The sequence below is a fragment of the Telluria sp. ZB4P36 genome (assembly GCF_059685865.1).
In genome coordinates, this window is record NZ_JCASIE010000022.1 from 1 (window position 1) to 57,671 (window position 57,671).

Here is a 57,671-nt window from a genome sequence, read left to right on the forward strand (position 1 = left end):
GCCGACGCCTGCTGTGTTCAACTTCGCTTCCCAAGATAGTCCCCGCCAAAATTTAGTGGGGACTACTTTGCGACTGGCTCCGTTCAGTGTCTAGACGGCGCTGGTTTGACGCTTACTCATCAAGCGCCTGTTCATCGTTTTGCTCGCTGGATGGTAACTGGTCCGTCAGGGGAAGCAGGGTTCGCATGAGATCCTCCGGTGCCTGTACACATGACATTCGTATTTTCCGATATCGATACCTGGCCGCTTCGGGTGCGACAGCGCAGTAAATGGCCGGTTTCTATCCAGAATTGAGCCTGGTGTAACAGGCCGGGTTATTGCGTGATTATTCCTCCAACAAGTCATTGTCGCCAATCGGCGCGGCGTTTGAACGATCATCAATAACAAATCTGGCGATGCGAATCGCTCTGTCTCTTGCCTCACTGACCGTGCCGTGCGATGGCTCGGTGGTAAAGCATGGTTCTATTACCGACTTGCCGACACGACTTATTTGAATGGAGGCGTGCCATTTTGGGGTCTTCCGTTCGCCGTTCGAGTGCAGGGTGACTGCAATATCGTAACCTCGGTATGTGCCCAGTCGGTCCATCGCTCCTCTCCTTGTAGAATGAACATCGTACAGGATGCGCTACTTTGCACCGTCCATGCAGATACGTCACCGAAAAGAAGGTCCCGGTTCCATGCGTCGCAGCAGTTCGGGCAGCTTGATGCGAACCGGTGAAGGAGCACGGCTACTATAGGCCGGTGCGCGTTTCACTCGTGTTGGACGGGGCCGCCTGTACCGCTCCACTTAATGGGCCAACACGACCGGCAGTGTCATCGACCGGAGGACCGTAGCGGTAACCCCGCCAAGTAGGGACTCTCGCAATGGCGATCGGCCGTAGCCGCCCATGACCAGCAGGCCGGCATCCTCGTCGTCCGCAGCGGACAGCAGGGCCGTTCCGACAGCCACTTCGTCCGGGCGGTCGAGGGCTCGTGCGGAAATGCCGGTGCGGGTGGCAGAATGGGGAACGACGAGCAGCGGCCTTCCGGACTCCTGGCCCGGCTGGCTGATCACGACCAGATCCGCATAGCGCGCATGCAGTGCAATGCCGGAGGCGTCGTCGTCGATGACGCGTTCCTCTGCCGTTAGCATGCCCCGCTCGGACACGATCTGCGCGAAGTGCTGAAGGGAGTCCGCGGCATTGGCGCGCATCGCCGTACAGAAATCCGCCAGTGGCGTGCCTTCCCGCACGATGACGTCGGGCGGAATGAAGCGGGATATGCCGGTTGGCGCGCAGCCGGTCAGGTGAGCGTCGAAATTGAGCGCCAGGGCGGCGGCTACGTGGAAGCGCTGTTGCGCCCCCGGGCCGCCATCGACATGCGCGAGGATGGTTTTGTATGACATCGCTTGCCTCGGATTCAGTTCATACCATGAAGGTAGGCCAGCGGCTGTGGCCTGTCCACGGTGAATATGCCAATAGCAGCTCTGACTCAGGGCAATTTGATCTTGGTCAAATTTTTTGTTTCGTCTTTGGTTAGTCTTGGGCTTACATCAAGAATTTCAAAGGAAGCCCAATGAGTGTCCGTCATCTGGACCATTTTTTCACGGCAGGCTCTGTCGCCGTGGTCGGAGCATCCTCACGCCAGGGCAGCGTCGGGGCGACCGTCCTGGCGAACTTGCTGGCCGGAGGCTTCCAGGGGCCGCTCTGGCCGGTCAATCCGACATACCGGCAGCTGGAAGGCTTGGAGGTTTACCCGGACATTGATGCGTTGCCGGCTTGTCCGGGCCTGGCCGTGATCTGCACACCCGCTGCAACCCTGCCGGACATTATCGCCCGGCTCGGACGACTCGGCTGCAAGGCGGCGGTCGTGCTCAGCGCAGGACTTGACGCTCCCGGACCGGACGGGCGCAGCCTGCGCCTGGCCATGCTGGAGGCGGCAAAGCCCTTCCTGCTGCGTATCCTTGGTCCAAATTGTGTCGGGCTCCTGGTACCGGCGCTGGGACTGAACGCGAGCTTTGCGCCGGTGGCCGCGCTGCCCGGAAGGCTGGCTTTCGTCGCGCAGTCCGGTGCGCTGGTGACCACGGTGCTGGACTGGGCACGCACCCGGCGTATCGGTTTTTCCTGTTTCGTGTCGCTCGGGGACGGCAGCGACGTCGATTTCGGCGACTTGCTCGACTACCTTGCGGGCGACCCGGGCACCGATGCCATCCTGCTGTACGTGGAAAGCGTGCGCCAGGCACGCAAGTTCATGTCTGCCGCCCGTCGCGCCGCACGGGCCAAGCCGACCGTGGTCGTAAAGGCGGGCCGCGTGCGCGAGGCCGCGCATGCGGCCTTCAGCCATACCGGCGCGCTGGCCGGTTCCGACATCGTATACGACGCTGCACTGCGCCGCGCGGGCATGCTGCGGGTGTATACGACCGCTGAACTGTTCGATGCCGTGGCTATCCTGGCGCAAGCGCGCCGCCCGCCCGGGGATCGCCTGGCGATTCTGACCAATGGCGGCGGCCCCGGGGTGATGGCGACCGACGCCCTGGTCGCCGGCGGCGGTGTGCTGGCGCCGCTGTCCGGGGCGACGCTCGAGCGCCTGTCGCAGGGCCTGCCCGCCACCTGGTCACATGCCAACCCGGTCGACATCATCGGCGACGCCCCGGTGGAGCGCTACCGGCTGGCGCTGGAGGCCGTGCTGGACGATCCCGGCGTCGACGCGGTATTGCTGATCCATGCACCCACCGCCATCGTCCCGAGCGCCGACATCGCGCGTGCGCTGCTGCCGCTGATGCGGGCCAGCCGCCGCCCGGTGCTGTGCTGCTGGCTGGGCGGGGACAGCGTTGCCCAGGCGCGCAGCCTGTGCCTGGATGCCGGCTTGCCGGTGTTCGATACGCCAGAAGAGGCTGTGCGCGGATTCCAGCAACTGGTCGATTACGGCCGCAACCAGCGCCTGCTGGACCAGGTGCCGCCGGCGGGCGTGCTACCGGTCCCCGACCGTGCGGCCGCTCGCGCGCTGGTCGCAAGTCTGCTCGCCAGAGGCTCGAGCGCGGTGGGCGAGGCGGACGCGAAAACGATCCTTGGTGCGTATGGCATTCCGGTGGTGCGTACCGCCATCGTGCGCGACAGGGAGGCGGCGATCGCGGAGGCGCGGCGCATCGGCTACCCGGTCGCCCTGAAGGTCCTTTCGCCCGACATCGTCCACAAGAGCGATGTCGGGGGCGTGGCACTCGACCTGGCAGACGAGGCCGCGCTTGGTGCAGCGCTCGATGCCATGCTTGCGCGCGTACGCAGCTTGCTCCCACAGGCGCGGCTGGACGGTTTCACCGTGCAGGAGATGGCGCGCCGCCCGCAGGCGCAAGAGCTGATCTTGGGCGTCGCCACCGACCCGGTGTTCGGGCCGGTCATCCTGTTCGGCCAGGGCGGAATCGCGGTCGAGGTCATGGACGATCGTTCGGTTGCGTTGCCGCCCTTGAACCGCGTGCTGGCCGCCGACCTGGTGGGACGCACTCGCGCGGCGCGCCTGCTGGCCGGATTCCGCGACCGACCGCGCGCCGACCTCGAGGCGCTCTACGATGTCCTGGTGCGGGTAGGCCAGCTGGCCATCGACCTGCCCGAACTGTCGGAACTCGACATCAACCCGCTGCTTGCCGACAGCGCCGGCGTTGTCGCCCTCGATGCCCGCATGCGCCTGGCGCCGGTGGCGCCGGGAACCGATCCGCTGGCGCGCCTGGCGATCTTGCCTTATCCAGACGCGCTCGAACGGCAGGTCGAGAGCGCGCTCGGTGCGCTGGTCCTGCGTCCGATCCGGCCCGAGGACGCGCGCGCGCACCAGGATTTCTTTCATGCGCTTACTCCGGAAGCCGTTCATTTCCGCATGTTCGGCATGATGCGCGAGCTGACACCGTCCCAGCTGGCGCGCTTCACCCAGATCGACTACTCGCGCGAGATGGCTTTCATCGCCACCCGCAAGGCGGCCGCGGGAGAAGAAACCCTCGGGGTGGCCCGCGTGAGCATCGATCCGGATAACACCGTCGGCGAATTCGCGATCGTGGTGCGCTCCGACCTTGCGGGGCACGGCCTGGGTCGCATGCTCATGGAATGTCTGCTCGACTACTGCCGTGGGCGCGGCTTGCCATTGCTGAGCGGTGTCGCGCTCGGCGACAACGCGCGCATGCACGCCTTGGCCCGCGCCTGCGGTTTCGCGCTGGCGCCGAACCCCGACGGCACTGTCGAGATGACGCTTACCCTGTCGCCAGCGCGGAGCACCTGATGGGCCTCCGGCATCCGCTCAACGCTCCAGTACGTAGCTGCCTGGCGCCGGCGCCAGTCCGGCGACCGGCTCCGGCGGCGACCGCATCGAATTGGACCGGCCGGCGAGCCACTGTTCCCAGGCTGGCCACCAACTGCCTTCGCGTACGTCGACCAGGCGCTCCCAGCTGTCCGGATCGACGTAGGACGCATCGTGGGCATGCGTCGCCATCTGGTAGCTGCGGCGCGGGGTGCCGGGCGGCGACACCACTCCGGCGTTGTGGCCACCGGATGTCAGCAGGAAGGTAACCTCGGTGTCGGTCGAGGGCATGATTTTGTACACCGAGCGCCATGGGGCTACATGGTCGGTGCGGGTGCCGACCGCAAAGACCGGAACGCGGATGTCGTTCAGAGAGACGGGACGTCCATCGACCAGGTAGCGCGCGCTGGCGAGGCTGTTCCCGAGAAAAAGCTTGCGCAGGTAGTCCGAATGCATGCGGTAAGGCATTCGGGTGGTATCGGCATTCCAGGATGCCAGATCGTTGTCCTTGTCTGGAATGTCGAGCAGGTAGTGGCGAAGGCGGCGCGACCAGACCAGGTCGTTCGAGCGCAGCAGCTGGAAAGCGCCTGCCATCTGGTGCGCGTCGAGATAACCCCGCTCCCACATCGCAGCTTCCAAAAATTCGACCTCGCTGTGATCGATGAACAAGGACAATTCTCCAGGCTCGGTGAAATCGACCTGGGCAGCCAGCAGGCTGATGCTTTCCAGGCGCGCATCGCCATCGCGCGCCATGGCCGCCGCCGCGATCGCGAGTAGCGTGCCGCCCAGGCAATAGCCGCAGGCATTCAGGCTGGGCGCGCCGGTCTGCCCGGCGATCGCGTCGATGGCGGCCATGACCCCAAGGCGACGGTAGTCTTCCAGGGACAGGTCGCGGTCTTCCGGCCCCGGGTTCTTCCAGGAGATCATGTACACCGTATGCCCATGTTCGACCAGGTAGCGCACCAGCGAGTTCTCTGGCGACAGGTCGAGGATGTAGTACTTCATGATCCAGGCCGGCACGAACAGCAGCGGCAGCGCGTGGACGGTCGGCGACGCCGGATCGTAGCGCAGCAGCTCGATGAGGCGGTTGGACATGACGACCTGTCCGGGCGTGAGTGCGACGTCGGTACCGGGCAGGTAAGCCAGGGGCGGCCTGGTTTCGGCAAGCGCATGCTGCGCATCGGAGGCGGCGCGCTGCATGCCGTGCAGGAGATTGCGTCCACCGGTGGCTGCCGTGGCCTGCTGGGCGGCGGGATTCGTGGCGATAAAATTCGATGGCGCCAGCGCATCGAGCAGCTGGCGTGCGACAAAGCTCACGACGTCGGTGTGGTGGGGGGCGACGCCGCTAACGCCACAGGTGGCGCGATGCCACCACTGCTGCGTCAGCAGGAAGCCCTGGCTGGCCACGTTCCACGGCCATGCGTGCCAGGCGGGATCGGAAAAACGCTTGTCCTGGGCGAGTGGCTCCAGTGGTTCCGACGCGGGGCCGCAGGCCGCGGCCAGGGCGTAGTCCAGCCAGCGCCGGGTGCTGGCCTGCGCCAGCAGGGCCAGCTCGGTCTGCTTGTCAGGCGACAGGGCCAGGTGGCTGGCCCAGTCCTGCCAGGCCAGTGCCAGGGCGGCCGGCGAGACATGTGCGGTGAAACGGCCGAGCCAGGCGTGCAGAGCCAGGTCGGCCGAGTACGGTTGCGCCTTCGACCCGTCCGGGGGCGCATGCCGGCCACCCTGCCATGTGCTCCCTTCGCGCCGCAGTTCGCTCGGGGGGATGTCTCTTGGCGCGGCTCGCATGGCTCAGTGCGCAATAAGCAAGGGAATGGCGGCGCGCTCCAGCAATTCGCGCGTCACACCTCCCAGTACCCATTCGCGGTAGCGGCTGTGGCCATAGGCGCCCGTTACCATCAGCCCCGCGCCGCTTTCGCGAGCCAGAGCCAGCAGCGCCTCGCCTTCGGTCGAGGTGGCGCCCTCAGCCATATCCCGGATGGCAAAACCTCAAACGCGCGACGCTCGTTCCGTGCGTTCACTCACGTCCAGTCCAATCCCGCGGTAACCGGCAAAACCGCTGGCCGCGTCGAACATGGGTTCGCCGCTGACTTGAAGTGTTTGAACTCGGCCGTCCGGCAAGGTACGGCTGTAAATCAAGTCGAGGAATGCTTGCCGGTTCGCGATCTTGGCATCCAGGACCGCCCGCTCATGCACGTTCCAGCCCGCCCTGGCTATTTCCTCGGCTGTGGCACCGTTGCCGATCCCGAGCATCTCTTCCACTGGCCCGGAGAATTGCGTCAACTTTCCTTCGGCGTCCTGCTCCCAATACCAGTCGGACGAGAGCTCGGTAAAGCGCTGGAAACGCGCTTCACTTTGCCGCAACTCGGCGGTGCGCTCGAGTACGGTCTGTTCGAGCAGACGGTTCTGATCATTGAGTCTGCGGTACAGGAGGCGCACTTCCAGCATGTTGTGGATACGCGTCTGTACTTCGACGAAGTCAAACGGCTTGCTGACGAAGTCTTTTGCGCCGGCCTTCAGGGCACGCAATTTATGCGCAGGCTGCGCGGTAATGACCAGTACCGGAAGATAGCTGCCAGCCTCGACCTGCTTGAGTGCTTCGATGACTTCGAATCCATCCATGTCGGGCATCTGCAGGTCGAGCAGGATCAGGTCAAAGCTGTGCGCTTTGTGCAGGCTGCAGACGGTTCGCGGGTCCTGGGTGGTCGTGATGCACTGATAGCCCTCGTTGCGCAGCATTTGCTCGAGCAGCATGACGTTCGCTTCCTGATCGTCCACGATCAGGATGCTTGCGTTCAGTATTTCAATGGATTCAAGCATGGCAGTTCCCTGTGTTGTGGATTGGCGCGTCGTTCGTGGTGGAGCCCGCTGGCGCGACGCCGCGCTGGGTGGCGGCGTGCAGCAGGGCGAGGTCGAGGGCATCCATGAATTCATGGACCCGGATCGGCTTGGTCAGGTAACGGAAGAAACCTGCTTCCAGTCCTTTTTCGATATCTCGCGGAATCGCATTCGCCGACAGCGCCAGCACCGGAATATGAGCGGTGACGCGGTCTTCGCGCAGGCGCTTGAGCGCTCCGTAGCCGCTCATGCCGGGCAGGTTGATGTCCATCAGGATGACGTCGGGCAGGTAGGCGTGCGCCAGGTCGATTCCGAGATCGGCATCGATTGCGGTGAGCAGTTTCAGGTCGCCCCGGCGGGCGATCAGCTGCTCGACGAGCGCAAGATTGGCCGGATTATCCTCGACATACAGCAAGGTCGGCTGTTCGTCCAGTGCGTGCGGGGGGCGCTGCCGGCGTCCGAGGGATTCCTCATCGATGTCGTCCAGCATCAGGGCAGGAGGCAGCGACGCCGCGAATTCCACCCAGAACACCGTGCCTTGACCAACCACGCTGTCCACGCCGATCTCGCCTCCCATGAGCTCGACCAGCTGCTTGGTGACCACGAGCCCGATGCCAGTGCCTTCTTCGACGCTGTCGTGCTGGCCCAGGCGGTTGAACGGCTGGAACAGTTGCGCAAGCTGATCAGCGCACAAGCCGGCGCCGGTATCCCCGACGCTGAGGCGCACGCGATCGTGGCCGCTGCTGGCGCACTGCACGGTCACGCTGCCGCCGGTGCCGTTATATTTGATCGCGTTCGAGAGCAGGTTGATCATGACCTGCTTGATGCGGGTACGATCCGCATGCACGTAAAACACCTTGCCGCGTTCCGGGAAGCTCATCGCAATGCCGCGCTTGCTCGCCTGTGGTTCGATCATGCCCTTGCAGTCCTGCAGAACATCATTGATCGACATCGATTCCTGCGACATCGTCACCTTGCCTGCCTCGATCATCGACAGGTCAAGGATCTCGTTAATCAGGCGCAGCAGGTACCAGCCGCCCTTGAGGATCTGGTCGATGGAGCGCTGCTGGCGCGGATGCGGGGGAGGAAGCTCCGATTCCATCAGCTGGGCGAACCCCAGCACCGCGTTCAGCGGTGTGCGCAGCTCATGGCTCATGCTCGACAAAAACTCGGACTTGGCACGGTTCGCTTTTTCGGCGGCTTCCCTGGCTGCGTCGAGCGCGATATTCGTCTCCTGCAAGGCATGTTCAAAATGCTTGCGCTCCGTGACATCGCGCGCCGCGGCGAAGACTCCCCGCAACTTGCGGTCGCGATCGTTGAATGTCGTTGCATTGAACGACACCACCGTTTCCTTGCCGTCGCGTGCGAGCACCGTTAACTCATAATTCGTGACCTTGCCCTCATGGAGGACCCGGGCGATGGCGTCTTCGGCACGCCGTGGCTCCGTGAAGCAGCTCTTGAAGGGCGCACCAATCAGCTCGTCGCGGGTGCGGCCGGTCAGCATCTCGGTCTGCTGGTTGACGTCGCTGATCACGCCGCGCGGGTCGGTCGTGATCAGCGGGTCGATGTTCGATTCGATCAGCGAGCGCGTATAGAACTGCTGGTCGCGCAGGCGCTCGTCCAACAGCGCCTGTTCGGCCTCCACCTGCTTGCGTGCGGTGTTGTCGGTCCCGATCAGCAGGAAACCGATCACGTCGTTGTCGGTGCCGCGCAGGGCTGTGACCGACACCAGTGCCGGAAAGCGGGTGCCGTCGGCCCGGATGTAGGTCAGCTCGTAGATGTCCTCGATGTTGCGCAGCGCCTTGTAGACGAGGGTGTCAAAGCCGGGGCTGATCGTGGCGCGGAACTCGGTACTCAGGGATGCTGCGCGGTCGACCAGCTCCTGTGCGTCCGAGATGCTCGCCGGCGTCAGCTTGTTGATCACATCCCCGGGAGCGTAGCCGAGCATGCGTTGCGCGCCGACGTTGAAGATCTGGATCACGCCGTCGGCATCGGTGGCGATGCTCGAAAAATTGACGCTGTTGAAGATGGCGTCCTGCAGCGCGCTGGCTTTCAGCAATGGCGCGGCCTGCATTCTTGCCTGCAGCGCGCTGCGCTGGCGCGACTGCAGCCTGGCGAGCAGGAGCAGCGCGCCCAGGAAGCACAGCAGCAAGCCCAGGCTCGCCACGATGCGCACGGCAATCGACAAGCTTTCCGCCTCCTGCAGGGCGAATGCGCTTACAAGGAGCAGTGCAGCGAGCGTCGCGGCGAAGCCGGCCGCCATCAGGCGCTCGACGGAAAAATAGTGGGTGTTTGGCATATTGCTGGTCTGGTGGTGGAAGAGTGAAAGGCCGGCCAGCCAGGCATGGCAGGCCGGCACGCTCAGGCGCGCAGTGCAGGACGCACAGCGCCCTGGCGCTGGCGCACGTCCGAGAGCAGGCGTCCGAACTCCTTCTTGACCACGTCATAGCATTCGCACACATCCTGTTCGAGGCCAGCCCGGTCGAGCACGGTGATGTGGCCGCGCCGGTAACTGATATGGCCGCGCCCCTGCAGCCTGCCGGCCGCCTCGGTGACGCCTTCGCGGCGCACGCCGAGCATGTTCGAGATCAGTTCCTGCGTCATCGTGAGCTCGTTGGACGACAGCCGGTCGAGCGTGAGCAGCAGCCAGCGGCACAGTTGCTGTTCCACCGTGTGGTGCCGGTTGCATACCGCTGTTTGCGACATATGGGTGAGCAGGGCCTGGGTGTAGCGCAACAACAGCCGCATCACCGGGCCGGCACGGTTGAATTCTTCCATCAGGATCGCGACCGGCAGCCGATAGCCGAAGCCGCCGGTCTGGATCACGGCGCGGCTCGGCGTCGTGCTGCCGCCCATGAACAGCGCGACGCCCAGCAAGCCTTCATTGCCGACGCCGGCGATCTCGGATGAGCCGCCGTTTTCCAGCAGGTAGTGAATGGAGATGATGGCGGTCGTCGGGAAGTAGACGTAATCCAGCTTGGCGCCGGACTGGCACAGCACGTCGCCGAGCAGGAGCGGGACACACTGGAGATGGGGAGATAGACGGTCGAACTCGGCGTCGAGCAGGGCGGCAAGGAGGTGATTCTGGTTCGGATCTTGTATGGGGGGCACGCGGCGTGGTTTCTCGGGGAAGGAAGAATGGAAAGGGCAGGGTAGCACGCGCTTGTGATAAAACCTACAACTATCTTTCCTTGAAACAAACAGATGTCTAAGCGTGGTACCGAACTGAGCCAGCTTGATCGGGAAGCCATAGTGCAGAACGAAGCGGCGCCTGCATCATTGCCCCGTTCCAGCATTCCCACTTTGCATGAGTCCCATGTTTAGCCAAGAAATGCTCATAAGAAAGTAAGTGTATGCCCCCTCCCTTCGCCTGCTTGAACCCCATGTCTTCCCCCACCGTCGCGCTGGCAGCGTCCAGCATCGTAACGCTCGCATGGGCCTTTCAGCAGCAGGGTTGGTCATTCTGCATTCCTGGTGTCGTGTTTGCCGTCCGCAAAGTTGCCAAGCTCCGCTGGAAGGATGTCGCGGGCATCGCGAATTATTTTTAACTATGTACGGTAAGCGACGGATCAGTCGCCAGGGAAAGCGGATAAGGGTTTCAGCAGAGCTGAGTCCGCAGCCGGAACAAGAAAACTGAATCGATCTCCGACCATTTTGCACCCTCATTCCACATTGTCATCACCAGAAAGAAAACACCATGAACATGCCACTTGCCAATACCTCGACACCGCGCGTCCATCCCATTCTGATCATCGCCAGCGCCAGCCTCGTGCTGCTCTGCTTGACCGGAACCGCCGCCCTCATGGGATGGCTGCCAGACTCGACCGGGGCAGACGCCGCCGAAGGGGTGACGCTGGCCTCGTATGCGCCGTCGGCGGTCGCAACGGTGCCGGCACGCCCCGCCGCCGCCCTTGCACGCCAGGTTCGTAGTGAACCAGTGCGCCGGACTCCCGCGCCGGTTTGCCAGACCTGCGGGGTAGTGGAGTCGGTCCGCGAAGTCGCCGTTCGCGGCAATGGCAGCGGGCTCGGCGCGGCAGGCGGCGCGGTGGTGGGCGGCTTACTGGGCAACCAGGTCGGTGGTGGCCACGGAAAGCAGGCGATGACCGTGGTCGGTGCGATCGGCGGAGCCCTGGCCGGGAACCAGATCGAGAAACAGGCAAGGGCGACCCGCAGCTATGAGACCACGGTGCGCATGGACAGCGGATCGCGCCGGACCATGACGCAGGCGACGCAGCCGGCATGGCATGACGGGGATCAGGTCAAGATCGTCGATGGCGTGCTCAGGATGAATGGCTAAGCCATATGGCAAGCCGCTCCGTATCCCCACTTCGAGCCTGCCCATGAAGGCGAATACAGCCTGCTTCGGCATCTTGCGCACCCTTGCCGTGTGCCTGCTCCTATCCTCGCTGGCGGGGTGCGCCGGATTGCCGTCGCTACAGGATCGGCCGTACTCCACAGCCGACCTCGACGCGGGGACTTCCCGGCTCGGACGGGCACTCTCGGCCGGGAGCGTGGCACACCCGGGCAAGTCCGGCGTCCACGCGCTCACCGATGGCCGCAACGCATTTGCAGCCCGCGTGCTCCTGGCACAGGCGGCCGAGCGCACCCTGGATGTCCAGTATTACATCTGGCACAAGGACATGACCGGCACCTTGCTGTTCGCTGCCCTGCGCGAAGCCGCCGATCGTGGGGTCAGGGTCAGGTTGCTCCTCGACGACCAGGGCACATCGGGGCTCGACACCTTGCTTTCGGCGCTAGACGCGCATCCGGCAATCGAGGTTCGCCTGTTCAATCCATTTGTCGTGCGAAATATGCGCGTCCTTGCTTACATGAGCGACTTCAGCCGGGCCAACCGCCGGATGCACAACAAGTCCTTTATCGTGGATAACCAGGTTGCGATCGTCGGTGGCAGGAACGTCGGCGATGCCTATTTCGGCGCCGCCGACGATGTCCTTTTTGCAGATCTCGATGTCATGGCGATTGGTCCGGTGGTGAACGATGTGTCGAAGGACTTCGACCGCTACTGGAACAGCAATTCTTCGTACCCGGTCAGTGGATTGCTGCCCATCGCCGACGCGCTTGAATTGGAGGCGCTGTCGGCGGCGGCTTTACGTATCGAGGCCAGTGCGGCGGCTGTGGCTTACGTCCGTGCCCGGCGTGCTTCGGCTTTTGCGGATGACCTCCTGGGCGGCAGGCTCGTATTCGAATGGGCGATCACGCGCCTGGTCAGCGACGATCCTGCCAAGGGACTCGGGCTGGCCGAAACCCGGACCCTGGTCGTCAACAAGCTGAAGAAAAGAATGGGCGAACCCCTGTCGGAACTGAATGTGGTCTCTCCTTACTTTGTCCCCACGGCAGCCGGCGTCGATGCACTCGTGGAGCTGGCCCGGAACGGCGTCAAGGTCAAGCTGCTGACCAATTCCCTGGAAGCGACCGACGTCGCTGCCGTACACGCAGGTTATGCAAAGCATCGGGCCTCGCTGCTGGAAGCCGGGGTATCGCTCTTCGAGTTTCGGCGCCAGTCGCAAGCATCCGCGCGAAGGCGAGTTCTTGGCCTGAAAGGCAGTTCGGCGTCGAGCCTGCACAGCAAAACCTTCTCGGTCGATCGCGCACGGGTGTTCGTCGGCTCCTTCAATTTCGACCCGCGCTCCGCCAGGCTCAACACTGAAATGGGTTTTGTTATCGAAAGCCCGGCACTGGCAACCCGCATTTTCGCCGCACTCACTGAACGGATGCCCGAGGAAGCCTATGAGGTGCGCCTGGGGCCAGGCCGGCAGTTGTATTGGCTGGAGCGTCATGGAAAAGCGGTTGTGCGACATGACGTCGAGCCTGGCACCAGTTTGCACGAGCGTATCGCGGTGTTGATTATGTCAATATTGCCAATCGAGTGGTTGTTGTGATGTCGATTCACAGCGTGCTTGATTTATGCGATTGGTCGAAACCGGGACTCGCGGAACGTGGGCGAATCGCCACTTTGCGCCCGCCTGGCGGGCGCTCCGCGTGCGCAGCTCGCCTAGCGGCCACTAATCAAGCGTCGAGCCTCTTTGGGTTTGCAGGACAGGCGCGCCCAAGATAGCTGCCTGAAAGGTAAAACTTGCAAAGGCGCTGCCGCTGATATCGCGCGTTTGCCCGCCGGCCGCCAAAGTCATCTGACCTCGCTGTTCGATGAGCTTGATTTCATGGTCTTGGCACTTATCTTCATGTGCTGTTCCTGCAGCAGCCGCCATGCGGCAGGAATCACGAACAGCGAAAGCAAGGGTGCTGTGACCATCCCGCCGACCATTGGTGCCGCAATGCGCTGCATGACCTCGGAGCCGGCCGCGCTTCCGAACATAATGGGCAGCAGCCCGGCCACGATGACTGCAACCGTCATTGCCTTGGGGCGCACCCGCAGGAGGGCACCTTCTGTAATTGCTTCTAATACCAGTTCGCTAGTCAATGCGCGCCCGGCATCAAGCCGGCTCTGTAGCGCATTACGCAGATAAACCTGCATGACGACACCGAACTCTGCCGCCAGCCCTGCAAGCGCAATGAACCCTACCGCTGTTGCGACCGATACCGCATGACCAAGCAGCCAGACCAGCCAGAATCCGCCCACGAGTGCGAATGGCACCGTGGCCATCAGCAGTATCGCTTCCGCCATGGAACGGAAGGCCAGGTAAAGCAGCAGGAAGATGACAAGCAAGGTAAGTGGGACAACGGTCATCAGGCGATCGGACGCGCGCTCGAGGTATTCGAACTGCCCCGACCAGCCGATCGCATACCCGGGGGGCAGCTTGACGTTGCCGCGGACACGCTCCTGCATCGCACGAACCGCTGTGAGAAGGTCGGTGCCGCGAACATCGACATATACCCAGCCGGACAGGCGTGCATTCTCGCTTCGGAGCATCGTGGGACCGTCCATCACGACAATCGTCGTTACGTCCCCAAGCAGGATCTGTGCGCCTCGGGCGGTGACGACCGGTAGTTCGCGCAGGGCCTGCACCGAATCGCGGTAGTCCTGCGGGTAGCGCACGTTGATCGGAAAGCGCTGCCGCCCGTCGACCACTTCCCCCACGTTGTCGCCACCGATCGCCGTCGACACCACCGTCTGGATGTCGGCCACGCCCATGCCATAGCGGGCGGCGCGCTGCCGGTCGATGCTGATATCAATGTAGCGGCCGCCGCTGAGCCGCTCGGCGAGTGCGGAACTGACGCCCGGCACCGTCTTGACCGCCGCTTCGATGGCGGTCGTCAGCTTGTCGATCTGGCCCAGGTCTGGCCCGGAAACCTTGATGCCGACGGGCGTCTTGATACCGGTAGAGAGCATATCGATGCGGTTGCGGATCGGCGGCACCCAGATGTTCGACAGTCCCGGCACCCTGACGACGCGGTCAAGTTCCTCCACCAGTTTTTCCGTGGTCATGCCGGGCCGCCACTGGTCCTTCGGCTTGAACTGGATCGTGGTCTCGAACATCTCCATCGGCGCCGGGTCGGTCGCGGTCTCCGCGCGGCCCGCCTTGCCGAAGACGGTCGCCACCTCGGGCACGGTCTTGATCAGGCGGTCGGTCTGCTGCAGCAGTTCGCCGGCCTTCGCGGCGGACAGGCCGGGCAGGGCCGACGGCATGTAGAGCAGGTCGCCCTCGTTCAGGGGCGGCAGGAACTCGCCACCCAGCCGCGAGATGGGAAAGGCCGTCAGCACGAGCGCGATCGCGGCGATGCCCAGGGTGGTTTTCGGATGCCGGAGACTGGCGTCGAGCAGCGGGCGGTAAGCCTTGATGAGCAGGCGGTTGACCGGGTTGGCCGATTCCTTCGGAATCCTGCCCCGGACGAGATAACCCATCAGCACGGGCACCAGGGTGATGGCCAGCCCGGCCGCCGCCGCAAGCGTATACGTCTTGGTGTAGGCGAGAGGGGCGAACAGCTTGCCTTCCTGGGCTTCGAGTGCGAACACCGGGATGAAGGACAGGGTCACGATCAGCAGCGAAAAGAACAGTGCCGGTCCGACTTCGACCGAAGCCCGGGCGACGATCTCCCAGCGGGTCCTGGCGTCGGGCGTGAGCGCCGGGTTGGCGTCGGCATGGGCCTCGAGGTGCTTGTGGACGTTCTCGACCAGGACGAGCGCGGCATCGGTGGCGGCGCCCACGGCAATCGCGATACCCCCGAGCGACATGATATTCGCGTTGACGTCCTGGTAGCGCATGACGATGAATGCGGCCAGCACGCACAGCGGCAGGGTGAGCACGGCCACCAGCGCGCTGCGCACGTGGAACAGGAAGACCGCGCACACGATGGCGACGACGACGAACTCTTCGACCAGCTTGCTTCCCAGGTTCGCGACCGATGCCGAGATCAGCGTCGAGCGGTCATAGGTCGTGACGATCTCGACACCTTTCGGCAGCGCGTGCTTGAGCGTTTCGAGCCGGGCCTTGACCGCCGCAATGGTGTCGAGCGCGTTCTTTCCGGACCGCATGACGACCACGCCGCCTGCGACCTCTCCCTGTCCATTGAGCTCGGCGATGCCGCGTCGCATTTCCGGCCCCAGGCGTACCGAGGCGACGTCGCGCAGCAGGACCGGTGTGCCGGCCTCGCTCGCGTTCAGGACGATGTTGCGGAAGTCCTCCAGGGAGCGCAGGTAGCCGTGCGAGCGCACCATGTATTCGGTCTCCGCGATCTCGACGACCGATCCGCCCGACTCCTGGTTGGCCTGCGCGAGCGCATCGAGCACCCGGGTGTGGGACATGCCGAACGCGCGCAGTCTGTCCGGATCGAGGACGATCTGGTACTGCCGGACCATGCCACCGATGCTGGCGACTTCGGCGACGTCGCGCACCGTCTTGAGCTCGAATTTCAGGAACCAGTCGTTCAGGGCGCGCAGCTGGCTGAGGTCGTGTCGGCCGCTCCGGTCGACCAGGGCATACTCGTAGACCCAGCCCACACCGGTGCCGTCGGGGCCGAGCTCCGCCCTTACACCCTCCGGAAGGCGGTTCTGCACCTGGTTGACGTATTCGCTCACGCGCGAACGTGCCCAGTACAGGTCGGTCGCGTCATCGAACAGCACGTAGACGAAGGAGTCGCCGAAGAAGGAATAGCCGCGCACGGAGGTCGCACCGGGCACCGACAGCAGGGCGGTGGTCAAGGGATACGTGACCTGGTCTTCGACCAGTTGCGGCGCCTTGCCGGGATACTGGGCGCGAATGATGACCTGGGTGTCGGAAAGGTCGGGCAGGGCGTCGAGCGAGGTCGTGCGCAGCGAATGGACGCCCCATGCCGCCAGCAGGCCGGCCGCAAGCAAGACCCAGACCCGGGCGGCGATCGCGGCGCGGATGATGCGCGCGATCATCGCTTGCCACCATTGGCTAGTATGACCCGCTTGAGCATGTAGCCGTCGGGGCCCTCGACAAAGTCGAATTCGACGGTCTGGCCGGCCTTGATCTCCTTGAACGCAGCAGGCGTGGGCTTCATGAAATCCATTGTCATGGACGGCCATTGCAATGTGGCGACCGGCCCGTGGATCAGCGTGATGGCATCGTCCGAAACCTGCTCCACCTTGCCGACGGCCGTATGCACTGTTGCCGCTGCCTTGCCCGGCTTGTCCGGCTGCGCGGACGCCTCGCCCGAGAACTTGGGCAGGACCGACTTCAGGCTGGCTTCCGAATCGATCAGGAACTGGCCGGAGGCGACGATTTTCTGGCCTTCCTCGAGGCCGCTCAGGATTTCGGTGGCTTCTCCGATCTCGCGGCCGGTGGTGACCACTGCCGGCCGCAGGCTGTCGCCCTGTGCCACCAGCACGACAGAGCGTGTGCCCGACGCGATCACTGCTTCGGTCGGCACCATCAGGCGGGGCTTCGCCGCCGCAGCGCTCAGCCGGACGCGCATCAACATGCCAGGCATCAGCGCTGCGTCACGGTTGTCCAGTTCGATACGGGCCTGGGCGGTCCGGGTAGCGGGATTCAAGCCTGGGAGGATTTCCCGCACTTTCCCTTCGTAGGTGTGCCGGGCGCCGCCGTCAGCCGTGGCACTCACACGCATGCCCGTCCGGGCAGAGCCGATCAGGGCTTCCGGCAATTCGGCAAGCAGCCAGACAGTTTGCATGCCGACCACCTTTGCGACCGTCATGCCCGGCGTGACCTGGGCACCCTCACGCACCCCGAGCTCGCTCACGATTCCGGAAACCGGGGAGGTCAGTGTCAGGTGTGTCTGCACACGTCCGCTGCGTTTCAGCTCCGCAACCAGGGAGTCGGGGATCGCGAGCGCGCGCATGCGCTCGCGTGCGGCGGCGGCGAGCGCCGCGTCGCCCCCGCGCCTGAGCGCAAGGTATTCCTCCTGGGGTGCAATCCACTCCGGCGCGAACACCGAGGCCAGGGACTGGCCGCGTTTGACCTGCTGCAGCGGCGCGCGGACGTGGAGCCTGTCGATGTAGCCGGTAGTACGGCTCTGGATGAGCTCCTCGCGGCTGGTATCGAACTGGATGCTTCCCACCAGATCGAGCGAGTCCGCGCGTTCCTCGCGCCGTACCGTGGCGAAGCGGATGCCGAGGTTCTGCTGGAGGGTCGGCGAAATCCTGACCCCGGCCGTGTCGCCCTCGTCGGCATACACCGGGACCAGTTGCATGTCCATGAACGGGCTCTTCCCCGGCTTGTCGAAGCGCTTGCCGGGGACCATGGGGTCGTGCCAATACAGGACGCGCTTGCCCGAGTCCGTCTGGGCGGCGGTGCCTGCAGAGCTGTTCGCGCCCAACCAGTAGCCGCCATAGCCGATCAGGCCGCCCGCAAGGGCGAGGAGGAGAATCTTCGTTGCCAGCGGGCGTTTCATTGGCCGGCCCTCCCGGTACTTGCCATCTCCTGTGGGATCAGACGCAGCTCGAGTTCCGCCCAGATCATCGCCGCCTCCAGCTCGAGCGCATTGACCTGCAGCCTGCGCGCGAGGGCGGCACGCCGGGCCTTGAATACCGCAGTCAGCGTTCCGGCTGCGCCGCGATAGTCGGCCAGCGCAGTCTCGACCTGCTGGGCCGCGGTCGGCAGCAGCTCCTTTTCGAGCCGGGCGATGCGGCGCTTCAGGCTGTCGAGCTGCATCGACCTGGCTTCGATCGACGACCGCGTCTCGACCAGTGCCTCCTCGTACTCAAGCCTTGCCCGTGTACCCAGTGCGGCCTTCCCGGCGATCTCGCGATCCTGGCGCTGCGCCCGATGGACGGTCAGGGGGATGCTGACGCCGAACGAGACCATGTTCGAATACTGACTGCCGCGCTGGGCAAAGCCGGCTTCGAATGACCAGTCGGGCCGGCTCTCGAGTACGGCGGCACTGGCGTCCGCGTCGGCCAGGTCGACGGCACGCCGTGCGCCGAGGACGGCCGGATGCATCTTCTCCAGGTTCGGCAGGGCGAAGCGGGTGAGCGCCGCTTCGAGCTTCGGCGCCTCATCGGACACCCCGCTGGTGTCGGTGCGGGTCCAGCGCCGCAGTTCGATGAGCGCGGTATGCAGATCCTGCTCGGCAGCATCGACGCCGTCGCCGCTGAGCAGCAGTTCGGCCCTTGCTTCCAGCACGTCGCTGGCCGAGGCCCTGGCCCCGCGATGCGCCGCCCGGAGGGCGGAAAGTTCACCTTCCATCTCGCGGTCAATCGACCTGGACAGGCCGAGTGCGCGCTGCTTGTACAGCACGCTCAGCCAGGCTTTCCCGGTCTCGGCCCGGATATTCCCGATCTTGTCGAGATGGGCCGCTTCGGCGGCCTCGACAGAACGTCGTGCCAGCTCCGACCTGGCCTGACGCTTGTCGCGCGAAACCCATTGCTGCTCGATGCCGATCCTGCGCATGGTCATGAAATCGGCATTGGGACGGAAGCGATCCGGGCCGGTGACCGGCAGGTTATCGATGCCCATTTTCAGCATGGGATCGGGTAACTGGTCCGCGCGCGCGGCAGCATGCTCGCTGGCCGTGACGGAGGCACGCGCCGCCTTGGCGGACGCCGAGGCGGACGTTGCGAGCGCCAGGGCTTCGTTCAGCGTGAGCCCATCTGGGGCTGCGCTTGCGCCTCCGGAAACAAACAGCAACAGGGCCACGACCAGCGCGTGGCCAGGGCGTGCGGGCTTGGCCGGCACGTCATGACGTGACATAAAAAAAGAAAACATAGGTCCCTCCGCGAGTGAAAACGAGCGCCGGCAACTAGCCGGACACATGCCAGACGGAAGGTGGTCAGATTCGGATGCGCAGGGTTCGCAGGTAGGGCGGATCGGCATCCGGCTCGGGAAGTTTCCCGGGCCGGGGCAGGGCGATCGCGAGCGCCGCGACGGGAGCGACGATACGAACCAGGCTGGCGGGAGACGGCAGGGTCAGCGCGGGTGCCGGGTTGTGGTGATCGACCGAAGCCTTGGTATCGGCCGAGAACTCGGCGCAATGGACGGGGCGCTCCATGTCCATGCCGGCGCAAGCTTCCCCGTCCATCATCTGCATGGGGACCGGCTTCGCGACAATCTCGGGACACATGTACGATGCCATCGTCATGCCCGACGTCACGAGCGTCATGACGAGGAAAAGCGCAATGCATCTGAACAGTGTCGGGAAGGAGCGTCGCATCGGGTTCGATTGGGTAAGGGCCGTCCATGCCATTCTAGCCATACTGCGGGATGACAGGGCAAGTCGTCATGAAAATGTGTACACGCTGAGTCGGGAGCATGCTACATTGATTATATGTTCGCCAGGCTACGATCATTTTTCTTGTGCCTACTCATCGTCTCCCTGCCTTTGCAGAGCATTGCGGGAGTGGCGAGGGTTGAGTGCGGCATGGCGCATCATCCCCTGAACACCGCCGGCCAGCCCGACGGGATGCAGATGGAAGCGAGGGCGCCCGTCGCGGCGCCCCATAACGGGCACGAGCATGCTGCCGCGCCGCTGCAAAGCGCCGCATCGCCAGACCAGGACTGCGACGACGACGGCTCGCATGCGCGCTCCGGTTGCGGCACCTGCGCAAGTTGCTCCATTGGCGCCTCGGCGCCACCGCCGGTGATGGCCGTGACCGCAGTCGAGGAAGCCGTCAGCAGCGCCCTGCAATTCTCCTCATCCTCACTCACCGGGCATGTTCCCGCCCGGATTGAACGACCTCCCCGCACTGCCGCGTCAATCGCGGCCTGATCCTTTACGGCTGACGCCGGCGATGCGTTCCTGAGTACCGGGAGCGCTACCCATGCCTGCGCACGCTTGCACGAAGCTGCCGGACCAGATGAGCGAGTCGTGTCCTGCAGCTATCCGTTGCGGTCCCATAGTTTGTACAAAAATAAACCCGGAGGGTAGATGTTTCACAAATACGTCCCAAGAACGACAGCCGCGCTTGCAATGCTGGTCATGCAGCAGAGCGCCCATGCACAGCAGCCTGCGACCGGCGAGAACACCCAGGCGGAAGGGATGGAGCGGGTCCAGATCACGGGCAGCCGTATCAACCTGCGACAGGAACAATTGTCCGGCGTCGGTCCGGTTACGGTGATCGACGCGGAAACGATCCAGCGCTCCGGCGCGATTTCGGTCGAGACGCTGCTCCAGCGCCTGCCGTCGTCCGCAGGGACGGCGGGCAACCAGAGCAGTGCCTACTGGACCAGCAACGGCTACGGGACGACGCAGGTCAATCTGCGCGGCCTCGGCATCGACCGCACGCTGGTCCTCCTGAACGGACGCCGCGTCGTGTCGGGCGGGACCGGCGCCAATAGCTCGGTCGACCTGAACATGATCCCGGTCGCGATGATCGAACGGATCGAAGTACTGAAGGATGGGGCATCCGCAATCTATGGCGCCGATGCCGTTGCCGGCGTGGTCAACATCATCACCAAGAAGGCGATCGACGGTGTCGAGGCCTCCGTCCGGTACGGCAAGACGGAGCGCGGCGACGGCGACGAGAAATCCGCGGATCTCGTATGGGGCACGCGGAGCGAGCGTGGATCGCTGATGGCGTCGCTGAACTATTCCGAGAGCGGCGCCGTCAACCTGGCGTCGCGCGCGCCTTGCGCACTGTTCGAGGATGACGGCGAACTGGTCTGCTCCGGCAGTTCGTCCACCATCGGTGGCCGTGCCCGGCTTGCGGACGGTCGTCGAGTCAATTTCAACCAGGATCCAAACGGGAATCCGCGTGGTTTCGAGACCTATAGCGCGGCCAAGCACGCCTACAACGGCAATCCGTTCCTGAACGCGGTCAATCCGATCAAGCGTGTCGGCGTCAGTGCCTTCGGTAATATGCGTCTGACCGACCGGGTGGACATGTTCAGCGAGCTCATGTTCACGAACCGCAAGTCCGAGCAGCTGGCGACGCCAGGCGCAATCGGCCTGTATCGTCCGATCGCGATCGCGGCGAGCCATCCGACCAATCCGACTGGGCAGAATCTGACCCTGGAGCGGCGCCGGGTCGCCGAGGTGGGTCCACGCTACTTTTTCCAGGAAACGAACACCTTCCGGGTCGTCGCCGGCCTGAAAGGCGCACTGGGCGACAAATGGGACTGGTCTGCCTCCCTCAACTGGGGCCGCAATACCGGCGTGGACGGGATGACGAACATCATCAACCTGGACCGCGTCGACGCAACCCTGAACGCTGCGACCTGCGGCAAGACCCCGACTTCGGCTCCTTGCGGTAATTACCTCGGTTACGGGAACCTGAGCCCGGCAGTGCTGGAGTACATCCACTTCACGACACGCGACCATGGCGGCAACGATCAGAAGAGCTTCAACGCGAGCGTCAGTGGGGAGCTGTTCTCGATGCCGGCGGGACCGGTTGGCTTTGCCTCGGGATTCGAGTATCGCCGCGAGAAAGGATGGCGCGACCCGGACAGCCTGATCGTGTCGGGTGCAGCCAATACCAACGCGATGGGCCCGATTGCCGGCGAGTACAGCGCGCGTGAAGTGTTTGCCGAACTGGCCGTCCCCTTGCTGGCCAAGCTGCCGCTGGTCCAGTCGCTGACCATGAATGCGGCCGCCCGCTACTCCGACTACAGTCTGTTCGGTTCGCAGGGAACCTACAAGCTGGGTCTGGACTGGCAGCTCATCCCCGCGCTGAAGATGCGTGCGAACCGGTCGTCCGCCTTCCGTGTCCCGAACGTTCCCGAGCTGTTCGGTGGTGTATCCGAGGGCAACCTGACCACGACCGACCCATGCAACAACTGGAACACGCTCGATCCAAATTCCGCGGTCTACAAGAACTGCCAGGCCTCCGGCGTCCCGGTCGGCTACAGGCAGTTCGGCCCATCGATCCTGACGACCGGCGGCGGCAACCAGAACCTGAAGCCGGAAGAAGCCGATACCTTCACCGTCGGGGTGGTGTGGACGCCGTCCAGGGCGCTGACCCTGACCCTCGACTATTTCAACATCGAGATCGACAATGCCATCGAGACAGTGCCGGGATCGACCAAGCTGTCTGTCTGCTACAACTCGCCTGGACTGTCGCACATCTTCTGCCGCCCTTCGAGCTTCACCCGCGATCCGCGCACTGGCGAGATCAACTTCCTGTCGTCCCAGCCGGAGAACGCTGCCCAACAGAAGGTCGCCGGCCTGGACTTCGGTGCCATGCTTGATTTCAACCTGCTCGGCTGGGCCTCGACCATCACGACTGACGTCTCGCGCCTCAACCGCTACGACGTGACGCCTTTCCCTGGTGGCGAAGTCATCGAGTACGCAGGCAAGATCACCGGCGGCCGCGGCAGCTATGCCAAGTGGCGGTCGACGGCGTCGCTGACGACGTCCAGGGGCCCGTGGTCGGGGTCTTATACGGTCCAGTACATCGGCAAGGCGGACGACATCAATGCCGCGCCGGAAGACATCGGCTCCCGCGCACCGAGTATCTCGTACCACAACGCCAGTGTGAAGTATGCGTTCAACAAGGCGATGGCGCTCTCGTTCGGTGTCGACAACCTGTTCGACAAGCGTCCTCCGTACATCCAGAGCTGGACGGACGGAAACACCGATACGATGACCTACGACCTGCTGGGTCGCCGCTGGCACGTTCGCCTGGGCTACAAGTTCTAGCCTTTCGATGATGCCGGGCGGCCGCGAGCAGGTGTGCTTTGCGCCGGCCGCCCGGCTGACCGGGTAACTTACTGACGACAACAACTATGCAATCAGCTTTCTGGGTGCGGCGCGCCCACAAATGGATCGGACTCGTCATCGGCGTGCAGGCGCTGCTCTGGATGATCAGTGGTCTGTATATGGTCGTCGTGCCGCTGGAGGTCGTCCACGGCGACCACCTTGCCCACGTCCCGACCGAAAGGCTCAACCCGTCCGGGGGCCGTATCAGCCAGGCTCGCCTGCACGAGGCCTACCCGGGCATCACCGCCGTTCGCATGAAAAACCTGCTTGGCAAAGAAGTCTACGAGATCAAGCAGGACAAGCAAACGAGCCTGGTGGACGCCGCCAGCGGAGAAAAGATCAGCCCCCTCGATCGCGACCAGATCGTTGCCCTGGCCGACGCAGCCTACGTGGGCGAGGGCAGTATCAAGGGCGTCGAATGGGTGACGAAGGCGCCCCAGGAAGTCGGGTCACGGCCCGTACCGCTGTGGGCTGTCCATTACGACGAGCCAGGCCTGACGACGCTGTACTTTTCCCCGCATACCGGCGAGCTGGTGGCCCGGCGTCATGAGCTGTGGCGCTGGTTCGATTTCCTGTGGATGTTCCACATCATGGATTACGAGGAGCGCGAGAACGTGAACAATACGCTGCTGCGCACGGCGTCGATCACCGGCCTGCTGTTCGCTCTCAGTGGGGCATGGCTGCTCTTCTACAGCTTCAACCGGAGGAAGCAGGCATGAGCCATTGGATGAGACGCCTGCACAAGTGGGTAGGAGTGATCCTGGCGATCCAGTTCCTGCTGTGGATGTCGAGCGGGGTTGTCATGAGCCTGCTCGACGCGAACAAGGTGCAGGGACGCGAATCCCGCATCAAGCCGCCGGCGCCGCCCACCTGGCCACACGACGTGCTCAGCACGGACGCCGTGCTTGCCGCCAGCCGGGAAAACGTCATGGCGATTGCTTCCGGCTGGCTGCTCGACCGGCCCGTCTATCGTCTGCAGAACGACAAGCGCAGCTGGCTCGTCGGCGCAGCGGACGGGAAGGCGGTGGCGGTGGACGCCAGCCTGGCAAGGGAGATCGCGCGTGCGTCCTATTCCGGCAGCGGGAAAGCCGGAACGCCGCGCCTGCTGAACTTCACGCTCGAGGCCCGCGCCCACAAGGAGCCGGTCTGGCGCGTCGACTTCGACGATGCGGACGAGACCTCCGTCTATGTCTCCAGCCGGTCGGGAGCCGTGCTCGAACACAGGAACAGTACCTGGCGCCTGTTCGACCTGTTCTGGATGCTTCACATCATGGACTACAGCGAGCGGACCAATTTCAACAATCCCCTGCTCGTTGGCAGTGCGATCGGTGGACTGTGGATGGCGCTGACGGGTGTCTGGCTGCTGTTCGTCAGCGTCCGGTTTGCGGAATTCGTTCCCGGCCGCTGGCGCCGGCGCCGTACCGTCAACCTGGTCGACGCACAGGGCGCCACGCAGCGCGCAATCGAGGCCGTCCAGGGCGATACCGTGTTCCAGGCACTGGCACGCTCCGGCCTCCAGCTGCCGTCGAACTGCGGCGGCGGCCAAAGCTGCGGACTGTGCGAAGTCAGATGCGTTGGCAAGGTACCCGAAGCTACGAGCGCCGACCGTGCGCTGCTGTCACCGCAGAAGCTCGAGGCCGGATACAGGTTGGCCTGCAACCTTCCGGTAAAACGCAGTCTCGATGTCGATATCGGAAAAGCCCTGGCGATGCCGGCGGAGCGGCTCGGGATTGTCACCAGCGTGAAGCCGGTGACGCCTTTCCTCAGAGAGATCACGCTACGTCCACTGGGCCTCGTTGAGTGCCGTCCGGGGGCCTACGTACAGATCCACGTGCCTCCCTATGAGCGGGACGCCAGCCATGTGGACGTCCCGGAGCATCATCAGGAGGACTGGCGTGCGATCGGTAGCTTGGCGAGCCTTGCAAACGATGCGCCGGTACGCCGGTCCTACTCGGTATCGGTGCCGGTCGAATGCGCAGGCGGGCAGCTGACTTTCCTGGTTCGCTTCATGCCTGGAGAACGGCCGGGCAGGGGATCGGGCTACATGTACACCCTGAAGGTGGGTGACGAGCTTCGCTTCAGCGGCCCCTTCGGGGACTTCGCACTGAAGCCGGGATCGCGCGAGAAAGTGTTCATCGGCGGCGGCGCCGGGATGGCGCCATTGCGTGCGATGATTCACGAGCTCCTGACAAAAGGCGCGACCGAACCGCTGCACTTCTGGTACGGCGCACGTAGCCGGCGCGATGCTCCTTACGTCGATGAGATGCAGGCGTTCGCATCGAAACACCCGAATTTCCACTGGCACCTGGTACTGTCGGATGAGAAGGCAGAGGACGGCGCAGCTGCGGCACTGGTTCACGAAGCCGCGCTCGAGGGTCTGCTGCGCAGGCATCCGGGCATCGCATCGCTCGAGTTCTACGTCTGCGGCCCTCCGGCGATGCTGTCGAGTACCCGGGCAATGCTGCGCAGTCTCGGGGTCGACGAGGCGAACATCGCCTACGACGATTTCAAGATCTGAACGAAGAAGAGCCCAAGGACTGTCTCTTGCGCTCTTCGCGTCATACCGCCGGCTTACTTCGCCTTCCGCGACGACCAGTGCACGTGAACGATTGCCCAGGTATCGCCCTTCTTTTCAAGGACTGCCGTCCCGGTTCCGAAAGCATGCACCGGTTTCCCCCGCACGGTCCCGGTGGTCTCGGATTCCTCCCACACGACCGCAGTGTTGCCATCGATGCGCTCGGACTGCTTTAGAACTTTCCGGGTCGAGTTCTTTGCGAACTCCATGTCGCCGCCCAAATGATGGTGGGCGTACTCATCGCGTGACCGCTCGACGTAGCCGGATTCATAGATCGCAATGTCGGGCGACAGCAGGCTGAGGGCCTTCGCCTTGTCGCCACTGGCAAGGGCGTCGTGGAAGGCTGCGAGCGTCTCTTTCGGTGACGCTGCCAGGCTTGCCGAAGAGATCGCGAAGAGGGTAGCGCTCAGGACGAGGGCCGGAATGGTTTTGCTTTTCATTATTATTCCTTGGACGAAGAAGTGCTCACGACGCCGTCGGCGGTGAGGTGGAACTCAGGAAGGCAGCTGCGATGAGCACGGCCACCAGGATCAAAGCCTCAAGCTGGAGGACCAGGACGAACTTCGCATTGGCGCTGCCTTCCGGTTTTGGTTTGCGCAGTTGAGCCAGCAGCTTCGGCATCACGAGGAAGCGGTTCAGTCCACCCAGTGCGGCTGCGGCAAGCACCAGTCCGACCTTGACGAGCAAGGTCGTTCCATAGGGATTGCCGAGGACGTCCGCGAAGCTTCCCAGCCCGCGCCATGCGCTCAGGATGCCGGTGATGAAGATGCCGGCCAGGGCGACAGTGGCCGATGTCGACAGCGAGGTGATAAAGCGGGCGCATTCGCCGCGGTTCTTCGACTCCCATTCAGGCCGCGAGCGCAGCGTGACCAGGCCGGCGACGATGACTTCGCCCACCCAGAGGCTGACCAGGACAAGGTGAACCCAGTCGACCAGCACGGCCCAGGTGAAGTCACCCGCGGCGCCGGCGTGGCTGACCATGCTGCGGGAATAGAGCAAGACGCCGAGCGCGGCCATACGTATCAGCGGCGCTGCACTGCCTGGCCGCCCAGCTTTGCTTTTGCGGAGGGTGATGGCCGCGACGAGCAGCGCTGCTGCGCCGATCATCCAGGCGAGTCCGTAGTGCGTGGCGGTGATGACGGACCGCACCGCAGGGAAGGCCGCGCTGACCGGAACCTCCGCCATCGACGCCGCTTCGAGCCATAACACGGCGACGTACGCCATCGCGGCCGCCGCGATGGCAGACAGCATGAGCTTGCGCAGACGCGGAACCAGACCGATTCCCCATGCCGACCGCGCGCTGCGCAGCCAGATATGCGCTGCGCTGGCGCCAACGAGGAAGGCCATCGACAGGTTCAAGGCGACCGTGACGAAGCGTTGGGCCAGTGCGAGCTCAGCCTCCATGTCACCTTACCCGGAAGTCGAACTGGCCTTTGACCTTGTGGCCGTCCCGGGTGACAGTCGACCACTGGACGCGCCAGGTCCCGGAATGCAGGATCGGAACAGTCGCCACCAGCACCTTGGGGTTCGTATCGTCCAGGGCGGTCTTGCTTGGCTCGATCACCGCACCTTTCTCGTCAACCAGTTTGACCTTGCTGAACGGCAGCTCGAGCTGCTCGCTGAACTGCAGGCGCACTTGCGAAGGCGCCGGACTCACGATCGCATTCGCCTGGGGCGCGGAGGACTCGAGTTTTGCGTGTGCGGATGCGGTGGACGTGGCCACCAGTCCGAGAACTGCAACAGCCGCTGCAAAGAAGGTTTTCGTTTTCATGCTGTCTCCTGGAAGGCTCGACTAAGGGAATCAGGCCAGTTCGAGCCCCGGTTATCGATGCTTACTGGGCAGCCTTGAGCTGGACCACCGTGACTGCACCGTTGACGCGGTCCGCTGCGAACTTGACCTTGTCGCCCACCTTCACCTGGTCCAGCATGGCCGGGTCCTTGACGCGGAACACCATGGTCATGGCCGACATGTTGAGGTTCTTGAGTTCGCCATGGCGCAGCGTGATCTTGCCAGCCTCCTTGTCGATCTTTTTGACTTCGCCATCGGTGAGTTCAGCCGTCGCCGGCGCGGCATGGCCGGCATGGGCGTCATGGGCGCCTTGGGCGCCGTGGGCGCCGTTCTGGGCGGCGGCAAGGGAAGCCGCGGCGGCCAGGGCGATGGCGAGGCTCAGTTTCGAGAATGCGTTCATATTGAATCCTTTCAATGGTGAAGAAAAAATTGTTCAGTGTAGTGCTTGAGCAGCTGCGTGCCGCTCCTGTCCTGTTGCGATCAGTGATGGCCCTTGTGGCCGGTCGGCTTGCGCACGGTGACTTCCACCTCGGGCGCTTTCTTCGCAGCCGGCATCGCCTGGCCGCCGGCGCTCTGGCTGCGCACCGCGGCCGGGGCCTCGCCTTTCCACTCGTAGGCGACGGTGCCGGCGGGATGCTTGTACCAGCCCGGGTCCTTGTAGTCGCCCGGCTTCTGGTCCTTGCGCACCTTGAGCACGGTGAACATGCCGCCCATCTCGACGCCACCGAATGGACCCTGGCCGGTCATCATCGGCAGCGTGTTCTCGGGGAGCGGCATTTCCATGTCGCCCATCGAGCCGCCTTTGTCGCCCATGACCATGTAGTCGGGCACCAGCTTGGAGATCTTTTCGGCGACGCCTCGGTGGTCCACGCCGATCAGGGTCGGGACCTCGTGGCCCATCGCATTCATGGTGTGGTGCGACTTGTGGCAGTGGAAGGCCCAGTCGCCCGGCTCGTCCGCGATGAACTCGATGGCGCGCATCTGGCCCACCGCGACGTCGGTCGTCACTTCCGGCCAGCGCGACTCCGGACGGGTCCAGCCGCCATCGGTGCCGGTCACCTCGAACTCGTGTCCGTGCAGGTGGATCGGATGGTTCGTCATCGTCAGGTTGCCGGTGCGGATGCGCACGCGGTCGCCCTGGCGCACGTTCATGGTGTCGATCCCGGGGAAGGCGCGGCTGTTGAAGGTCCAGATATTAAAGTCGAGCATCTCGTTGACCCGCGGCGTGTAGCTGCCCGGCTCGATGTCGTACGCGTTCAGCAGGAACACGAAATCGCGGTCGACCTTGTGATGGGCAGGATTCTTCGGGTGCGTGACCCAGAAGCCCATCATTCCCATCGCCATCTGCACCATTTCGTCGGCATGCGGGTGGTACATGAAGGTACCCGCCCGGCGCGCGACGAATTCGTAGACGAAGGTCTTGCCCGGCTGGATGCCCGGCTGGTTCAGGCCGGTCACGCCGTCCATCCCGTTCGGCAGCCGCTGGCCGTGCCAGTGGATGCTGGTGTGCTCCGGCAGTTTGTTGGTGACGAAGATGCGCACGCGGTCCCCCTCGACCACTTCGATGGTCGGGCCCGGGCTCTGGCCGTTGTAGCCCCACAGGTTGGCCTTCATGCCCGGCGCGATCTCGCGCACGACGGGTTCGGCGATCAGGTGGAACTCCTTGACGCCATTGTTCATGCGCCAGGGCAACGACCAGCCGTTCAGGGTGACGACCGGGTTGTACGGCCGGCCATTCGGCGGCGGCGGCGGCGGCTGCGTGGCCGCGCTGGTCATGATGGGGGCTTCCGGGAGGGTTGCCGCGCCGGCGCGGCTGACCAGTCCGGCGCCGACCAGGGCGGCTGCGCCAGTGAAGAAATCTCGACGAGAACTCATTGCTGATGTATTCCTTGTTTAATGTTCCGCGGCGGCTTCGGTGGTCGCGGCAGTGGAAGCCATGGAGATGGACGAAGCGCCGGTGCCGCTGATGGCCGCCTGCAGATTCGTTTCGGCCATCCAGAAGTCGCGCTGGGCATCGATGGCCGCATTCACGCCTGCGATCTGTGCGCGGGCGTCGGCCAGCAGTTCGAACACGCTCATGAGCATGCCGTTGTAGCGGAGGAGGCTCTCTTCGGAAATCTTCTTCCGCAGGGGCACCAGTTCGTCGCGGTGCTGCCTGGCGACGTCATAGGTGGTCCGGTAAGCGGAATAGGCTTCTCTTACCTGCGACCGGGCATTGATGGCGGTGTCGGCCGTACGATGCACCGATTGCATGTACAGCGCCTCGGCCTTCGCCACCCGTGCACCTCCCCAGTCGAAGATCGGCAGGGCAAGCTCGATCTCGTAACCGTTCTCGCGCGGCGAGCCGGATTTGCTCGCGTTGACGTAGCCGGCGTCGAGGACGTTGATCACGCCCGTCGCCTTCGTCAGGCCCAGGGCGCGCGCAGTCGACTCGGTGCCGAGTTTTGCCAGGCGCACATCGAGGCGCTGCTGCATGGCAAGCGATTCGATATTGCCCGCCTCACGCGGCGTCGCCGGCAGCTCGGGCAGCTTGTCCGGAAGCTGGAATGCCGTATTTTCTCCCCACACGCCCATCAGCCGCGCTAGCTGCTCGCGCGCGGCCGTCGCGTTGTGGCGCGCGCGCGCCAGCTGGGTCGCGGCTTCGGCTGAAAACGCCTGTTCGCGCGCCTGGTCGAGGGCACTCAGGTTGCCGACCTTGGCCATGCGCCGCGCCAGTTCGGCACTCGCCCCAGCCGCCTCGCGAACCTGTTCCGCATAGCGTGCCGACTGTACCGCCGCGACGGCATTGAACCAGGCCTTGCGCGTGTCCGCCGCCAGCCGGACTGCTTCGCTTGCCGCGACCAGCTTGGCGCTCTCGAAGCGGCGCGACTCGATATCGCGGCGGATCGGAATGGTCAACAGGCCGACGAGATCGAACATGACGCTGCGCTCGATCTCGGTCTCGCCGCCACCGGACATGCGGCTGAAGCCGAAACCGGGGTTGGCCATGCGTCCGGCCTGCACCAGGTCGGCCTCGGCGACACCCAGCTCGGCGAGCGAGGCACGCAGGCCACGGTTATTAATCAGGGCGATGCGAACGGCGCTGTCGGCGGAAAGGGGCTGTTTCAGCAACTTGTCCAGTTCATCCTGGATGGCCGTGCTATCGGCATTCGCTTTGGGAAGGCGAAGGTCCTGGCCAGTGCGCTCGGCTGTCAAGGCCGAGACAGCATCCAGGCCGCCGTCCTTGGAGAAGGTCGCGCACCCGCTCAACGCAAGGACCATCGCGCCCGCAGCGATGGTGCGCAACCCGGGAATAGAAGGCTTTGTTGTCATTGTGTGTTCGGCTTAATGGTGTTTACTGTGGTCGACGGGAGTGGGACTGGCCGGTTTTGCAGGCGCCACGGGCCTTGTCGGAGCCGGCGCTGCACCATGACCGTCGTGCGGCTGTTCATTGCCATGCGCGCCATGTCCGGTGTGGCCGGGGACGCCGGCGAGGGCATCGTTCGCGGCACGCCAGGATTTGTCAGGCGTCGTCTGGACGTCTTGCGGCGCCGGCGAAGGGCCGGGGATGACCGACTGGTACACGGTCGGCGGTACGGCCGCGCCAGGGTCGGCAGGATCTGCCGAGGGACGGGATTGCGGGGCCTGTGCGTACAGGGGCAGGGACAGGAGGGCGCCGAAAGCGGCGGCCAAAAGCTTGGAGGTCATGGGTTATCCTCGAAATCGGTGACAGGGCGTGACAGACACGCACGCGTGCTCAGGAGCGACGACGACAGCGCTGAAGAACAGCGGGTCAGCTCGTCCTGCGATTAAGCGGATCGGTGCCTGGGAGGGCGCTGAGGGCCGTCCTGGATAAAGCCTACGGCGAAGGCCGCAGGCGCGACGACGACGGCGTCGGAGCCATCGAAAGCCGGGATAGCGAGATGCGTGGAGGGTGGCGCGGCAGCGCCCAGACAGAATGCGGAACAGGCGCTGCAGGTGGAGTGTGGCTTTTTCGTGGCCTCGGAGCTTGCCGGATCGGCATCGGCCGAGGATCCATCGGCCTGGCTGGCATGCTCGCCGCCGTGATGAGCGTGCACATCGGCCATATGCGCGTGGGACTGCGGGACCACATCAGGCAAATTCTGGCTGGACTGTGGGTGAACCGGGCCGCACGACATACGGCCACCTGCGACCGCGTGCAGCGGAAGCACGGCCAGCAATAGCCAAACCAGGAATGTCTTGATTGCGCGGTTCATAGGTGAACCTGAGTATAGCACGACAAATTTGGCCTGGAGCAGCCTTAAGCCTGGTCAAAGTCAACGCAGTTTGCCGACCGATTCCGCACGAAGAATTCGCTTGACCTTGCCATTGTCGGAAGGTTTACAGTGGATTCGTCTACACATTGGAGGATCTGTCATGTACGCCCTTATACCTGAGCACACCCGTACGCTGATCGAGACTGTGCAGGCCGAGCCGGACGACGCTCCCTCCGCCAGTGTCCAGGCTAGCGCAGCGCGGCGGATGGCCGGCCCCGTTGCCGCTTGTCTGTTTTGTCGCTACCGAGGCCCCGGCTTGGGCAAGGAGGCTACGCATGCCTAAAATTATTGTGCTCCCTCATCCCGAATGTGCCCCTGGCGGTGCGACGCTCGACGTCGCCACCGGTACAAGCATCTGCGATGCCCTGCTCGACGACAGAATCGACATCGAACACGCCTGCGGCAAGGTCGGCGCATGCACGACCTGTCATGTGGTCGTACGGGAAGGATACGCCTCACTCGCGCAAGCAAGCGATGCAGAAGAGGATATGCTCGATCGTGCCTGGGGTGTCGAGCGGCTGTCCCGCTTGTCGTGCCAGGCGATCGTTGCGAACACGGATCTGACCGTCGAGATCCCAAGGTACTCCCTGAATCACGCGAAAGAGAACGGATAGGTGGGGAGCCAGCGCAGGTGCATTCCGACATGCTGGATGTACTCGCCAACCTCAAGCGTTTTTTACTGGAGCTGTCATGAAAGATGAGATGCAAAAGCATTCGGCGCACCGGCACGCAGGTCACGAATGCCATCATTCGCATGAGCACCATGATACGGTTACCAAGCCCCCTGCCGCCATGCCTGAGGCGCCGCCAGGGACGATTTACACCTGCCCGATGCATCCGGAAATCCAGCAAGCTACGCCAGGCAATTGCCCGATATGCGGAATGGCGCTGGAGCCGATGCTGCCATCGCTGGAGGATGAAGAGAATCCGGAACTGGTGGACTTTCGCCGCCGTTTCCGGTGGACGCTGCCGCTGACCGTCGCCGTCGCCATCCTGGCGATGGCAGGGCACCGGATCTTCAGTGGAGGACTTGCCTACCAGAGCTGGATCGAGCTTGCCCTCAGCACGCCGGTGGTGCTGTGGGCCGGCTGGCCCTTCTTCGTCCGCGGCGCACAGTCCTTCAAGAATCGCAGTCCGAATATGTGGACCCTGATCAGTATCGGGGTCGCCGCGGCGTATGGTTACAGCCTCGTCGCGACCCTGTTCCCGGGCCTGTTTCCGTCGAACTTCGCGATGCACGGCCGTATCGGCGTCTACTATGAGGCAGCCGCTGTCATCGTTTCGCTGACCCTGCTCGGCCAGATCCTGGAGTTGCGTGCACGCTCGCAGACGTCGGCGGCGATCAAGTCATTGCTTGGCCTCGCACCGAAAACGGCCAGGCGGATTCGCGGCGACGGCACTGAAGAAGACATCGAGCTGTCGCATGTGCACATCGGCGACTCGCTGCGGGTCAGGCCTGGCGAGAAGGTGCCCGTCGACGGGATGGTCCTGGAAGGCGAAAGCGCAGTGGACGAAGCCATGCTCACCGGCGAGCCGCTGCCGGTGACGAAGCGCCCGGGCGACAAGGTCATCGGCGCGACCATCAATACCAGCGGCAGCCTTGTCATCCGCTCGGAACGCGTCGGATCGCAGACCATGCTGTCGCAGATCGTGCAGATGGTCGCGCAGGCGCAGCGTTCGCGGGCGCCCATGCAGCGCCTGGCCGACGTGGTCGCCGGCTATTTTGTCAGTGTCGTCGTAGCGATTGCGCTGCTCACCCTGTTGGGGTGGGGCCTGTTCGGGCCAGATCCCAGCTGGGTCTACGGTTTCGTGAATGCCGTGGCGGTCCTGATCATCGCTTGTCCGTGCGCACTGGGTCTGGCGACGCCGATGTCGATCATGGCGGCGACGGGGCGCGCCGCCACCCAGGGCGTGCTGTTTCGCGACGCCGCGGCAATCGAAGCGATGCGCAAGGTCGATACCATCATTGTCGACAAGACGGGCACGCTCACGGAGGGAAAACCTGCCTTCGACCGGGCAATCGCTGCGGCCGGGTTCCAGGAAGAGGATGTTCTCCGGATCGCTGCCAGCATCGACCAGGGAAGTGAACATCCGATGGCACATGCGATCGTCGCCGAGGCAGGCAGGCGCAATCTGCAGCTGGACAAGCCTGAGACGTTCGAGTCGTCCAGCGGGATCGGTGTCCGTGGGACGGTGAGGGGACGCCAGGTTGCACTTGGAAATACGGCCTTGATGGATCTTGAAAAGCTTGACTGGACGCCCATGCGGGGCGCCGCCGAGGAGCTGCGGCAGACGGGCGCCAGTGTCATGTACCTGGCGATGGACGGACGACTGATCGGTCTGATTGCGGTGTCGGACCCGATCAAGGCAACGACGCCCGAAGCGCTCGCCAGCTTGCGGGAAGCGGGAATGCACGTCGTCATGGCAACCGGCGACGGCGTAACGACGGCAAAATCGGTCGCCGCGAAGCTCGGCATCAGCGAAGTGTACGGCGAGGTCAAGCCTCAGGACAAGCTGGCGCTGGTGGAGCGCCTGCAGCAGCAAGGGCGTGTCGTGGCAATGGCCGGCGATGGCATTAACGATGCTCCTGCGCTTGCGAAGGCCGATGTCGGAATTGCGATGGGCACAGGTACCGATGTTGCGATCAACTCCGCACACCTTACTCTCATCAAAGGGGACCTGCGTGCCATCGCAAGATCGCGGCTGCTCTCGCTCGAGACAGTGCGCAACATGAGACAAAATCTCGGTTTTGCTTTTGCCTATAACGCATTGGGGATTCCGCTGGCTGCCGGACTTCTCTATCCATTTACCGGGCAGCTGCTCTCGCCGATGATCGCAGCGCTTGCCATGAGCTTGAGTTCGGTGTCCGTCATCGGCAATGCCTTGCGGCTGAGAGGAAGAGCTGGCGCGACAGCAGCGCTTCGATCGCCGCCGCCTCGCCGGCGTCCAGTAGCGGCATCCGCGCCGCCTGCACCGCCTCGATGACCTGGGCCGGCTTGCTGGCGCCGATCAGCGCCGAGCTTACCGCCGGCTGGCGCAGCACCCAGCGCAGGGCCAGCTGGGCCAGCGATTGCCCGCGCTCCTGCGCAAAGGCGTGCAGGGCGCGCGATGTGCGCAGGCGCTCGTCGGTGAGGTGTTCCTTGCGCAGGAAGCCCACGCTGCCGGCCGCGCGCGAGTCGCCGGGCGGCTCGCCGACCAGGTAGCGGTCGGTGAGCAAGCCCTGCGCCAGCGGCGAGAAGGCCACGCAGCCGATGCCTTCCGCTTCCAGCACCGGCAGCAGGCCGTCTTCCACCTGGCGCGTATACATGTTGTAGCGCGACTGGTTGAGGATGCAGGGCGTGCCCAGCCTGCGCAGTTCGACCGCCGCGATGCTGGTCTGTTCGCCGGAATAGTTCGAGATGCCGACGTAGAGCGCGCGTCCGCTGCGCACGATGTGGTCGAGCGCCGCCATCGTTTCTTCGATCGGCGTGGCCGGGTCGGGCCGGTGGTGGTAGAAGACGTCGACGTAGTCGAGCCCCATGCGCTTCAGGCTCTGGTCGAGGCTGGCCACCAGGTATTTGCGGCTGCCCCAGTCGCCGTAGGGGCCGGGCCACATGGTGTAGCCGGCCTTGGTGCTGACCACGATCTCGTCCCGGTAGGGCCGCAGGTCGAGGTCCAGCAGGCGCCCGAAGCTGCTCTCCGCCGATCCCGGCGGTGGGCCGTAGTTGTTGGCCAGGTCGAAGTGGGTGATGCCGAGGTCGAAGGCGGTGCGCATGATCCCGCGCTGGCGCGCCGGGTCGTCCACGCCGCCGAAGTTGTGCCACAGGCCGAGCGAGACGGCCGGCAGGCGCAGGCCGCTCCTGCCGCAGCGGCGATAGGGAAGGGACTCGTAGCGCTCGCCGGCGGCCTGCCAGCTCATGCGACGACGCCGGCGCCCGCGGCGGCGCGGCAGACGTAGACGGTCGCGCGCATGCCGTTCGGCGCGGTGTAGGCGCGGGCCACGGCCTCGCGGGCGGCGTCGACCAGCGCCTCCGGCACCAGGGCCACCACGCAGCCGCCGAAGCCGCCGCCCGTCATGCGTACGCCGCCGGCCTTGCCAATGACCTGCTTGACGATGCCGACCAGCTGGTCGATGGCCGGCACGGTGATCTCGAAATCGTCGCGCATCGAGGCGTGCGAGGCTTCCATCAGCTCACCCATGCGCGCCAGGTCACCTAGCGCCAGCGCCTGGGCGGCGGCCGCGACGCGGGCGTTCTCGGTGACGACGTGGCGGGCGCGGCGCAGCACGACCGGATCGAGTTCGGCGGCGCGCGCCTCGAGCGTGGCCAGGTCGAGGTCGCGCAGGGCGGGCAGGCCGAAGTGGCGGGCCGCCGTTTCGCACTGTTCGCGGCGGGTGTTGTAGGCGCTGTCGACCAGGCCGCGCGTGATGTGCGAATTGAAGATCATGATCGCCGCCCCGGGAGGCATCGGCACCGGTTCCACCGCGAGCGAGCGGCAGTCGATCATCAGGACGTGGTCCTGGACGCCGCAGGCGGAGCTGATCTGGTCCATGTTGCCGCACTTGCAGCCGACGAAGTCGTTCTCGGCGCGCTGGGCGACCAGGGCCATGTCGACCGGGCTCAAGTCCTCGAAGCCGGGCAGGGTGGCGAACAGCCGGCACACCGCGACCGACAGCGAGGCCGACGATGACAGGCCGGCGCCCTGCGGCACGTCGCCGGCGATGGACAGGTCCATGCCCTGCATCGGCAGGCCGCGCTGCACCAGTTCGCGCACTACGCCGCGCACGTAGTTGGCCCACATCGGCGACGCCAATCGCTCGATCGGCGCATCGAGCGAGTATTCGTCGATCGCGCCTTCGTAGTCGGCAGCCAGTACCCGCACCAGGCGGTCCTCGCGCCGGCGCGCCACGATCACGGTGCGGTAGTCGATCGCGCAGGGCAGCACCAGGCCGTCGTTGTAGTCGGTGTGTTCGCCGATCAGGTTGACCCGGCCCGGGGCCTGGACCTGGATGCTGTGGGCCTGGCCGAAGGCGGCCTGGAAGACGGCGGCCGCGCGGGCCAGTGGGGTGTCGTTCATCTTGCTGTCAGGGAGTGGGCTGGGTATGGAGGTAGTGCACGCTTGATACCGCGCGCAGCTGGGCGGCGGCCTGCTCGGGCGTCAGGTCGCGCTGGGGTTCGGCCAGCATTTCGAAGCCGACCATGAACTTGCGCACCGAGGCCGAACGCAGCAGCGGCGGGTAGAAGTGGGCGTGCAGCTGCCAGGGCTCATTGTCGTCAATCTTGTCGTCTTCGGCATAGGGCGCGCCGTGCCAGCCCATCGAATACGGGAAAGAGGCCTGGAACAGGTTGTCGTAGCGCACCGTCAGCTGTTGCAGGGCCAGCGCCAGGTCGGCGCGCTGGACCCCGTTCAGGTCTTCCAGGCGCTTGACCGGGAGGCGCGGCAGCAGCAGGGTCTCGAAGGGCCAGCTGGCCCAGTAGGGAACCACGGCCAGCCAATTGTCGGTCTTGACCACGACGCGCTCGCCGTCGGCCGCTTCGCGCTCGACATAGTCGAGCAGGAGCGGCTTGCCATGTTCGGCGAAGTAGGCGCGCTGCTGGCGGTCTTCGGCGGCCGGCAGGTCGGGCAGGAAGCTGGTCGCCCAGATCTGGCCGTGCGGGTGCGGATTCGAGCAGCCCATCACCGCGCCCTTGTTTTCGAATACCTGCACCCAGCGGTGGCTGGCGCCGAGTTCCGCGCATTGCTCGCACCAGGTGTCGACCACGCCTTCGATGGCCTCCAGGCTCAGGAGGGGGAGCGACTTGCTGTGGTCCGGCGAGAAGCAGATGACGCGGCTGGTGCCGCGCGCGCTCATGGTCTGGAACAGTGGATCGGCGCCGGGCGCCGCTTCCGGGGTATCGGCCATCAGGGCCGCGAAGTCGTTGGTGAACACATAGGTGCCCGTATAGGGCGGATTCTTCTCGCCGTTGACCCGCGTGTTGCCGGGGCAGAGGTAGCAATCGGGGTCGTGCGCCGGCTTGGCCGCGCGGTCGACGGCTTCCTGCTGGCCCTGCCACGGGCGCTTGGCCCGGTGCGGCGAGACCAGCACCCAGTCACCCATGAGCGGGTTGTAACGGCGGTGAGGATGGTCGGTGGGATTAAACATCGAGGGCCTCGTTGAATGTCAAAGGATGAATGGTAATGGGTTTCGCTTTCCAAGCACGCATGCTTGGCAAAATGCTCAGCTTTGTGACTGCTTGGAACCGCCACTGCCGAACAGCAATCAGCTTCGTGAGTGTTTTGGGCAAGGCGTCGTATTCGCTTGCGGCGCGCGGCGGCCTTTACATAGACTGGCAGCCCGCTCTTGTTGCCCATCGCACACCATGCACTTTTTCGATTTCGCCGGTTCAGGGCAGTTGCGCAGGCTTGCCGCGCGTGCCTGCCTGTCCGTCCTCATGCTGGCCGGTGCTGCGCAGGCGGCCACGACCAGCCTGAACGGGGGCTGGCAGTTCTACCGCGACGACAGCCGGCGTCTCGGCAGCGCCGAACAGGTGCCCGCGAACGCCTGGGCCCGGGTCGACCTGCCGCATGCGGCGCGCCTCGAGCCGCGCGTCCCGACCGACCCCTGGCAGGGCACGGTGTTCTACAAGAAACAGGTCGACGTGAAGCTGCGTCCGGGGGAGCGCGCCATCCTGCGCTTCGAGGGCGTGATGAACGTGGCCGACGTCTGGCTGAACGGCAAGCACCTGGGCCAGCACCTGGGCGGCTATCTGCCCTTCGCCTTCGACATTACCGATGTGCTGCGCGCAGGTGGCGGCAATGAACTGGTGGTGCGCGCCAATAACGAGGACAACCCGGTCACCGGCCCCAAGCCGCTCAAGCAGCTGGACTATATCCAGCACGGCGGCATCTACCGGGGCGTCAAGCTCATCGTCAAGCCGGCGGTGCACATCACCGACGAGATGGTGTCGAGTACCCCGGCCGGCGGCGGCGTCTTCGTCAGCTATCCGCAGGCCGGCAAGGCGGCTGCCGTGGTCGAGGTCAAGGTCGAAGTCGGCAACAGCACCAAGAGCGCCCAAACGGCGACCGTGCGCCACACGCTGGCCTGGAAAGGCCGGCAGGTGGCCCAGGCGGAGCAGCAACTGCGCCTGGCGGCCGGCGGGCGCCGCCATGTCAGCATCCAGCTCCCGCTCACCAAGCCGAAACTGTGGTCGTCGAAGGACCCGAACCTCTACCAGCTGACGAGCAAGGTGCTGGCCGCCGGCCGCGAAGACGTGGTGGCGACCCGCATCGGCGTGCGCCGCCTGGCCTTCGAGGGCGGCAAGCTGCTGCTCAATGGTGAGCCGCTCACGCTGCGCGGCGTCAACCGGCACCAGGAATATCCCTGGGTCGGCTACGCCCTGTCGGAGCAGGCCGACTATCGCGATGCGCTCCTGATCAAGAAGTACGGCTTCGACTACGTTCGCCTGTCGCATTACCCGCAGTCCCCGGCCTTCATGGCGGCGGCCGACGAACTTGGCCTGCTGGTCCTGCCGGGCATCCCCGGCTGGCAGTTCTACCATCCCGATCCGGCCTTCAGCCGCCAGGCGCTGCGGACCTGCGCCGACATGATCCGCCGCGACCGCAACCATCCGAGCGTGCTGGCCTGGGAGTGCTCGCTGAACGAGACCCAGATGCCGGACGCGCTGGTGCAGGCCCTGCACGACACCGTGCATGCCGAATACCCGGGCGACCAGGCCTTCTCGGCCGGCTGGGTGCCGCAGACCTATGACATCTACCTGCAGGCGCGCCAGCACCGCCTGGGCAAGAAGCATGCGCTCCCAAGCAAGCCCCTGATCGTGTCCGAGTACGGCGACTGGGAGTACTTCGCCCAGAACGCCGGCTTCAACCAGGAAGCCTGGGCCGACCTCAAGCCGGCCGACCGCTCCAGCCGCCAGTCGCTGGGGGCGGGCGAGACGCGCCTGCTGCAGCAGGCCAGGAACCTGGCCGAGGCCCACGACGACAACTTCACCACGCCGGCCTTCGCGGATGGCTACTGGGTCATGTTCGATTACGCGCGCGGCTATGCCCCGGACCTCGAGGAGTCGGGCGCGATGAGCATCGAGCGCCTGCCCAAGTTCGGCGCCGAATTCTTCCGCTCCCAGCGCGCCGCGGGCGAAGCATCGCCACGCTGGGGCGGCGGACCGATGGTCTTCGTCGCCAGCTACTGGCAGCCGGATTCCTCGCCGCGCGTGCGCGTGTTCACGAATGCCGGGGAAGTCGAGCTGCGCCTGAACGGCAAGTTGATTGCGCGCCAGAAGAGCAAGCCGTCTGCGGCCCACCCGCGCCTGGCCCATCCGCCGCTGGAATTCGATACCGGCGGCTTCGCGCCCGGCGAACTGGTGGCGCTGGCCTATTCGGGCGGACGGGTCGTGGCCGAGCACCGCGTGCGCACGCCCGGCCAGCCGGTGAAGCTGGCACTGGCGCTCGACGACCTGGGTGTGCCCGTGGTTCAAGGGGATCTCGTCTTCGTGCGCGCCCGCCTGCTCGACGCCAAGGGGACCACCGTGCCGGCGAGCGGACGCGAAGTCCGCTTCACGGCCGGCCCGGGAACGGAAATCGTCGGAAGCACCAATGTCAGCACCGAGGCCGGCACCGCCAGTGTGCTGGTGCGGGTCCAGGGCCGACGCATCGAGCTGAAGGCGGACATGGGCGCCTTGACAAGCAACATGACAGGGTTCGACACCGGGCCGCCCTGACCCGCGCAGCACATCTCAGGCATACGTAGGCATTACAAATACATCAGCCAACGGAGACAGCATGTTCTATAAAAAAGCCAGAGCCTCGACCTTCCTCCTTGCACTGCTGGCCGCGGCCGGCAGCGCGAGTGCCGTCATCACCATCCCCGGCATGCAGGTCGAAAACCTGAACCGCGGCGTGGTCGCCATCACCTCCGGTTCCGGAGTCTTCATCAGCTGGCGCCAGCTGGCCGGCGATGCAGCCGGCACCAGTTTCAACGTGTACCGCGGCGCCACCAGGCTGAATGCCTCGCCGCTCGACGCGCTCAACTTCACCGATCCTGCGGGCAGCGCGGCCGACGTCTACACCGTGCGCGAGGTCGTGGGCGGGGCGGAGCAGGCTGCTTCCAGCGCCACCGCCACCTGGACCAAGGCCTACAAGTCGATCCCGGTGCAGGCGCCGCCGGCGGGTGTGACGCCCACGGGCGAGGCCTACACCTATGAGCTGAACGACGGCGCGCCGGCCGACCTGGACGGCGACGGCAGCTACGAGATCGTGGTCAAGTGGCAGCCCAGCAACGCCAAGGACAATTCGCAGTCCGGCTACACCGGCAATACCTACCTCGACGCCTATCAACTCGACGGCACCCGCCTGTGGCGCATCGACCTGGGCAGGAACATCCGTGCGGGCGCCCACTACACCACCTTCCTGGCCTACGACTTCGACGGCGACGGCCAGGCCGAAGTCATGGCCAAGACGGCGGACGGCACCGTCGACGGCAAGGGCGTGGTCATCGGTTCCCCGAGCGCCGACCACCGGAACAGCGCCGGCTACATCCTCAGCGGGCCGGAATTCCTGACCGTGTTCAACGGCCTTACCGGCGCGGCCATGAAGACCGTGAACTACCTGCCGGCGCGCGGCAGCGTGTCGGCCTGGGGCGACAACTACGGCAACCGGGTCGACCGCTTCCTGGGCGGCGTGGCCAACCTGGACGGCAACCGCCCGAGCGCCATCTTCTCGCGCGGCTACTACACGCGCGCCGTGATCGCGGCCTGGGACTGGCGCGACGGCGCGCTCACCAGCCGCTGGGTGTTCGATACCGATGTCGCGGGCAGCGCGGCGCGCGGGCAGGGCGCGCATTGGTTCGCCACGGGCGACGCCAACGGCGACGGCCGCGACGACATCGTGTACGGCGCCGCCACCATCGACAGCTATGGCCAGCTGCTCTACACCACCGGCCTGGGGCACGGCGACGCGCTCCACTTCGGCAAGTTCGACCCGGACCGCGCCGGAAAGCAGGTCTACATGATCCACGAGAGCCCGGCCGTCTATGGCGCCACCGGCTCCGGCATGCATGATGCCGCCACCGGTGCCCTGATCTGGGGCGCGAGCGGCTCCAACGCGGACGTGGGGCGCGGGGTCTGCTTCGACGTCGATCCGGCGTACCCGGGCGCCGAATGCTGGGCCTCGCGCGGCGGCCACCGTACCGCCACCGGCGCCCTGATCAACACGAGCGCACCGAGCTCGATGAACTTCGCGGCCTGGTGGGACGGCGACCTGTTGCGCGAAGTGATCGGCAGCGTCGCGGTCCAGAAGTGGAACCCGGCCACCCGGACCCTGTCGACCCTGATCGACCCGGCCAGCTTCGGCGCCGCTTCCAACAACGGCACCAAGGCGAACCCGGTCCTGACGGCGGACCTGTTCGGCGACTGGCGCGAGGAAATCGTCTACCGCAACAGCAGCAACACCGAGCTGATGGTGTTCAGCACCACGATCCCGACCGCCACCCGCATCAACACCCTGATGCACGACCCGCAGTACCGCAGCCAGGTGGCGGCGCAGAACGCCGGCTACAACCAGCCGCCGCACCCGAGCTTCTTCCTGGGCCATGGCGCCGCCTCCTTCCAGCAGGCGCCGGTGCACGTGCCCTATGACGGCAGCGGCACGGTGCAGGCCGGGACCGCGATCGTGGGCGGCGGCACGGCGGTCAAGACCGACCGCGCCGGCTTCCGCCACCTGGGCTTCCTGAACTTCCCCCTGAGCGGCGGCAGTGCGGAGTTCCAGCGCATCAACGGCGGTGGGGGTGGCGCCAGGACCATCACGATCCGCTACGCGAACGGCAACCCGACCCCGCGCAGCGGCGTGCTGCGGGTGAACGGCGTGCCCCAGGCGATCACTTTCAAGATCACCGGCAGCTGGACGACATGGACCACGATGAGCGCGGTCGTGAACCTGGCCGCCGGCCAGAACAACACGCTGCGCTTTGAGTCGACCGGACAGGGCCTGGGCAATATCGACGAGCTGATCGTCCCTTGATACCCACGACATGACGATAAGGTGAATCAGATGAAAAAACTTCACATGCTGTTTGCCCTGGTCCTCGGCTTGCTCGCCCAGTCCGCATGGGCCACGCCGATCGGCTGGTACGAGTACAAGGCGACCTGGCGCGACGGGACCTTCGATGGCCAGTTCTACTACGACAGCGCGGCGCCGGGCCGCATCACGGCCGTCAAGGGCCAGCTGTCGGACCTGGCCCAGACTACGGCCGTCGACCAGATCTCCTACCTGGACTACGACGCACCCGCGCCCTGGGTCTTCCTCAGCAATACCAACCCGGCCGACCTCGGCGGCCATGACGCCGGCTTCTACCTGACCTTGCTGGACCTGGGCGCCACGCTGACCCTGGACCTCTCAAGCCTCAATGGGCTCTACGACTGGAGCCAGGAAGCGCTTTACAATCCGGACCAGCTGGATGACTCGCCGCTGCTGTCCTTCAGCATCGCGCAGGCGAATGCGGTGCCCGAGCCGGGCAGCGCCATGCTGCTCCTGCTCGGCATGGCCGGCCTGGCCGCGCTGCGCCGTCCGGGCCCGCAGCGCACATGAGCATGCGCGCCACGATCGCCGCCGGCGTTTTGCTGGCGGTCCAGCTGGTGTGGACCGGCGGCGCCTGTGCCGAGGCGCCGTCGGAGCTACGCATCGCCGCAGCGGTCCTGCCGGACCAGCCTTTGACAGTCAGCCTCGATCGGCCCGACTGGACTTACCGCGTGGGCGAGTCGGCCATTTTCCGGGTCAGGATCGACAAGAAGCCTTATCCGCGCGACGGCATCCGGATCACCTACCGGCTGGGCCCTGACATGCTGGAGGGGCCGGAACGCAGCGCCGTGGTGCCGGAGGACGGCCTGTGGCTGGCCGCGCCCGGCCACCAGAAGCCCGGCTTCGTGCGCTGCGTCGTCAACGCCGCCATCGACGGCAAGGCGCTCGAAGCGACGGCGACGGCGGCCTTCAGCCCGCTCGAGCTGCGCCCGGTCCAGACCGAGCCCAAGGACTTCGACGCTTTCTGGGCCGCGCAGAGGCAGGATCTGGCCGCAGTCGAACCGGCCTTCCGGCTGGTGCCGGCGCCGGCGCTCTCCACGCCCGAGGTCGAGGTGTCCTACCTCAGCTACCAGAACGTCGGGCCGGGCAAGCGCGCGACCCGCATGTACGGGGTGCTGTCGGTGCCGCGCGGCGCCGGGCCCTTCCCGGCGGTGCTGCACGTGCCGGGCGCCGGGGTGCGCGGCTACAAGGGCACGCCCGAACTGGCGGCAAAGGGCTTCATCACGCTGCAGATCGGCATCCACGGCATCCCGGTCGACCTGCCGGCCGAACTGTACGAACAGCTGAACTACGGGGCGCTGGATGCCTACAACCGCTTCAACCTGGACGACCCGCGCAGCTACTACTACCGCCGGGTCTACCTGGGCACCCTGCGCGCGCTGGACTACCTGGTCCAGCATCCGAAATGGAACGGCAAGCAGCTCGTCACCCAGGGCGGCAGCCAGGGCGGCCAGCTCTCGATCATGGCCAGCGCCCTGCATCCGCGGGTAACGCTGACGCTCGCCTCCTACCCGGCCTACAGCGACGTCACCGGCTACCTGCACGAGCGCGCCGGCGGCTGGCCGGGACTGTTCCGCAAGGACGGCGAGGGCCGCAGGCAGGACCAGCCGGTCGAACCGAAGGCCGCCACCTCGGCCTACTACGACACGGTGAACTTCGCCAAACGCCTGCGCACTCCGGTGCTGTACTACGCCGGCTACAACGATACCGTGACGCCGCCGACCTCGACCTTCGCCGTATATAACGTGATTCCCACCGCCCGCACCCTGGTCGTCGAGCCGCAGCAGGTGCACCTGACCTCGCAGGCGCACCGCGAGACCATGGACCGCTGGCTGATCGAGCACGCGCAAGGGCGGCGCTGAAGACGTGCAAGCGCAAAGCAATCAAGAAGGTGATTACTTCGCGCCGGCCGGAGGATTGCCGTCCCCCCTTCGTCTTACCTGTTGACGGTGTGCTGCACGCACCCTGGTGCGTGCAGGCCGTCGACTCCATGGGTTTCTCCCGCTTGGCAGAAACTCTTCCGCACGGCCCACCCGGCCGTGCATTTTTTTTGTCCGATCACCCCGTACCAGGAGCATCCATGAGCAAGCCCACCGCGTGCACATCGTCCGGCATCGCCGCCCTGGCGGTGGCGCTGTCCTGCGCTGCCGGCGCGCAGGCATCCGGCAGCGCGCCGCTCGTCTTCGACCGGATCGCCGACGTACGTCGCCGGGCAGGTGGCGAATCCGCCGGCCGACGCCCGCCCCGTCGCATTCGCCAACCGCAGCGGCTACGGGCAACGCTTCGTGCCCCAGGATACGGCGCTGATCGCGCCGCGGCCGGCAGGGCTGCTCGGGCCGGTCAGGCTGATCGGGGAAACCAGCCTGTAGTCGGACACGCCCCTTCGCGTAACCATGGCAGACGAGGGCCTTGACTGGAAACGGAAATCGCGTGAATGTCCATCTCCAACCCATGCCCCTGGACAAGGCCTACCGCCTGCTCAACCATATGCGATCGGCGAGGCCATGCGCGCGCCGGATGAATGAGGAAGCAAGGACCGGCCTTGTCGGGAGTGTCACGAATTCGGCATATTTGGACACATTGTTGTAAATAGGTTAGCAAAATTCTGTTCTGGCAATTTGTATCTGTTAAAGTTTCGCCTGGACGGCAGCCAAGCCGTCACTGACCGAACGGATGTGTATGCCCGCTGCTTCCTTGCCCCCAGACGAACTTGACCGGCTGTCGATGCTCGACGCCCTGCACCTGCTCGACACGCCGCCCGAACCGGTATTCGACCGCGTCACCCGCCTTGCCAGCCGCCTGCTGGACGTGCCGATGGCGCTGTTCTCGCTGGTCGACGCCGACCGCCAGTGGTTCAAGTCGCGCGTCGGCCTCGAGGACGCGCAAACGCCGCGCGAACACGCCTTCTGTGCCCATGCCATCGGGATGAGCACGCCGCTGGTGGTGAACGATGCGCGCGAGGACGCGCGCTTCCAGGACAACCCCCTGGTCAACGGTCCGCCGAATATCCGTTTCTATGCCGGGGTGCCGATCCGCACCACGGCCGGCCTCGCGGTCGGCACGCTGTGCGCGCTCGACACCCGGCCGCGCACGCTGAGCGAGGACGAGGCGCAGGTCCTGGGCGACCTGGCCGCGATCCTGACCAAGGAAGTGCAGTACCGCGAGCGCCTGGCGGTGGCGCGCGGCCACCTGGCGCGCTCGAACGAAGTGCTGGGCGCCAGCGAGGCACGCTTCCGCAGCGTGTTCGACGTCGCCGGCGTGGGCATCGCGCTGGTGGCGCCGGACGGCGGCTGGATCAGCGTCAACAAGGCCCTGTGCGACATCGTCGGCTACAGCGAAGAAGAACTGTGGGGCCTGAGCTTCCAGCAGATCACCCACCCGGACGACGTCGCGGCCGACGTCGGGCAGCTCGCGGCGCTGCTGCGCGGCGAACTCGACCATTACCAGATCGAGAAGCGCTACGTCCGCAAGGATGGCAGCCTGGTCTGGATCAGCCTGAACGTGTCGCCCAAGCGCAACGCGGACGGCCGGGTCGAATACTTCGTCTCGGTGATCAAGGACATCCAGGCCCAGAAGACGGCGCAGGATGAGATCGCGGCCCTCAACGCCGAGCTGGAGCACCGGGTGCAGGAGCGCACCGCCGAGCTGCTGGAGGCCAACCGCATGCTGACCGCGGCGATCGGGCGCCAGCAGGCGACGGAAAGCGAGCTGCGCGCGCGCGAGGCGGAAATCCGCAGCGTGGTGGAGAACGCCAACGACGCCTACATCAGCCTGGACGAGGAGGGCGCGGTCACGGCCTGGAACCGCCAGGCCGAAGAGACCTTCGGCTGGCCGCGCGAGGAAGCGCTGGGGCAAAAGCTGGAAGAGCTGATCATCCCCGAGGACTACCGCGACCGCCATCGCGACGGCATGCGCCGCTTCCTGGCGACCCGGGTCGGGCGCGCCGTCGACCAGCGCCTCGAGTTGCCGGCCTTGCGGCGCGACGGCAGCAGCCTGACGGTCGAGGTGCGCATCCGCGCCCTCGACATCGAGGGCCGCACCATGTTCAGTGCCTTCCTGCACGACATCACCGCGCGCAAGCGGGAGCAGGCCCAGCGCGAATACGAGAGCCGCCATGACGTGCTGACCGGCCTGTTGAACCGGCGCGCGCTGCTGGAGTCCATCCCGCTGGCCCAGGCCAGGGCCGGGCGGAGCGGCAAGACGGTCGGCATGCTGTTCATCGACCTGGATGGCTTCAAGGCGGTCAACGACTCGCAGGGCCACGAGGCCGGCGACATCTTGTTGCGCGAGATCGCCGGGCGCCTGCGCGCCGGGGTGCGCAAGACCGACAGCGTGTACCGCCTTGCGGGCGACGAGTTCACGGTGCTGCTCGAAGACATGGCCGATACCTTTGACGACGCCCATACCGTGGCCGAAAAGCTGATCTCGAGCATCTCCGAACCCGTGCTGTTGCCTGGCCGGGCGGTGCGGGTACGCGCCAGCATCGGCATCGCCCTCGACACCGGCAAGGCAGAGCGCGCGCCGGACGAACTGCTGAAGGAAGCCGACCACTTCATGTACCAGGCCAAGAAGGCCGGGCGCGGCCGGGTGTGTTCGGCGCGCCATCCCTGTTAACAGCAAATGATGCTTGACCTTCCCATCGTGGGAAGGAATATCCTTTGGGTATGGAAATCATGCACGAGGGAGGCAACATGGACACGCGAAGCACATCCGGGGACGGCACGGTCCTGCGCATCGGGGGCATGACCTGCGCCTCCTGCGTGGCGCGGGTCGAGAAAGCGCTGGGCAAGGTCGCCGGCGTGAGCGGCGCGACGGTCAACCTCGCCACCGAAAAGGCGACGGTGCACGGCCAGGCCGCGGCAGGCGCGCTGGTGGCCGCGGTGCGCGAGGCCGGCTATGAGGCCGTCGAAGCGGCAGCCCATGCCCCGGCGCAGGCAGCGCCGGCCAGCGGCCTGCCGGCCTGGTGGCCGGTCGCCGCCGCGGTCCTGCTGAGCATCCCGCTGGTAGCGCCGATGCTGGCCCAGCCTTTCGGCCTCGACTGGATGCTGCCCGGCTGGCTGCAACTGGCGCTGGCGACGCCGGTGCAGTTCTGGCTCGGCGCGCGCTTCTACCGCGCCGGCTGGAAGGCCCTGCGCGCCGGCAGCGGCAACATGGACCTGCTGGTCGCGATCGGCACCAGCGCCGCCTACGGCCTGTCGCTCTACCTGCTATTGCGGCCCAGCCACCACGGCGCCCCCCACCTGTACTTCGAATCCTCGGCCGTGGTGATCACCCTGGTCCTGCTCGGCAAGTGGCTCGAAGCCCGCGCCAAGCGCCAGGCGGTGGCGGCGATCGGGGCGCTGGAGGCGCTGCGCAGCGAGGAAGCGCTGGTGCGGCGCGGCGGCGCCGACCTGCCGATTCCACTGGCCGAACTGCGCGTGGGCGAGCTGATGGTGGTGCGGCCGGGCGAGCGCGTGCCCGCCGACGGCAGCGTGGAAGAAGGACGCAGCCACCTCGACGAATCCCTGCTGACCGGCGAGAGCCTGCCCGTGGCCAAAGGGCCGGGCGAGCGCGTGGCCGGCGGCGCCGTGAACCTCGAGGGTTTGCTGCTGGTGCGCGCCACCGCGGTCGGCGCCGAAACCATGCTGTCGCAGATCATCCGCATGGTCGAGGATGCGCAGGCCGTCAAGGCGCCGATCCAGCGCCTGGTGGACCGGGTGAGCGCCGTGTTCGTGCCGGTGGTGCTGCTGGTGTCGCTCGCCACCCTGCTCGGCTGGGGCCTGGCGACCGGCGACTGGCAGACGGCGCTGCTGAACGCGGTGGCGGTGCAGGTGATCGCCTGTCCCTGTGCGCTCGGACTGGCGACGCCGGCCTCGATCATGGTCGGCACCGGAGCGGCGGCGCGCCACGGCATCCTGATCAAGGACGCCGAGGCGCTGGAAACCGCCCATGCGCTCGGGGTGGTGGTGTTCGACAAAACCGGCACCCTGACCGAGGGCAGGCCGCAACTGGTGGCCGTGGAGGGCGCGGACCCGGCGCGGGTGCTGCAGCTGGCCGCCGCCGTCCAGCAGACCAGCAGCCATCCGCTGGCCCGGGCGGTGCTCGACGCCGCCACCGAGCGCGGTACCAGCCTGCTGCCGGCGGCGGAGGCGCGTGCGCTGCCGGGCCGCGGCGTCGAGGCCGTGGTCGGCGCTGCGACGGTCTTGCTCGGCAACGCCCGCCTGATGCGGGAGCAGGGCGCGGCACTTGGCGAGCTGGAAGCCCGGGCCGCCGCCCACGAAGCACAGGGACGCACCGTGTCCTGGCTGGCGCTGCGCCAGGCCGGCGGCGCGGGCAGCCTCGAGGTCGCCGGGCTGCTGGCCTTCGGCGACACCCTGAAACCCGGCGCCGCCGCCGCGGTGGCGCGCTTGCGCCACATGGGCATCGAAGCGGTGATGCTGACCGGCGACAGCGAGGGCGCCGCGCGCGCCGTCGCCGCCCAAGCCGGCATCGAACGCTATCATGCCGGCGTGCTGCCGGGCGACAAGGCACGCGTGGTGACCGAGCTGATGGAGGCCAACGGCCGGGTGGCGATGGTCGGCGACGGCATCAACGACGCCCCGGCGCTGGCCGCGGCCGACGTCGGCATCGCGATGGCGAGCGGTACCGAGGTCGCCATGCAGACCGCCGGCATCACCCTGATGCGCAGCGACCCCGGCCTGGTGGCCGATGCGGTGGCGATCTCGCAGCGCACCTACGCCAAGATCCGCCAGAACCTCGGCTGGGCCTTCGTCTACAACGTGGTCGGCATCCCGCTGGCGGCCTTCGGCTTCCTCAACCCGGTGCTGGCCGGCGCGGCGATGGCGCTCAGTTCCGTGAGCGTGGTGGCGAATGCGCTGCTGCTGCGCGGCTGGCGCCCGAGCGAGGCATCCACGCAACAGACTTCCATTACCCACCGGGCCGAAGCGCCCATTCAACCAGGAGTACCAAACATGCATACATTGACCGTCGAAGACATGAGCTGCGGACATTGCGTCGGCCGCGTCACCAAGGCCGTGCAGGGCGTCGACGCGGCTGCCAAGGTCAGCGTCGACCTGCCGAGCAAACGCGTAACGATCGACAGCGACGCCGACCTCGAGCGGATCGTCGCGGCGATCGATGCCGCCGGCTATCCGGTGCGCGCCCGATCCTGAAATATCCGGAAAAACTAGTGCTCAGTTTCGGTAAAAATGCGTTATATTTTTAAGCACGTTGAATAAAGGCAGACGCACGGACGGAATACGACTTCTCGAACAGCATTCCCCCGGGATGACAGATGCGAAACGGTGTTTTGGCGGAACCGGCAGATCTTGCGAAACACCCTCCCTCCGGGGCGCAGCTGCGCAGCGTCCTGGTGGTGCTCGGCGTGCTGGCCGCGCTGTTCGCGCTGCTGGCCCCGTTCGCGCGCACGGCGCTGCCGGTGGCCCCGGAATTCATCCCGATGTACCAGTCGGTGCTCATCGGCAGCAACCTGCTCACCGGCATCCTGCTGCTGGGCCACGTCCACACCAGCCGATCATGGTCGCTCGGCATCCTGACGCTGGGCTTTTTTTTCACTGCCCTGATCGCGCTGGCCCACATGCTGACGTTCCCGGGCCTGTTCTCGGCCCACGGCGTGCTGGGCGGGAACGACCAGACCACTTCCTGGTTGTTCATGATCTGGCATGCGCTGTTTCCGCTGTTCGTGATCGGCTATGCGAGCAGCTACCGGCGCCCCTTGCCGGCCCATTTCCTGCGGGTCGGCACGCTGCTGACGGCGCTGTTCGTCGCGTTGCTGGTGCTGCTCTGCACCAGCGGGGCGCCCTACCTGCCCGAGATGATGGACGGACAGCGCTTCCGTCCCGCCTACCGCTGGATCAGTGCCGCCGTGCTGGCGCTCTCCCTGGTCGCCCTGTGGAAGACCGCGTGCAAGCGCCCGCGCGCCGTGCTCGACGTCTGGCTGACGATCTCGATGTCGGCCTGGGCCTTCGAGATCCTGCTGTCCTGCCTGCTCAACGGCGGCCGTTTCGACCTCGGCTTCTACGCCGGGCGCATGTACGGCCTGTCGGCCTCGCTGTTCGTGCTGGGCGCCGTTGCCATCGACAACATCGCCCTGCACGCGCGCCTGCGCGATACCGTCGAAGAGATGTTCGAGACGCGCGCCCGCGCCCAGTGGCAAAGCCTGCTCGGCGAGGTGCTGCGCCAGCTGCCCGACGGCGTCCTGATCGTCGACCGCGAGGGCCGCTGCGTGATGGCCAACGACCAGGCCGAACAGATGGCCGGGCGCTTCGAGCACACCGGAAAGGAGGGCATGCCCGGTCCGGCGGCGATGCTGTCCCTGATCGGCGCACCGGTGCGGCGCGCGATCGCCGGCGAGACCTTCGACGACGCCGTGCTCGAAAGCCTGACGCGCGACGGGCGGCGCGTCTACACCGTGAGCGGCGCGCCGCTGCGCGATGGCGCGGCCGACCTGGCGGCGGCGGTGATCGTGCTGGACGACGTCACCGAACGCACCGAAGCCAGCGCCGCGCTGGCGCGCGCGCTGGACCAGACCCGCTACCTGATCGAGAACACCCCGCTGGCGGTGATCGAGTGGGACCGCGACTTCGTGATCCGCCTGTGGAACAAGCGTGCCGAGGAACTGTTCGGCTGGAGCGCCCACGAGGCGGTGGGACGGCGCATCGACGCGCTGCCGGTGATCCATGAAGAGGATGCCGGCAAGGTGGCGGGCGCGATGGGACGCCTGCTCGATTCGGCCACGCGCTACGTCAAGTCGAGCAACCGCAACCGCACGCGCGACGGCCGCACCCTGAGCTGCGAGTGGTACAACTCGGTGCTGCACGACGAGGAAGGGCACATCGACCGGGTATTCTCGCTGGTGCTCGACGTCAGCGAGCGCGAGGAAGCGATGGAAGGCCTGAAGGAGGCCGACCGCCGCAAGGACGTCTACATCGCCACCCTGGCGCACGAGCTGCGCAACCCGCTGGCGCCGATCGCCAACGCCGCTTCGCTCCTGCGCGGCAAGGGGCTGGCCCAGGATCGCATCGAATGGATCGCCGCGATGGTCGGGCGCCAGACCGCCCAGATGGCGCGCCTGCTCGACGACCTGCTCGACGTGACCCGCATCAGCCGCGGCAAGATCGAACTGCACCGCGCGCCGCTGGAGCTGGGACGCCTGCTGCGCGACACCCTGCAGACCAGCATGCCGCTGATCGAGGCCGGGCGCCACGCCGTCGCGCTCGACCTGTGCGACGAGCCGGTGTGGGTCGATGCCGATGCGCTGCGCCTGACCCAGGTGCTGGCGAACCTGATCAACAATGCCGCCAAGTACACGCCGCCGGGCGGGCGCATCGAGATCCAGCTGCAGGAGAGCGACGGCGAAGCGCAGGTGAGCGTGTGCGACAACGGCATCGGGATCGAGCCGGACATGCTGGCGCGCGTGTTCGACGCCTTCGTGCAGGTGTCGAGCTCCAGCCACCTGGCGCAGGGCGGACTGGGCATCGGGCTGTCGCTGGCCAAGGGCCTGGTGGAGCTGCACGGTGGGCGCCTGGAGGCCCACAGCGCAGGCCCGGGGCAGGGATCGCGCTTCAGCGTACGGCTGCCGGCGATCCAGCCGGCGCCCGCGGTCGACGCGGCCGAACAACAGGCGGCCGGCGGCACGCGCCTGCGCAAGCACGTGCTGGTGGCGGACGACAACGTCGATGCCGCCGACTCCCTGGCCTGGCTGCTGCGCTCCGAAGGGGCGACGGTGGACGTCGGGCATGACGGGGCCCAGGCCCTGCGCCTGTACCACGAACACCCGGCCCACATCGTGGTGCTCGACCTGGGCATGCCGGAGGTCGATGGGCTGGAAGTCGCAAGCATCCTGTCGCGGCGCACGCCGCGGCCCTTCCTGGTGGCGGTCACCGGGCGCGGGCGCCAGGAAGACCGCGCGGCCTCGCTGGCGGCGGGCTTCGACGAGCACCTGACCAAGCCGGTGGCGCCGCAGCAGTTGATCGATCTGCTGGCAAAGTTATAGGCCGCCGGTATTGCTGAGCTTTGAAGCGACTGTTAGTATGCTGAGTGCATCGACTTGGAGGACGCATGCACACGCTGTTACGCCTGTTCGGCCCGCACCGCAGGAGAAACCAGGAAGACATCGCCGGCCGCGCGGCCGAGGTGATCGCCCACGTGCTGTTCGACGTGGGCCTCGAGCGTTTCCTGGCGGGCAGCGTGCTGCTCGACAGCCGGTTTCGCCTCCGCTTCTACGCGGTTCCGCCCCAACCGACCTCCGCCATCCTGGCCTGCGTCGCCGTTCGCGAGCTCGATGAAGCGCGCATGTTCCGGGACCAGGTGATGGAGCGCGGCATCGACACGCCGACCCTCGAGACGCATACCCGCATCATGGCGGACAGCATGATGCGCGCCATGCAGGCCCAGTCGCACGCCTTGCGCGCGCTCCCGCCCGCGCGGCGCGGGCGGCGCGGCATCCTCCGCCGGCACTGAACGGTCCGGTGCGCGCCGCCTTGCAAAGCGGCGCTATCCTTCCAGGCGAGGCGCAGGGGCGCCCGCTGTCACCGAGGAAAGGTCTCCGGCATGAGCGTACGCAACCTCGCGCACCTGTTCGCACCGAAGTCGCTGGCCCTGGTCGGCGCCTCCGAGCGGCCGGGCAGCCTGGGCGCGACGCTGCTGCACAACCTGCTGGCCGGCGGCTTCAAGGGCGAGGTCTGGCCGGTCAATCCCAAGTACGGCGAGCTGGCGGGAAGGCGCTGCTACGCCGGCGTGGCCGAGCTGCCCTCGGTGCCTGCGCTGGCCGTGATCTGCACGCCGCCGGCCACCATTCCCGCCATCGTGCGCCAGCTGGGCGAGCGCGGCACCCGCGCGGCGGTGGTCCTGAGCAGCGGCGTGGCGGATGGACGGGAAGCGCGCGGGCGCAGCCTGCGCCAGGCCATGCTCGATGCCGCCAACCCGTATTTGTTGCGCCTGCTGGGGCCGAACAGCGCCGGCCTGCTGGCGCCTGGCCTCGGCCTGAACGCCAGCGTCGCCACCAGCGGCGCGCTGCCGGGGCGGATCGCCTTCGTGTCGCAATCGGGCGCGCTGATGGTCGGGGTGCTGGACTGGGCGCGCACGCGCGGCATCGGCTTCTCGCACTTCATCGCGCTGGGCGACGCCGCCGACGTCGACCTGGGCGACGTGCTCGATTACCTGGCCAGCGACGGCGGCACCTCCGCCATCCTGCTCTACCTGCAGGACCTGCGCTATGCACGCAAGTTCATGTCGGCGGCGCGGGCCGCGGCGCGCAGCAAGCCGGTGCTGGTGCTGAAGGCCGGACGCGAAGACGATCCGCTGCCGGCCGCCGCCAGCGAAAGCGGGGCGCTGGCGGGCCGCGACGACGTCTTCGACGCCGCGATCCGGCGCGCCGGCATGCTGCGCGTGACCACCACCGACCAGCTGTTCTCGGCGGCCGAGACCCTGGCCTATGCGCGTCCGCTGCACGGCGAGCGCCTGGCCATCGTCAGCAACGGCGCCGGCCCGGGCGTGCTGGCGCGCGACGCGCTGGCCCATGGCGGCGGGGTCGAGGCGCAGTTCTCCGGCGCGGCGCGGGCGCGCCTGGATACGCTGCTGGCGCCGGGCTGGGGGCGCGGCAACGTGGTCGACCTGCAGGGCGGGGCGGCGCCCGAACTGTACCGCCAGACCCTCGAGATCCTGCTGCAGGACCCGGGCATCGATGCGGTGCTGGTGATCCAGTCGCCCACCGCCACGGTCGCCAGCCGTGACGTCGCCAACGCCATCGCGCCGCTGGTGCGCAGCGCTTCCAAGACCCTGCTTTCGTGCTGGCTGGGCGGGGCTGCGGTATCGGAAGCGCGCGCGATCGCTTCCGGCGCGCGGCTGCCGGCCTTCCGCACGCCGGAAGACGCGGTGGCCGGCTTCATGCAGCTGGTGCACTACCGGCGCAACCAGAACCTCTTGATGGAAGTGCCGCCCTCGATGGCCGGCACGGTGGCGCCCGACCGCGCCGCGGCGCGCGCCCTGGTGCGCGAAGCCATCGCGGGCGGGCGCTACTTGCTGTCCGACCCCGAGACCAAGGCGATCCTGCGCACCTACGGCATGGCGGTGGTCGAGACGCGCCAGGCCGCCGGCATCGAGGAAGCGGTGAGCGCGGCCCGGCGCATCGGCTATCCGGTGGCGGTCAAGATCCTGACGCCGGACGTGATGCACAAGTCGGATTTCGGCGGCGTGACGCTCGACCTCGACAGCGACGAAGGCGTGCGCGCCTCGGCCACCCGCATGCGCCGGCGCCTCGCCGAACTGTTCCCGCAGGCGCGCTTCGAGGGTTATTCGGTGCAGGCCATGGTCCGGCGCAGCAACGGGCATGAGCTGATCGCGGGCGCGGCCCTCGATCCGGTGTTCGGGCCGGTTATCGTGTTCGGGCAGGGCGGGGTGACGGTGGAGGTCACGCACGACTATGCGGTGGGCCTGCCGCCGCTGAACCTGGTGCTGGCACGCGACCTGGTCGACCGCACCCGGGTCGCCCGGCTGCTGGCCGGCTACCGCAACCGGCCGGCGGTGAACATGGACGCGGTGCTGGCCGCGCTGGTGCAGGTCTCGCGCATGGTCTCGGACATCCCCGAGATCGTCGAGCTGGACCTGAACCCGCTGCTGGCCGACAGCCGCGGCGCGACCGTGCTGGATGCGCGCATGCGCCTGGCCCTGGCCGACCGTTCCGGCAGCACCCTGGACCGGCTCGCGATCCGGCCCTATCCGCGCGAGCTGGAGCAAACCATCGAATGGCAGGGCGCGCCACTGCTGCTGCGGCCGATCCGGCCCGAGGACGGCCCGGCCCACCTGGCCTTTTTCGACGCGCTCACGCCGGACGACGTGCGCTACCGGATGTTCGTGCGCATCCGCGAGCTCCAGCCTTCGCAGCTGGCGCGCTTTACCCAGATCGACTACGACCGCGAGATGGCCTTCATCGCCACCAGGCTCAATGCGGAAGGCGTGGCGGAGACGCTGGCGGTGGGGCGGGTGGTGGCCGATCCGGACAACATCACGGCGGAATTCGCGGTGACGGTGCGCTCGGACCTGAAGGGCATGGGGCTGGGGAAGATCATGATGCAGAAGCTGATCGACTACTGCCGTTCGCGCGGCACGCGCGAGATCGTGGGGGAGGCGCTGCCCCAGAATTCGCGGATCACGGGCATGGTCAAGAAGCTGGGCTTCACGGTGAAGTCGACCGGCCTGGAAGGCATGCGCGAGATGCGCCTCGTGCTGTGACGCGGGATTTCAGCGCCTGAAGCGCACGTCTTCCTGCACCACCTTCGCGTCCCCCTTGGGCTTCTTGGGCTTCTTCGGCTTCTTGACGATCTTCCCGCCCGCTTCCGTCACCGGCACCCGGTGCTCCGGCTCGAACCCGCCTTCTTCCGCCCGCTCCAGGGTCTGGCGGGTCAACGCCTCGATCGCCGCCAGGTATTCCACTTCGTCGGCGCAGACCAGCGAGACCGCCTCGCCCGAGGCCCCGGCGCGTCCGGTACGGCCGGTGCGGTGCACGTAGTCCTCGGCCACGATCGGCAGATCGACGTTCACCACCACCGGCAGGTCGTCGATGTCGAGACCGCGCGCGGCGACGTCGGTCGCCACCAGCACTTTCACATCGCCGGCCTTGAATCGCTCGAGCGCGCGCAGGCGCGCCGGCTGCGGCTTGTCGCCGTGGATGGCGTCGGCCGGGATGCGCTTGGCGTCCAGCAGGCCGACCAGCTCGTCCACGCCCTTGCGGGTCTTGGCGAAGGCCAGCACCTGGGTCCAGCCGTGCTTCTTTAGCAGGTGCAGGAACAGCTCGGGCTTGCGCTTCTTGTCGACCGTGACCAGCCACTGCTTGACTGCGCTGACGGTGGTATTGCGCGGCGACGCCTCGATGCGCACCGGCTCGCGCAGCAGCTGGTTGGCCATGGCGCGGATCTGGTCCGAGAAGGTGGCCGAGAACAGCAGGGTCTGGCGCTTCTTGGGCAGGGCCGCGAACACCTGGTCGAGTTCTTTCGAGAAGCCGAGGTCGAGCATGCGGTCGGCCTCGTCCAGCACCAGGGTCGTCACTTCGTTGAACTTCACGGCATTCTGGCGGTGCAGGTCGAGCAGGCGGCCCGGCGTGGCCACCAGCACATCGACGCCCTTGCGCAAGTTCATCATCTGCGGATTAATGCTGACCCCGCCGTAGGCCACCATGGTGCGCAGGTTCAGCCCGGCGCCATAGGTGCGGAAGCTCTCGTGCACCTGCTCGGCCAGCTCGCGGGTCGGCACCAGCACCAGGGCGCGCACGGCATTGCTGCCGACCGGCGTGCTTTTCTTGAAGAGGCGCTGCAGGATCGGCAGGGCGAAGCCGGCAGTCTTGCCGGTGCCGGTCTGGGCCGCGGCCATGACGTCCTTGCCGGACAGTACGGCAGGAATCGCCTGCTCCTGCACGGCGGTCGGGGTGGTGTAGTCGAGCGAAACGAGGGTATGGACGATCGGTTCGATCAATCCAAGGGAAGCAAAGGGCATGGGAACCTTACGGCGAATAAATGTATAGGCCGTAGTTTACCGTGCCGGAGGCCGCCTTGCGAGGCGAAAGCGTCCGATCAGGCGGAAACGACGATATCCGACAGGTCGACGATCGGCTTGGCCGGCTCGCGCTGGTCCTTGCAGCCGCCCATCAGGAGGCAGGCGAAAACCAGGCTCATCGGAAAGAAGCGGCGCGGTGGCATGATGGCTCCTTGCTAAGAGATTCCATCATACGCCAGTCCGCGCCCGAAATACATACGGGTTTAGAAGCTGTACGACATGCTGGCGCGCAGCACCGGATAGATCTTGTAGTCCGAGGCTTCTTCGCTCAGGCGCAGTTCCTCGACGGCGACGTCGCTGGCCAGCTTGC

Annotated in this window: 44 protein-coding genes (1 of these 44 running past the window's edge); 19 read left to right on the top strand and 25 right to left on the bottom strand. The window is 66.1% G+C overall.

Translation table 11 applies throughout. The features are described from left to right. Positions 1 to 325: 325 nt before the first annotated feature. Together AC56LK_RS21565 and AC56LK_RS21570 are read right to left on the bottom strand one after the other, a co-directional pair. Entirely contained in the window at positions 326 to 586 is a 261-nt protein-coding gene (locus tag AC56LK_RS21565; RefSeq protein ID WP_497186523.1) for a DUF6566 family protein, read from the bottom strand. 201 nt (positions 587 to 787) lie between these two features. Then, positions 788 to 1,384 carry a universal stress protein gene (locus AC56LK_RS21570; RefSeq protein ID WP_497186524.1) on the bottom strand — a complete coding sequence of 199 codons (597 nt, stop codon included), beginning with the start codon at positions 1,382 to 1,384 and terminating at the stop codon, positions 788 to 790. A 170-nt stretch (positions 1,385 to 1,554) separates the two neighbouring features. On the opposite strand from AC56LK_RS21570, the gene AC56LK_RS21575 reads away from it, so the two are divergent. Beyond that, a complete protein-coding gene (locus AC56LK_RS21575) occupies positions 1,555 to 4,239 on the top strand; it encodes a bifunctional acetate--CoA ligase family protein/GNAT family N-acetyltransferase (protein WP_497186525.1) in 2,685 nt (894 codons plus the stop codon). Between the two features lie 18 nt (positions 4,240 to 4,257). Here AC56LK_RS21575 and AC56LK_RS21580 read toward each other — a convergent pair whose 3' ends face one another. The 5 genes from AC56LK_RS21580 to AC56LK_RS21600 form a co-directional block, all read right to left on the bottom strand. Next, the gene (locus AC56LK_RS21580; RefSeq protein ID WP_497186526.1) at positions 4,258 to 6,042 is read right to left on the bottom strand and encodes a PHA/PHB synthase family protein; all 1,785 of its coding nucleotides are present in this window, start codon (positions 6,040 to 6,042) and stop codon (positions 4,258 to 4,260) included. A 3-nt stretch (positions 6,043 to 6,045) separates the two neighbouring features. Then, positions 6,046 to 6,225 carry a universal stress protein gene (locus AC56LK_RS21585; RefSeq protein WP_497186527.1) on the bottom strand — a complete coding sequence of 60 codons (180 nt, stop codon included), beginning with the start codon at positions 6,223 to 6,225 and terminating at the stop codon, positions 6,046 to 6,048. An 18-nt stretch (positions 6,226 to 6,243) separates the two neighbouring features. Then, entirely contained in the window at positions 6,244 to 7,074 is an 831-nt protein-coding gene (locus AC56LK_RS21590; RefSeq protein WP_497186528.1) for a response regulator, read from the bottom strand. Beyond that, positions 7,067 to 9,166 (bottom strand): hybrid sensor histidine kinase/response regulator, encoded by a 2,100-nt coding sequence (locus AC56LK_RS21595; RefSeq protein ID WP_497186582.1) that lies wholly within the window; start codon positions 9,164 to 9,166, stop codon positions 7,067 to 7,069. The genes AC56LK_RS21590 and AC56LK_RS21595 overlap by 8 nt, the downstream gene beginning before the upstream one ends. Before the next feature lie 287 nt (positions 9,167 to 9,453). Beyond that, positions 9,454 to 10,203: a Crp/Fnr family transcriptional regulator gene (locus tag AC56LK_RS21600; protein WP_497186529.1), complete on the bottom strand. Its 750-nt coding sequence runs from the start codon at positions 10,201 to 10,203 to the stop codon at positions 9,454 to 9,456. A gap of 272 nt (positions 10,204 to 10,475) precedes the next feature. On the opposite strand from AC56LK_RS21600, the gene AC56LK_RS21605 reads away from it, so the two are divergent. The 3 genes from AC56LK_RS21605 (at position 10,476) to AC56LK_RS21615 (ending at position 12,992) form a co-directional block, all read left to right on the top strand. Further along, the gene (locus AC56LK_RS21605) at positions 10,476 to 10,640 is read left to right on the top strand and encodes a hypothetical protein (protein ID WP_497186530.1); all 165 of its coding nucleotides are present in this window, start codon (positions 10,476 to 10,478) and stop codon (positions 10,638 to 10,640) included. 149 nt (positions 10,641 to 10,789) lie between these two features. After that, entirely contained in the window at positions 10,790 to 11,389 is a 600-nt protein-coding gene (locus tag AC56LK_RS21610) for an outer membrane lipoprotein (protein ID WP_497186531.1), read from the top strand. A 43-nt stretch (positions 11,390 to 11,432) separates the two neighbouring features. Further along, positions 11,433 to 12,992, top strand: a complete 1,560-nt coding sequence (locus AC56LK_RS21615) for a phospholipase D family protein (RefSeq protein WP_497186532.1) — start codon at positions 11,433 to 11,435, stop codon at positions 12,990 to 12,992. Positions 12,993 to 13,237: 245 nt separating this feature from the next. On the opposite strand, the gene AC56LK_RS21620 is transcribed toward AC56LK_RS21615, so the two are convergent. The 4 genes from AC56LK_RS21620 to AC56LK_RS21635 all read right to left on the bottom strand — a co-directional run bounded on the left by AC56LK_RS21620 (position 13,238) and on the right by AC56LK_RS21635 (position 19,572). Beyond that, positions 13,238 to 16,414 (bottom strand): efflux RND transporter permease subunit, encoded by a 3,177-nt coding sequence (locus AC56LK_RS21620; protein ID WP_497186533.1) that lies wholly within the window; start codon positions 16,412 to 16,414, stop codon positions 13,238 to 13,240. After that, complete coding sequence (locus tag AC56LK_RS21625) at positions 16,411 to 17,886, bottom strand: efflux RND transporter periplasmic adaptor subunit (RefSeq protein WP_497186534.1); 1,476 nt, start codon at positions 17,884 to 17,886, stop codon at positions 16,411 to 16,413. Before AC56LK_RS21625 ends, AC56LK_RS21620 begins: the two co-directional genes overlap by 4 nt. Further along, entirely contained in the window at positions 17,883 to 19,199 is a 1,317-nt protein-coding gene (locus AC56LK_RS21630) for a TolC family protein (protein WP_497186535.1), read from the bottom strand. Before AC56LK_RS21630 ends, AC56LK_RS21625 begins: the two co-directional genes overlap by 4 nt. Positions 19,200 to 19,263: 64 nt before the next feature. Next, entirely contained in the window at positions 19,264 to 19,572 is a 309-nt protein-coding gene (locus AC56LK_RS21635; RefSeq protein ID WP_497186536.1) for a hypothetical protein, read from the bottom strand. A 279-nt stretch (positions 19,573 to 19,851) separates the two neighbouring features. On the opposite strand from AC56LK_RS21635, the gene AC56LK_RS21640 reads away from it, so the two are divergent. From AC56LK_RS21640 to AC56LK_RS21655, 4 genes are all read left to right on the top strand, one after another. Continuing rightward, positions 19,852 to 20,199, top strand: coding sequence for a hypothetical protein (locus AC56LK_RS21640; RefSeq protein ID WP_497186537.1), 348 nt, complete (start codon positions 19,852 to 19,854; stop codon positions 20,197 to 20,199). A gap of 201 nt (positions 20,200 to 20,400) precedes the next feature. After that, a complete protein-coding gene (locus AC56LK_RS21645; protein ID WP_497186538.1) occupies positions 20,401 to 23,067 on the top strand; it encodes a TonB-dependent receptor in 2,667 nt (888 codons plus the stop codon). A gap of 86 nt (positions 23,068 to 23,153) precedes the next feature. Then, entirely contained in the window at positions 23,154 to 23,846 is a 693-nt protein-coding gene (locus AC56LK_RS21650; RefSeq protein WP_497186539.1) for a PepSY domain-containing protein, read from the top strand. 8 nt (positions 23,847 to 23,854) lie between these two features. Beyond that, positions 23,855 to 25,645, top strand: coding sequence for a 2Fe-2S iron-sulfur cluster-binding protein (locus AC56LK_RS21655; RefSeq protein WP_497186540.1), 1,791 nt, complete (start codon positions 23,855 to 23,857; stop codon positions 25,643 to 25,645). A 53-nt stretch (positions 25,646 to 25,698) separates the two neighbouring features. Here AC56LK_RS21655 and AC56LK_RS21660 read toward each other — a convergent pair whose 3' ends face one another. The 8 genes from AC56LK_RS21660 to AC56LK_RS21695 form a co-directional block, all read right to left on the bottom strand. After that, on the bottom strand, positions 25,699 to 26,142 hold the full coding sequence (locus AC56LK_RS21660) for a YybH family protein (RefSeq protein ID WP_497186541.1): 444 nt from the start codon (positions 26,140 to 26,142) through the stop codon (positions 25,699 to 25,701). A gap of 25 nt (positions 26,143 to 26,167) precedes the next feature. Then, on the bottom strand, positions 26,168 to 27,106 hold the full coding sequence (locus AC56LK_RS21665) for a CopD family protein (RefSeq protein ID WP_497186542.1): 939 nt from the start codon (positions 27,104 to 27,106) through the stop codon (positions 26,168 to 26,170). 1 nt (position 27,107) lies between these two features. Beyond that, positions 27,108 to 27,473 (bottom strand): copper homeostasis periplasmic binding protein CopC, encoded by a 366-nt coding sequence (copC, locus tag AC56LK_RS21670; protein ID WP_497186543.1) that lies wholly within the window; start codon positions 27,471 to 27,473, stop codon positions 27,108 to 27,110. Between the two features lie 61 nt (positions 27,474 to 27,534). After that, positions 27,535 to 27,891 (bottom strand): copper-binding protein, encoded by a 357-nt coding sequence (locus AC56LK_RS21675; protein ID WP_497186544.1) that lies wholly within the window; start codon positions 27,889 to 27,891, stop codon positions 27,535 to 27,537. 80 nt (positions 27,892 to 27,971) lie between these two features. Beyond that, the gene (locus AC56LK_RS21680; RefSeq protein ID WP_497186545.1) at positions 27,972 to 29,366 is read right to left on the bottom strand and encodes a multicopper oxidase family protein; all 1,395 of its coding nucleotides are present in this window, start codon (positions 29,364 to 29,366) and stop codon (positions 27,972 to 27,974) included. A gap of 18 nt (positions 29,367 to 29,384) precedes the next feature. After that, complete coding sequence (locus AC56LK_RS21685; protein ID WP_497186546.1) at positions 29,385 to 30,803, bottom strand: TolC family protein; 1,419 nt, start codon at positions 30,801 to 30,803, stop codon at positions 29,385 to 29,387. 12 nt (positions 30,804 to 30,815) lie between these two features. Further along, entirely contained in the window at positions 30,816 to 31,178 is a 363-nt protein-coding gene (locus AC56LK_RS21690; RefSeq protein ID WP_497186547.1) for a hypothetical protein, read from the bottom strand. 101 nt (positions 31,179 to 31,279) lie between these two features. Continuing rightward, complete coding sequence (locus AC56LK_RS21695) at positions 31,280 to 31,708, bottom strand: hypothetical protein (RefSeq protein WP_497186548.1); 429 nt, start codon at positions 31,706 to 31,708, stop codon at positions 31,280 to 31,282. 335 nt (positions 31,709 to 32,043) lie between these two features. Here AC56LK_RS21695 and fdx point away from each other — a divergent pair, with 335 nt between their 5' ends. Both fdx and AC56LK_RS21705 read left to right on the top strand, forming a co-directional pair. After that, on the top strand, positions 32,044 to 32,382 hold the full coding sequence (gene fdx, locus AC56LK_RS21700; protein ID WP_497186549.1) for an ISC system 2Fe-2S type ferredoxin: 339 nt from the start codon (positions 32,044 to 32,046) through the stop codon (positions 32,380 to 32,382). A 178-nt stretch (positions 32,383 to 32,560) separates the two neighbouring features. Next, complete coding sequence (locus AC56LK_RS21705) at positions 32,561 to 34,753, top strand: copper-transporting P-type ATPase (protein ID WP_497186583.1); 2,193 nt, start codon at positions 32,561 to 32,563, stop codon at positions 34,751 to 34,753. On the opposite strand, the gene AC56LK_RS21710 is transcribed toward AC56LK_RS21705, so the two are convergent. Genes AC56LK_RS21710 through AC56LK_RS21720 form a run of 3 tightly spaced genes read right to left on the bottom strand, consistent with a single transcriptional unit; the run spans position 34,638 to position 37,889 of the window. Further along, positions 34,638 to 35,666 carry an aldo/keto reductase gene (locus tag AC56LK_RS21710; RefSeq protein WP_497186550.1) on the bottom strand — a complete coding sequence of 343 codons (1,029 nt, stop codon included), beginning with the start codon at positions 35,664 to 35,666 and terminating at the stop codon, positions 34,638 to 34,640. The genes AC56LK_RS21705 and AC56LK_RS21710 overlap by 116 nt on opposite strands. Continuing rightward, positions 35,663 to 36,823 carry a galactokinase gene (gene galK / locus AC56LK_RS21715; RefSeq protein WP_497186551.1) on the bottom strand — a complete coding sequence of 387 codons (1,161 nt, stop codon included), beginning with the start codon at positions 36,821 to 36,823 and terminating at the stop codon, positions 35,663 to 35,665. Before galK ends, AC56LK_RS21710 begins: the two co-directional genes overlap by 4 nt. Before the next feature lie 7 nt (positions 36,824 to 36,830). Beyond that, positions 36,831 to 37,889 carry a UDP-glucose--hexose-1-phosphate uridylyltransferase gene (locus tag AC56LK_RS21720; protein ID WP_497186552.1) on the bottom strand — a complete coding sequence of 353 codons (1,059 nt, stop codon included), beginning with the start codon at positions 37,887 to 37,889 and terminating at the stop codon, positions 36,831 to 36,833. A gap of 217 nt (positions 37,890 to 38,106) precedes the next feature. Here AC56LK_RS21720 and AC56LK_RS21725 point away from each other — a divergent pair, with 217 nt between their 5' ends. From AC56LK_RS21725 to AC56LK_RS21765, 9 genes are all read left to right on the top strand, one after another. After that, entirely contained in the window at positions 38,107 to 40,461 is a 2,355-nt protein-coding gene (locus AC56LK_RS21725) for a glycoside hydrolase family 2 TIM barrel-domain containing protein (RefSeq protein WP_497186553.1), read from the top strand. Between the two features lie 61 nt (positions 40,462 to 40,522). Further along, a complete protein-coding gene (locus tag AC56LK_RS21730) occupies positions 40,523 to 42,757 on the top strand; it encodes a rhamnogalacturonan lyase family protein (protein ID WP_497186554.1) in 2,235 nt (744 codons plus the stop codon). 30 nt (positions 42,758 to 42,787) lie between these two features. Further along, positions 42,788 to 43,324, top strand: coding sequence for a PEP-CTERM sorting domain-containing protein (locus AC56LK_RS21735; RefSeq protein ID WP_497186555.1), 537 nt, complete (start codon positions 42,788 to 42,790; stop codon positions 43,322 to 43,324). Further along, positions 43,321 to 44,676, top strand: coding sequence for an acetylxylan esterase (locus AC56LK_RS21740; RefSeq protein WP_497186556.1), 1,356 nt, complete (start codon positions 43,321 to 43,323; stop codon positions 44,674 to 44,676). Before AC56LK_RS21735 ends, AC56LK_RS21740 begins: the two co-directional genes overlap by 4 nt. A gap of 817 nt (positions 44,677 to 45,493) precedes the next feature. Further along, positions 45,494 to 47,428, top strand: a complete 1,935-nt coding sequence (locus AC56LK_RS21745) for a PAS domain S-box protein (RefSeq protein ID WP_497186557.1) — start codon at positions 45,494 to 45,496, stop codon at positions 47,426 to 47,428. A 77-nt stretch (positions 47,429 to 47,505) separates the two neighbouring features. Beyond that, complete coding sequence (locus tag AC56LK_RS21750) at positions 47,506 to 49,965, top strand: heavy metal translocating P-type ATPase (RefSeq protein ID WP_497186558.1); 2,460 nt, start codon at positions 47,506 to 47,508, stop codon at positions 49,963 to 49,965. Between the two features lie 122 nt (positions 49,966 to 50,087). Further along, positions 50,088 to 52,808: an ATP-binding protein gene (locus AC56LK_RS21755; protein ID WP_497186559.1), complete on the top strand. Its 2,721-nt coding sequence runs from the start codon at positions 50,088 to 50,090 to the stop codon at positions 52,806 to 52,808. Positions 52,809 to 52,873: 65 nt separating this feature from the next. Further along, complete coding sequence (locus tag AC56LK_RS21760) at positions 52,874 to 53,275, top strand: hypothetical protein (protein WP_497186560.1); 402 nt, start codon at positions 52,874 to 52,876, stop codon at positions 53,273 to 53,275. Positions 53,276 to 53,365: 90 nt separating this feature from the next. Then, positions 53,366 to 56,044 carry a bifunctional acetate--CoA ligase family protein/GNAT family N-acetyltransferase gene (locus AC56LK_RS21765; protein ID WP_497186561.1) on the top strand — a complete coding sequence of 893 codons (2,679 nt, stop codon included), beginning with the start codon at positions 53,366 to 53,368 and terminating at the stop codon, positions 56,042 to 56,044. A 9-nt stretch (positions 56,045 to 56,053) separates the two neighbouring features. On the opposite strand, the gene AC56LK_RS21770 is transcribed toward AC56LK_RS21765, so the two are convergent. The 3 genes from AC56LK_RS21770 to AC56LK_RS21780 all read right to left on the bottom strand — a co-directional run. Continuing rightward, positions 56,054 to 57,301, bottom strand: a complete 1,248-nt coding sequence (locus AC56LK_RS21770; RefSeq protein ID WP_497186562.1) for a DEAD/DEAH box helicase — start codon at positions 57,299 to 57,301, stop codon at positions 56,054 to 56,056. A gap of 77 nt (positions 57,302 to 57,378) precedes the next feature. Then, positions 57,379 to 57,504, bottom strand: a complete 126-nt coding sequence (locus tag AC56LK_RS21775) for a hypothetical protein (RefSeq protein WP_497186563.1) — start codon at positions 57,502 to 57,504, stop codon at positions 57,379 to 57,381. Positions 57,505 to 57,564: 60 nt separating this feature from the next. Next, a protein-coding gene (locus AC56LK_RS21780; RefSeq protein WP_497186564.1) for a hypothetical protein crosses the window boundary here: on the bottom strand, positions 57,565 to 57,671 show its 3' end. It continues 571 nt past the right edge of the window; only the last 107 of its 678 coding nucleotides appear in the window; the start codon falls outside the window, past its right edge; its stop codon occupies positions 57,565 to 57,567.

What these genes read in the sequence shown, in the direction of transcription:
- AC56LK_RS21565 (WP_497186523.1), bottom strand. Translation starts at nt 586, where the DNA reads ATGGACCGACTGGGCACATACCGAGGTTACGATATTGCAGTCACCCTG.
- AC56LK_RS21570 (WP_497186524.1), bottom strand. Translation starts at nt 1,384, where the DNA reads ATGTCATACAAAACCATCCTCGCGCATGTCGATGGCGGCCCGGGGGCG.
- AC56LK_RS21575 (WP_497186525.1), top strand. Translation starts at nt 1,555, where the DNA reads ATGAGTGTCCGTCATCTGGACCATTTTTTCACGGCAGGCTCTGTCGCC.
- AC56LK_RS21580 (WP_497186526.1), bottom strand. Translation starts at nt 6,042, where the DNA reads ATGCGAGCCGCGCCAAGAGACATCCCCCCGAGCGAACTGCGGCGCGAA.
- AC56LK_RS21585 (WP_497186527.1), bottom strand. Translation starts at nt 6,225, where the DNA reads ATGGCTGAGGGCGCCACCTCGACCGAAGGCGAGGCGCTGCTGGCTCTG.
- AC56LK_RS21590 (WP_497186528.1), bottom strand. Translation starts at nt 7,074, where the DNA reads ATGCTTGAATCCATTGAAATACTGAACGCAAGCATCCTGATCGTGGAC.
- AC56LK_RS21595 (WP_497186582.1), bottom strand. Translation starts at nt 9,166, where the DNA reads ATGCAGGCCGCGCCATTGCTGAAAGCCAGCGCGCTGCAGGACGCCATC.
- AC56LK_RS21605 (WP_497186530.1), top strand. Translation starts at nt 10,476, where the DNA reads ATGTCTTCCCCCACCGTCGCGCTGGCAGCGTCCAGCATCGTAACGCTC.
- AC56LK_RS21610 (WP_497186531.1), top strand. Translation starts at nt 10,790, where the DNA reads ATGAACATGCCACTTGCCAATACCTCGACACCGCGCGTCCATCCCATT.
- AC56LK_RS21615 (WP_497186532.1), top strand. Translation starts at nt 11,433, where the DNA reads ATGAAGGCGAATACAGCCTGCTTCGGCATCTTGCGCACCCTTGCCGTG.
- AC56LK_RS21620 (WP_497186533.1), bottom strand. Translation starts at nt 16,414, where the DNA reads ATGATCGCGCGCATCATCCGCGCCGCGATCGCCGCCCGGGTCTGGGTC.
- AC56LK_RS21625 (WP_497186534.1), bottom strand. Translation starts at nt 17,886, where the DNA reads ATGAAACGCCCGCTGGCAACGAAGATTCTCCTCCTCGCCCTTGCGGGC.
- AC56LK_RS21630 (WP_497186535.1), bottom strand. Translation starts at nt 19,199, where the DNA reads ATGTTTTCTTTTTTTATGTCACGTCATGACGTGCCGGCCAAGCCCGCA.
- AC56LK_RS21635 (WP_497186536.1), bottom strand. Translation starts at nt 19,572, where the DNA reads ATGACGATGGCATCGTACATGTGTCCCGAGATTGTCGCGAAGCCGGTC.
- AC56LK_RS21640 (WP_497186537.1), top strand. Translation starts at nt 19,852, where the DNA reads ATGGCGCATCATCCCCTGAACACCGCCGGCCAGCCCGACGGGATGCAG.
- AC56LK_RS21645 (WP_497186538.1), top strand. Translation starts at nt 20,401, where the DNA reads ATGCTGGTCATGCAGCAGAGCGCCCATGCACAGCAGCCTGCGACCGGC.
- AC56LK_RS21650 (WP_497186539.1), top strand. Translation starts at nt 23,154, where the DNA reads ATGCAATCAGCTTTCTGGGTGCGGCGCGCCCACAAATGGATCGGACTC.
- AC56LK_RS21655 (WP_497186540.1), top strand. Translation starts at nt 23,855, where the DNA reads ATGAGACGCCTGCACAAGTGGGTAGGAGTGATCCTGGCGATCCAGTTC.
- AC56LK_RS21660 (WP_497186541.1), bottom strand. Translation starts at nt 26,142, where the DNA reads ATGAAAAGCAAAACCATTCCGGCCCTCGTCCTGAGCGCTACCCTCTTC.
- AC56LK_RS21665 (WP_497186542.1), bottom strand. Translation starts at nt 27,106, where the DNA reads ATGGAGGCTGAGCTCGCACTGGCCCAACGCTTCGTCACGGTCGCCTTG.
- copC (WP_497186543.1), bottom strand. Translation starts at nt 27,473, where the DNA reads ATGAAAACGAAAACCTTCTTTGCAGCGGCTGTTGCAGTTCTCGGACTG.
- AC56LK_RS21675 (WP_497186544.1), bottom strand. Translation starts at nt 27,891, where the DNA reads ATGAACGCATTCTCGAAACTGAGCCTCGCCATCGCCCTGGCCGCCGCG.
- AC56LK_RS21680 (WP_497186545.1), bottom strand. Translation starts at nt 29,366, where the DNA reads ATGAGTTCTCGTCGAGATTTCTTCACTGGCGCAGCCGCCCTGGTCGGC.
- AC56LK_RS21685 (WP_497186546.1), bottom strand. Translation starts at nt 30,803, where the DNA reads ATGACAACAAAGCCTTCTATTCCCGGGTTGCGCACCATCGCTGCGGGC.
- AC56LK_RS21690 (WP_497186547.1), bottom strand. Translation starts at nt 31,178, where the DNA reads ATGACCTCCAAGCTTTTGGCCGCCGCTTTCGGCGCCCTCCTGTCCCTG.
- AC56LK_RS21695 (WP_497186548.1), bottom strand. Translation starts at nt 31,708, where the DNA reads ATGAACCGCGCAATCAAGACATTCCTGGTTTGGCTATTGCTGGCCGTG.
- fdx (WP_497186549.1), top strand. Translation starts at nt 32,044, where the DNA reads ATGCCTAAAATTATTGTGCTCCCTCATCCCGAATGTGCCCCTGGCGGT.
- AC56LK_RS21705 (WP_497186583.1), top strand. Translation starts at nt 32,561, where the DNA reads ATGCCTGAGGCGCCGCCAGGGACGATTTACACCTGCCCGATGCATCCG.
- AC56LK_RS21710 (WP_497186550.1), bottom strand. Translation starts at nt 35,666, where the DNA reads ATGAGCTGGCAGGCCGCCGGCGAGCGCTACGAGTCCCTTCCCTATCGC.
- galK (WP_497186551.1), bottom strand. Translation starts at nt 36,823, where the DNA reads ATGAACGACACCCCACTGGCCCGCGCGGCCGCCGTCTTCCAGGCCGCC.
- AC56LK_RS21720 (WP_497186552.1), bottom strand. Translation starts at nt 37,889, where the DNA reads ATGTTTAATCCCACCGACCATCCTCACCGCCGTTACAACCCGCTCATG.
- AC56LK_RS21725 (WP_497186553.1), top strand. Translation starts at nt 38,107, where the DNA reads ATGCACTTTTTCGATTTCGCCGGTTCAGGGCAGTTGCGCAGGCTTGCC.
- AC56LK_RS21730 (WP_497186554.1), top strand. Translation starts at nt 40,523, where the DNA reads ATGTTCTATAAAAAAGCCAGAGCCTCGACCTTCCTCCTTGCACTGCTG.
- AC56LK_RS21735 (WP_497186555.1), top strand. Translation starts at nt 42,788, where the DNA reads ATGAAAAAACTTCACATGCTGTTTGCCCTGGTCCTCGGCTTGCTCGCC.
- AC56LK_RS21740 (WP_497186556.1), top strand. Translation starts at nt 43,321, where the DNA reads ATGAGCATGCGCGCCACGATCGCCGCCGGCGTTTTGCTGGCGGTCCAG.
- AC56LK_RS21745 (WP_497186557.1), top strand. Translation starts at nt 45,494, where the DNA reads ATGCCCGCTGCTTCCTTGCCCCCAGACGAACTTGACCGGCTGTCGATG.
- AC56LK_RS21750 (WP_497186558.1), top strand. Translation starts at nt 47,506, where the DNA reads ATGGACACGCGAAGCACATCCGGGGACGGCACGGTCCTGCGCATCGGG.
- AC56LK_RS21755 (WP_497186559.1), top strand. Translation starts at nt 50,088, where the DNA reads ATGCGAAACGGTGTTTTGGCGGAACCGGCAGATCTTGCGAAACACCCT.
- AC56LK_RS21760 (WP_497186560.1), top strand. Translation starts at nt 52,874, where the DNA reads ATGCACACGCTGTTACGCCTGTTCGGCCCGCACCGCAGGAGAAACCAG.
- AC56LK_RS21765 (WP_497186561.1), top strand. Translation starts at nt 53,366, where the DNA reads ATGAGCGTACGCAACCTCGCGCACCTGTTCGCACCGAAGTCGCTGGCC.
- AC56LK_RS21770 (WP_497186562.1), bottom strand. Translation starts at nt 57,301, where the DNA reads ATGCCCTTTGCTTCCCTTGGATTGATCGAACCGATCGTCCATACCCTC.
- AC56LK_RS21775 (WP_497186563.1), bottom strand. Translation starts at nt 57,504, where the DNA reads ATGCCACCGCGCCGCTTCTTTCCGATGAGCCTGGTTTTCGCCTGCCTC.